A 57671-nucleotide genomic window follows, 5' to 3' on the forward strand; every position below is an offset into this window, starting at 1 on the left:
CCGCCAGCGTTCGTCCTGAGCCAGGATCAAACTCTCCGTAAATAATCTTCTAGAAGAAGAAATACTGCGAAGATAGTCATGCAAATCCTGACCAATAAGAACCAGACCCATCACCAGACACACCGACAGGGGTCGATACATGCCTGAAGCCTGATCCATCAGCCAAGGACCAGCCTTAACGGCTAGCCAATTGGCATCGGTTGTTCAGATGCGCTGTTGAGTTCTCAAGGAGCGGACGCTCACCGCGGTTCCTCTTGCGAGGTTCCTCGGGGCAACCTTTCCAACTTACCCGGCTGACCAGGCGGTGTAAACCTTACCAGAAGATTTTCACTGTCCGGACCACCCGGTTCCAGGCGGACTTCGGTGGCTTCAACCCGTTGAGGTCAAAGCTTCGAAGTCTTTCTGGGGAGCTGACATCGGGACCGGCCACTTGCGTGTCCGCGTCTCCCGCGCTGCCAACAGGTAGAACCTTACGGATGCGCGTCCAGCACGTCAAATCCAGATGTCAAGCATCACCCGAACTGGCTATATGACGTTGTGTATCGAGCCAGTCACCCTCCATCCTCCGTGCTCGCCCGGTGCAGGCGCCTCATCGCCGGCTCGCGAGGGGCGCAACGGCCCGGGGTTAGGGGCTCATGAGCCGCTCCCGCCCGGTGGCAGGTCCCGAATGCACTATTCCCGGCACCGATCTCTCAGGTGGGCGAGCTGAGCGGCCGATGACCGGGGTAGTGAACTCAGCAGCTCCTGCTGCACCGGCTCTCGAGAAGGTCCCGGTGCTCGGACCCATCTCCCTATCGCCGTCGGTCGCGGCGCACCAGGAGGCAGCAATGTCATCCGGCAAGACGCCTCCTGACGCCCGGTCCGGTGCCGGTCCCCCGGCCACAGCCATCGTCGACCCATCAGGTCACATCGTCAGTACGACGCCGACGCTGGCCCGGATGTTCGGGTTCGCTGAGCACGAGCTCGCGGGAAAACCCCTCAGCTTCCTGTTCTCGCCGGACGCGCACGAGGTGTTCGCCCAGGGTGACCCCGCCGACGAGATACGCGAACTCGCCCGGGCGGGGCGGACTCGCGTCCACACCCTCACCGCAGCCGGCGCACCTTTCACCGCGGAGATCTCCGCCATCACTCTGCCTGGCACCGACGGGGTAGCGATCGAATGCGTCCGACGACCACCGGAGGTGTCGGATCTGTCCGCACCGCTCATCGAGTCCGCACCTGATGGTCTGGTCATCATCGATCCCCACGGCGAGATCGTGATGGTGAACGCGCAGACCGAACGGATGTTCGGGTACCGGCGTGGGGAACTGACCGGCCAGAAGGTCGAGATTCTCGTGCCCCTGGATGCGCGTCCACATCATGAGCACCTGCGCGAGGAGTATCTGCGCGCTCCTGTCATCCGGCCGATGGCCATCGGGAAGGATCTTCACGGGGTGCGCAAGGACGGCACCGAATTCCCGGTCGACATCAGCCTCAGCTCGATCAGGGGGCCGGGCACGCACCTGGTCTCCGCCTGGATCCGGGACATCACCGAACGCCGTCGCGTCGACGACGAGCTGATCATGCTGGCGGGGATCGTGCACTCGTCGGACGACGCGGTACTCAGCTGCACGCTCGGCGGAGTCATCACCAGCTGGAATCGCTCGGCCGAAAGACTCTTCGGATATACCGCGGCGGAGGTGCTCGGTCGCCCCCTGTCGGTGCTCGTGCCCGAGGACCAGCTACGGGAACTCGCAGCGATGGTTGCCGCCATCAAGCGCTCCGAACGGGTGGACGTCCATGAGGGGGTGCGGATCCGCAAGGACGGTTCAGTCGTCGACGTGTCCATCAGCATGTCGCCCATCCACAACCAGCGCGGCACCCTGGTCGGCGCGTCCACGGTCTTCAGGGACAACACCCGGAACAAGATGGTCGAGCGCCACCTGCTGGCGGCCCGGGACGCGGCGGAAGCCTCCAGTCACGCGTTCGAGTCGTTCAGTTACTCGGTGGCCCACGATCTGCGAGCGCCTCTGCGAGCGATCGACGGCTTCAGCCGGTTCCTCGAGGAGGACTACAGCGGCTGTCTCGATGACCAGGCGCTCTCCCACCTGCGCCACATCCGCGCCTCGTCCGCGGAAATGGCACAGCTCATCGAGGGTCTGCTCCACCTGGCCAAGGTCAGCCATCGGGAACTGATCTTCGTGCCCTTCGATCTCAGCGTGTGTGCGGACCGCATTCTGGCGCGACTGCGTTCCGCCGAACCGGAACGAGTGATCGAGACGGTGGTCCAGCCGGGAGCGAAGGTTCACGGAGACCCGGTCCTCCTCGCGAATGTGCTGGAGAACCTCCTTCAGAACGCCTGGAAGTTCACCCGGGGACGCGCTGCCGCGCGGATCGAGTTCGTCCAGGACGCGAACAGCTATGTCGTTCGGGACAACGGTGCCGGGTTCGACATGAAGTTCTCCAGCAAGCTCTTCGCGGTGTTCCAGCGGTGCCACACAACGGCGGAGTTCGAGGGCACCGGTGTCGGGCTGGCCTCTGTCAGTCGCATCATCGAACGTCACGGCGGCCAGATCTGGGCCCACGGAGCGGTCGGCGAGGGTGCCGCGTTCCACTTCACCCTGAGCCCGGCCGAACGAGGAGGGCTGGGCGCTGACCGCACTGACAGCGCAGACGACTCAGGCCGTCAGCGCCCTGCCTCCTACGACGTGGCCGGGAGCTACTCCCCTGCGAGCTCCACGGCCGCCAGCTGACGCCGGCCTCGCCGCACCAGGATCCATCGGTCGTGGAGCAGGTCCGCGGTACTGACGGTCGCGGCCTCTCCTCCGGTTACCTTAACGTTGTTCACGTACGCCCCGCCGTCGGAGAGCGTGCGCCGGGCGTCCGACTTACTCTTGGCCAGGCCCGCTGCCACCAGGACGTCGACGAGCAGGTGCTCGCCGCGTCCGAGCTGCGCCTTCGGCAGTTCTCCGAGTGCGTCGCCGAGCGTGCCGGCGTCCAGGCCGGTCAGGTCTCCCCCACCGAACAGGGCCTTGCTCGCCTCCTCCACCCGGGAGGCCGCGAGCTCACCGTGCACCAGTGAGGTCATGTCCCTCGCCAGGGCGCGCTGGGCCTCACGGGCCTGCGGGCGGGTGGTGGCCGACTCCTCGAGCTCGGCGATCTGCTCGGCCGTGCGGAAGGTGAAGACCCGCAGGTAGTCGACGATCTTCGCGTCCTCGCAGTTCAGCCAGAACTGGAAGAACGCGTAGGGCGAGGTCATCTCCGGGTCGAGCCAGACCGCGCCGCCCTCGCTCTTGCCGAACTTGGAGCCGTCGGCCTTCGTGATGAGCGGGGTGGCCAGCGCGTGCACGGCCGCCTCGGGCCGGGCCTTGTGGATCAGATCGGTGCCGGCGGTGAGGTTGCCCCACTGGTCGGAGCCACCGATCTGCAGGGTGCAGTCGTACCGCTTGTTCAGCTCCAGGAAGTCCATGGACTGCAGGATCTGGTAGCTGAACTCGGTGTAGCTGATGCCGGCCTCGGAGTTGAGACGGGTGCTCACGACGTCTTTCGCGAGCATCTTGCCGACCCGGAAGTGCTTGCCCACGTCACGCAGGAACTCGATGGCGCTCAGTCCCGAGGTCCAGTCCAGGTTGTTCACCATGGTCGCGGCGTTCGGGCCGGTGAAGTCGAGGAACGGCTCGATCTGACCGCGCAGGCGCTCCACCCAGCCGGCCACCACCTCGGGCGAGTTCAGCACCCGCTCCGCCGAGGGACGCGGGTCACCGATGAGGCCGGTGGCACCACCGACCAGCGCGAGAGGACGGTGCCCCGCCTGCTGCAGCCGGCGCATGGTGAGGATCTGCACCAGATGGCCGATGTGCAGGCTGGGCCCGGTCGGGTCGAACCCGGCGTAATAGGTGACCGATCCGCTGCCGAGCGCCTTCCTCAGCTCCGCCTCGTCGGTGGAGATGGAGAGAAGGTTGCGCCACTTCAGCTCGTCAAGGACGTTGGCTGTCGGGGCGGAGGTCACGGGTTCGTCGGTGCTCACGGTCACGAGGCAAACATAGAGCCGACCCCCGGCCCGGTGAGAACCGATGACTCGCCAGCGGCGAGGAGCAGCTGCTAGCGACGACGGGGTACAGCGGGCCGGTACGCCGAGACCGTCGGGTCACCCTCGATCCAGTAGCGCCATGGTGACTCCGCCCCGGCGGAGACCCCGACCCGAGGTCCGCTCAGCACCTTCCCCGCACCCGACCCGGGAAACAACCGTAGGGACGCGTCCCCACAGACGTCGCGTCCGTCGTCCTCACGCCCGAACGCCAGCGCACTGGCGAGCCGCGCCGGCCCCCGGGCCAGATCGACGTCGCGTTGGCCGGCCGGGCGCCGCGAGCGCGCCTCGTCGAGGCCGGTGATCACCTCTCCGGCCCGCAGCAACACGCCGCCGGAGATGCCCTCGGGGCGGCAGACCAGGTTGGCGCAGTAGTGCATGCCGTAGGTGAAGTACACGTAGAGGTGGCCGGGCGGGCCCCACATCGTGGCGTTGCGGGGACGTTTTCCGCGGTGGGAGTGGGAGGCGGGGTCTTCGCCCTCGCCGAGGTAGGCCTCTACCTCGGTCAGGCGGACCTCGACGACCTCGCCGGCCAGCGAGTGCCGGATCACCGTGCCGAGCAGTGCCGGCGCCACCACCAGCGGGTCACGGTCGAAGAACGAGCGCGGCAGCGGGGCGGGTTCGGGCACGTCGGAAATGGTACGACGGGCCCGTTGGTCGACAGGCGTAGGGCATCCAAAGAGGCGGGCCTGGGGCTGTAAAGCCGCTTCAGGGGCCGCCGTTCAGAGATCTGAATGCGTGGACCGCGCCATTGCGACCCACGCACGGCTCAGTCTTGCCGCTGGTTCGCCGGGCGTAAAGACACCACTTCCGGCCGGGAGCCGAAACCTCTTGTTTCTCAGGAGTTTTGCTATTTCAGAAATGTTTCGCGGAGGGTTCGTGGCGGTCGCTTTACGTAACAAACCTGACGGCTTGTCACCAGCGACCGCCACGGACCAGCGGTTTTACCGCTCACCTCAATCCGTTACGCCCCGGACAGAGGTGGTTACGGTTGTGTCTCAGTTGGACGCCCACTCCCGCAGGCCCTTGATCTCCGCGGCCAGCTCGGCCATCTGCTCGGCGACCCGGCGCGGTGACGTGCCGCCCCGCCCGTCCCGGGAGCTGAGCGCGCCCTCGAGGTTCAGCACCTCGCGCACGGCGGGGGTCAGGTGCGGTGACACCGCGGCCAGGTCGTCCTCGGTGAGGTCCCACAGCTCCACCGGGCGACCCTCGGCGACGGCCCGCTGCTCGCAGCGCTGCACGCAGGCCCCGGCGATCTCGTGCGCGTCGCGGAACGGCACCCGCTGACGCACCAGCCACTCGGCGATGTCGGTGGCGAGCGCGAAGCCCTGCGGGGCCAGGTCGGCCATCCGCTCGGTGTGGAAGATCAGGGTGGAGACCAGGCCGGCCAGGGCGGGCAGAACCACTTCGAGGGTGTCGGCCGCGTCGAAGACCGGCTCCTTGTCTTCCTGCAGGTCCCGGTTGTAGGCCAGGGGCAGGGCCTTGAGCGTGCCCAGCAGCCCGGCCAGGTCACCGATCAGCCGGCCGGCCTTGCCCCGGGTCAGCTCGGCCACGTCCGGGTTCTTCTTCTGCGGCATGATGCTCGACCCGGTCGACCAGGCGTCGTCGAGCGACACGAAGGAGAACTCCTTCGTGGCCCAGATGATGATGTCCTCGGCCAGGCCGGAGATGTCGACACCGACCATCGCGGCGACGAAGGCGAACTCGGCGCCCAGGTCGCGCGAGGCGGTGCCGTCGATCGAGTTCGCCACCGACGAGGCGAACCCCAGGTCGAGGGCCACGGCCTCGGGGTCGAGGCCGAGCGTGGAGCCGGCGAGCGCACCGGAACCGTAGGGCGAGACCGCGGCCCGGCGGTCGAAGTCCCGCAGCCGGTCGACGTCGCGCAGCAGCGGCCAGGCCCGGGCCAGCAGGTGGTGGGCCAGCAGCACCGGCTGGGCGTGCTGCATGTGCGTGCGCCCGGGCATCGGCGCGGTGGGGTGCGCGGCGGCCTGCCCGGCGAGGGCCTCGGCCAGGTCGAGCAGCAGGTTCGCGACCACCTTGGAGTGGTCGCGCAGGTACATGCGCAGCAGGGTGGCGATCTGGTCGTTGCGCGAGCGCCCGGCGCGCAGCCGTCCGCCCAGTTCCGGTCCGAGGCGCTCGATCAGGATGCGCTCCAGGGCGGAGTGCACGTCCTCGTCGTGCGGGGCCGGGGTCACGGCGCCGGAGGCGACGTCGGCGTCCAGACCGTCGATCCCGGCGAGCAGGCCGGCCAGGTCGTCGTCGGTCAGCAGCCCGGCGCGGTTCAGCGCACGGGCGTGCGCCCGGGATCCGGCCAGGTCGTAACGGGCCAGGCGCCAGTCGAAATGGGTCGAGACGGAGAGCGCGAACATGGCGTCCGCGGGACCGGCGCTGAAACGTGAACCCCACAGGACCTTGGGCTCGGCGGTCACGATTGGCTCCTTCGTAGGAAGTCGGGGACGAACACCCAGGACGCCCAGGGCAGGGGCGACCCGTCGTCCAAAAGAAGATTAGTCAGGGCTACCGGCGGCGAGCGCCAGGAAGCGGTTGGCGACCGCGTCGCCGCCCAGCGGGTCACGGGTGACCACGAGGACGGTGTCGTCGCCGGCGATGGTGCCGAGCACGTCGGGCAGCACCGAGTGGTCGATCGCCGAGGCGAGGAACTGCGCGGCGCCCGGGGGCGTGTGCAGCACCACCAGGTTGGCCGACGCCTCCGCGGTGACCAGCAGTTCCTCGCAGAGGCGGGACAGCCGGGAGACGAGCATCTCCTGTTCCTGGCCGGCCTGGGGAGTGCGGTCGCCGCCCTCCCCCGGCACGGCGTAGACCAGTCCACCGTCGGGGTGGCGCACCTTCACCGCGCTCAGCTCGACCAGGTCGCGCGAGAGCGTGGCCTGGGTGACGGCCAGGCCGTCGGCGTTGAGCAGTTGCGCCAGCTCGACCTGGGAGCGCACCTGGCCCCGGCGCAGCAGGTCGACGATGCGGCGGTGCCGGGCGACCTTGGTGTGGGCCCTCCCGGCTGTCTGACCCGCCGACTGGCTGGGCAGACTCATCCCGCTCGCTCCAGCAACCAGACCAGCAGGGCCTTCTGGGCGTGCAGGCGGTTCTCCGCCTCGTCCCAGACCACCGACTGCGGGCCGTCGATGACGGACGCGGAGATCTCCTTGCCGCGGTAGGCCGGCAGGCAGTGCAGCACGATGGCCTGCGCATCGGCCTTGCCCAGCAGCGAGTCGTCGAGGCTGTAGGGAGCGAAGACCGAGACGTCGTCCTTCGTGCCCTCCTCGCCCATCGAGACCCAGGTGTCGGTGGCGATCACGTCGGTACCGTCGACGGCCGCGGCCGGGTCGGTGGTGACCGTGACCGAGCCACCGGTGTCGGAGGCCAGGGCCCAGGCCTGCTCGAGGATCGCGGGGTCGGGCTGGAAGGCTTCCGGGGCGCCGATCCGCACGTGCATCCCGGCGTTGGCGCCGGCCAGCAGGTACGAGTGCGCCATGTTGTTGGCGCCGTCGCCCAGGTAGGACAGGGTCAGGCCGGCCAGCCGGCCCTTGTGCTCGCGCACGGTCTGCAGGTCGGCGAGCAGCTGGCAGGGGTGGTACTGGTCGGTGAGCGCGTTCACCACGGGCACCGTGGCCGCGGAGGCCATGGCCTCGATGCGGCTCTGGTCACCGGTGCGCCAGACGATCGCGGCGGCCTGCCGGGTGAGCACCCGCGCGGTGTCCTCGATCGGCTCGCCGCGGCCCAGCTGGCTGCTGCCCGAGTCGATCACCAGCGGGTATCCGCCCAGCTCGGCGATGCCGATGCTGAACGAGACCCGGGTGCGGGTGGAGGACTTGTCGAACAGGACGGCGACGGCCTTCGGTCCCTCCAGAGGACGCACGTCGAGGACTCCGCGGGCGCGGTCGGCCTTGAGCCGGTCGGCCAGGTCGAGAACCTCGATCAGCTCGTCCGGGGAGAGGTCGTCGTCCTTGAGGAAGTGCCGGGTACTCATGAAAGCTCCTGCGCTGCAAGATCCAGTGCGGCCGGGAGGGCCGCGATGAACGAGTCCGCCTGGTCGGCCGTGAGAATCAGCGGCGGCGCCAGGCGGATCGCGTCGGGGGCCACCGGGTTCACGATGAAACCGGCGTCCAGCAGGGCCGCGGCGAGCGCCGCGGCGACGGGCTGCGTGAGCTGGATCGCCCGCAGGAGCCCGAAACCGCGCACCCCGGAGACGAGCGGGTGGCCGGCCACCCCGTCCTCGATTCTCTGCCCGACCGCCACCGCGTTGGCCAGCAACCCGTCCCGCTCGATCACGTGCAGGGTGGCCAGGCCGGCCGCGGCCGCGACCGGGTTGCCACCGAACGTGGTGCCGTGCTGGCCGGGGTTCAGCAGGCGGGTGTTCGCGCTGCCGTAGACCACCGTCGCCCCCACCGGGATACCTCCGCCGAGCCCCTTGGCCAGGGTCATGACGTCGGGGGTGATGTCTTCCCCACCGTTCAGTTCGGCCAGCTGGTGGGCGAACCAGGCGCCGGTACGGCCCACGCCGCTCTGCACCTCGTCGAGCACCAGCAGCGCGCCGTGGGCCCGGGTGAGACGCCGCGCGGCCGCCAGGTACCCGGCCGGGGCCGGGCGCACCCCGGCCTCGCCCTGCACGGGTTCCAGCACCACGGCGGCGGTCTCGTCGTCCACCGCCGCGGCCAGCGCGTCCACGTCGCCCCAGGGCACGTGCACGACGCCCGCCGGGAGCGGCTCGAACGGCTCGCGGTAGGCGGGCTTCCAGGTCATTGCCAGGGCGCCCATGCTGCGGCCGTGGAACGCACCCTGCGCCGCGACCACCTTGGTGCGGCCGGTACGCCGGGTCAGCTTGAACGCGGCCTCGTTGGCCTCGGTGCCGGAGTTGGAGAAGAAGACGGTCGAGCCCTCGGGGGCCTGCGCCAGTTCGAGAATCCGCTCGGCGAGCGCGATCTGGAGGGGGTTGGCGAAGAAGTTGGAGACGTGGCCGAGGGTGGCCATCTGCGCGGTGACGGCCGAGACCAGGAACGGGTGGGCGTGGCCCAGCGCGTTCACCGCGATCCCACCGAGCAGGTCGAGGTAGCGCCGTCCGTCGGCGTCCCAGACGTAGGCGCCCTCACCCCGCACCAGCACGCGCTGGGGGGTGCCGAACACGCCCATCACGGAGCGGGCGTACCGCTCCATCCACTGGGCCGAACCCTGCCCGGTGTCCACGAGAGTGTTGTTCTGTGCCGTGAGGTCGGTGCTCACGCCCCACCTCCGTCCTGGGTCGCCTTCTCGATGGGGGACGTTCCGTCGGGACTCGAGCGCCGCTTCTCACCGGGGAGGGGGGAAGGGACGACCATGGTGCCGACGCCGTCGGAGGTGAAGACCTCGAGCAGCAGGCTGTGCGGCACGCGACCGTCGATGACGGTGGCGGTGGGCACGCCGCCGCGCACGGCCCGCAGGCACGCCTCCATCTTCGGCACCATGCCCGACTGGAGCTGCGGCAGCATGGCCTCCAGCTCGGTGTCACTGACCTCGGCCAGCAGGGACGAGCGGTCGGGCCAGTTCGCGTAGAGCCCCTCGACGTCGGTCAGCACCACGAACTTGCGGGCCTGCAACGCGATCGCGAGCGCGGCGGCCGCAGTGTCGGCGTTGACGTTGAGCACCTGCCCGTCGTCGTCGGGCGCGACCGTGGAGACCACGGGAATGCGCCCGGCGTCGATCAGGTCGAGCACGGCGGCCGGGTCGACCTCCACCACATCGCCCACCAGGCCCACGTCGACGGGCGAACCGTCCACCACCGCGTCACGTTTCGCGGCCAGGAACAGGCCACCGTCCTCGCCGGACATCCCGATGGCGAGGGGACCGTGCTGGTTGATCAGGCCGACCAGCTCGCGGCTGACCTGACCGGTGAGCACCATGCGCACCACGTCCATGGTCTCGGGCGTGGTGACGCGCAGGCCGCCGCGGAACTCGCTCTCGATGCCCAGCCGCCCCAGCATGGCCGAGATCTGCGGCCCGCCGCCGTGCACGACGACCGGCTTGAGGCCGGCCGCGCGCAGGAACACCACGTCCTCGGCGAAGGCTCGCTTCAGGTCGTCGTCGATCATCGCGTTGCCGCCGTACTTGATCACGGCGATCGCGCCCTGGAAGCGCCGCAACCAGGGCAGCGCCTCGACCAGGACGTTCGCCTTCTGCTCGGCGGTCAGGTCCGGTAGGTCCATCACGACGAGTAGGCGCTGTTCTCGTGCACGTACGCGTGGGTGAGGTCGTTCGTCCACACGGTCGCCGTCTCCGGGCCCGACTTCAGGTCGATCGTGACACTCACGGCGCGGCCGCTCAGGTCGATGCCCTCGGCCGACTCGGCGGGAGTGCTCTTACGGCACACCCATACGCCGTTCATCGCGACGTCCAGGTCGGCCGGGTCGAACATGGCCCGGGTGGTGCCGACCGAGGCCAGGATGCGGCCCCAGTTCGGGTCCTTACCGAAGATGGCGGCCTTGAACAGGTTGCTGCGCGCGACCGACCGGCCGACCTCGAGGGCGTCGTCCTCGGTGACGGCGCCCCGCACCTCGATGGCGATCTCGTGGTCGGCGCCCTCGGCGTCGGCGAGCAGCTGCAGCGCCAGGTCACGGCAGACCTCGGTGACCGCGGCGGCGAACTCGATCAGGTCGGGCGTGACCCCGGAGGCACCGGACGACATCAGCACCACGGTGTCGTTGGTGGACTGGCAGCCGTCCGAGTCCAGGCGGTCGAAGGTGACACGGGTGGCGGCACGCAGCGCGGAGTCCAGCGCGGAGGGCTCGACCTGGGCGTCGGTGGTGATGACGACCAGCATGGTGGCCAGGGCCGGCGCGAGCATGCCGGCGCCCTTGGCCATCCCGCCGATGCTCCAGCCGCCCGGCGAGGTGATCGCCGCCTGCTTGGCCACGGTGTCGGTGGTCCGGATCGCCTCGGCCGCCTCGGGGCCACCCTCGGTGCGCAGCTTCGCGGTGGCGTCGGCGACGCCCGCGAGCATCTTCTCCTTCGACAGGCCCAGCCCGATCAGGCCGGTCGAGCACACCAGCACGTCCAGCGGGGACAGGCCGCTGAGCCGGGCGACCTCCTCGGCCGTGGCGTGCGTGACCTGGAAACCCTCGGCGCCGGTGTAGCAGTTGGCCCCGCCGGAGTTCAGCACCACCGAGCGCAGGCGGCCGTCGGCGATCGCCCGCTCGCTCCACAGCACCGGGTTGGCCTTGCAGCGGTTGCTGGTGAAGACGGCAGCGGCCGCATCGTTCGGCCCGTCGTTCAGGACCAGCGCGAGATCGGGGGCGCCGGTGCTCTTCAGCCCGGCCGCAACTCCGGCGGCGCGGAAGCCCTTCGCCGTCGTGACGCTCATCTACGTTCCTTCCAGAGGTTCTTCATTCGGCGTCTTCGGTGACCGTGTAGCCGGCGTGACGCCAGACCGAGGCCGCGACCACGGACTGGGCGGCCGGCACGAGCACCCAGTCGGTGTCGAAGGTGGACACGTTGAGCACCGGGATCCCGGCGTCGGCCAGTGGTTTCAGCAACCGCAGGAGCACGCCGATCTGGGAGAACTCCAGTGCCCCCGCGGCCCGGGTGACCGTGAACGGCCCCTCCACGGGGCCCGGGACCGGTTCGGGGAGGCTGTTGGTCGGGCAGACCACGCTGATCTCGTCGGTCGTGCGCGAGATGCTGACCAGCGGGGCCCCGACGGCCCAGGTGGGGTCAGGGCTGTCGGGTGCCAGGCGGACGAGCGCCATGGCCTGGCGGTACTGGATCAGATGCACGACAGCTCCTTGTTCCGGGTGGCGGCCTTCACGGCGCCACCCCCACCATCGGCAGGCCCAGGGTCTCGGGCAGGTCGAGCGCGAGGTTGGCCGACTGGATCGCCCCACCGGCCGTGCCCTTCGTCAGGTTGTCGATGGCACTGACCGCGATGACACGGCCCACCCGCTCGTCGACGGCGACCTGGATCAGCGCGGTGTTCGCGCCCAGGGTGTCGGCCGTGCGCGGCCACCGGCCCTCGGGCAGGACGTGCACGAACGCCTCGCCCTGATAGGTCTTTTCCCAGGCCTCCCGCACCGCCGCGGAGGTCACCCCCGGCTTCAGCTTCGCGGTGCAGGTGGCCAGGATGCCGCGGGACATCGGCGCCAGGGTCGGAGTGAACGAGACCCGGACCTCGTCCTGCCCCGCAAGCCCCAGGTTCTGTTCGATCTCGGGGGTGTGCCGATGCACGCCGCCCACGCCGTAGGGGCTCATCGAGCCCATCACCTCGCTGCCGATCATGTTCGGCTTGGCCGACTTCCCCGCGCCGGAGGTGCCGCTGGCCGCGATCACCACCACGTCGTCGGGCTGCAGCAGACCGGCCGCGAATCCGGGGGCGAGGGCCAGGCTCGAGGCCGTCGGGTAACAGCCGGGCACCGCGATGCGCCGGGCACCCCGCAGTACGTCGCGCTGCCGGCCGCCGGAGCGCGGCAGTTCGGGCAGGCCGTAGGCCCAGGTGCCCGCGTGCTCGCCGCCGTAGAACTCTTCCCAGGCCTGCGCACTCACCAACCGGTGATCGGCGCCGCAGTCGACCACCACGGTCTCGGGCGGCAGCTGCGCGGCGATCTTCGCACTGGCCCCGTGCGGGAGGGCCAGGAAGACCAGGTCGTGCCCCGCCAGCTCCTGCGGCGTGGTCGGCGCGAGCACCCGGTCGGCCAGCGGCAGCAGGTGCGGCTGATGCTCGGCCAGCTTCGTGCCCGCGTTGCCGCCCGCCGTGAGCGTGCCGATCTCGATCTCCGGGTGTTGCAGAAGGAGTCTCAGCAGCTCACCACCGGCGTAACCGCTTGCACCTGCCACTGCTGCCGTGATGCCCATAGCGCATGACTATACACACTGATGAAATTGTATGCATAGGGATTTTACGTTACCCCCTGAATGCTGAACGGCACCCGCGGTGATGTCCAGGGGTGCCGTTCAGTATTTGTCCTTCGTTGTCACCTTTTGGGTGACCCGCGGGCGTTCCGTGGTGATCCGCGTCCAGAATCAGGGCTTTTGGACGCCGTCGGGCCCCCTGGGGTGGGGGTCAGCTGCGCTGCACGGCGCCGGTGCGCTCGGCGGCCGCCGCCACGGCGGCGTCCCGCGCGGACGCGGTCTCCTCCGCCGTCAGCGTGCGGTCGGGAGCCCGGAAGCGCAGGGCGAACGCCAGGGACTTGTGGCCCTCCTCGATCGGCGCCTGCGCGTACACGTCGAACAGCCGCACCGACTCCAGCAGTTCACCCGCACCGGCCGCCAGGGCCGACTGCACGTCGCCGCTGGGCACCTCGTCCTTCACCACGAGCGCGACATCCTCCTTCGCCAGCGGGAAGGTGGAGATCGGCTGCGCCGCCACGATGCCGCCCGACGCCTCGATCAGCACGTCCAGGTCGATCTCGGCCGCGACCGTGCGCGGGGGCAGCCCCAGGGCCGCGACGACCTTCGGGTGCAGCTCACCGGCGTGACCGAAGAGCTTCCCGTCGATCTCCAGGCGGGCGCAGCGGCCCGGGTGCCAGGGAGCGTGGTTCTCGTCCTTGGTCACGGTCGGCGTCACGTGCACCGTGCGCGCCACCAGCAGCGCGGCCTCCAGCGCGTCCGACCAGTCCGCGGCCCGGCCCGCGCCGTCCCAGCCCGGCAGCTCGCGCTGACCGGTCAGGACGATCGCCGCGTGCAGCGGCTGGTGCGGGATCGCCGCGTTCAGCTGGGCGAGCTCTTGCACGCTCGGGCGCTGCCGGACATCGGGATGCCCCGCCTTCGGCGCGCCGCCGGCCGGGCGGGTGACCGAGCCGATCTCGTAGACCGCGAGATCGGTGAAACCCCGGCTGACATTGCGCTTCACCGCGTCGACCAGGGTCGCCAGCACCGACGTGCGCAGGTAGGGCTGCTCGTCGGACAGCGGGTTGGCCAGCTTCAGGGCCGTGCGGCGCGGGTCGTCCTGCGCCAGGCCGAACGCGTCGTGGATCGCCGCCCCGATGAACGGGTAGGTGAGCACCTCGACCGCACCGTGCTCGGCCAGCGCCCGCGCCACCGAACGGCGCACCCGCTGTCCGTGTGTCAGGCCGGTCCCGGCCGGGGCGATCGGCAGCACCGACGGGATCTGGTCGTAACCGCGCAGCCGCGCGACCTCCTCGGCCAGGTCGACGCCGACGGTGAGGTCGGGACGCCAGCTCGGGGCCCTCACGGTGAGAACGTCGTCACCGCTCACCTCGCAACCGATGGCGGTGAGGTTCTCGACCACCTGCTCGCGGGTCCAGTCCACACCGACGATACGGCCCGGGAAGTCCGCCGCCATCTCGATGGTCGCGCCCGGGGCCGCCTCGCCCACGTCGGTGACCGCGCCGACCTCGACCCGGTCACCGCCGTACTCGACCAGCAGGCGCACCGTCAGCTCGGCAGCCACGTCGGCGAGCTGGGTGTCGACCCCGCGCTCGTACCGCTTGCCCGCCTCGGTGCTGAGCTTGTGCCGGCGCATCGTGCGGGCGACCGTGATCGGGTCCCAGTGCGCGGCCTCGATCAGGAGGTTCGTGGTGGTGGCGGAGACCTCGGTGTCCGCTCCGCCCATCACGCCGGCCAGGGAGAGTACCCGGGTGGCGCTCTCGCCGTCCGGGGAATCGGTGACCAGCAGGTCTTCGGGGTGAAGCTTGCGCTCCACCCCGTCGAGGGTGGTCAGCTTCTCCTTCGGCGCGGCCCGGCGCACCACGATCGGCGCGGCGAGCAGGTCCAGGTCGAAGGCGTGCAGCGGGTGCCCGACGGCGAGCATCACGTAGTTCGTGACGTCGACCGCGAGCGAGATCGGCCGCATCCCGGCCTGTTCCAGACGCCGCTGCATCCACCGGGGGCTCGTGGCCGCAGGGTCGACGTTTTTCACGATGCGCGCGACGAAGCGGTCGCCGCCCAGCACCCCGTTGATCGGGGCCCGGTCGTCGAGGACGACCTCGAACCCGTTCGTGTCGGCGGCGGGCACCTTGATCAGCGCCGGGTCGGTGAACTCCGCGCCGGTGGCGTGCGAGTACTCGCGGGCGATGCCGCGCAGGCTGAAGCAGTAGCCGCGGTCGGGCGTGACGTTGACCTCGACGGTCTCCTCGTCCAGCCCGAGCAGCGCGATCGCGTCGTCGCCGGGCTTGACGTCGTCGAAGCCCCACTCGGTCAGCCGGATGATCCCGTCGTGGTCTTCACCGAGGCCCAGTTCCAGCGAACTGCAGATCATTCCGTCGGACTTGTGCCCGTAGGTCTTGCGGGCCGCGATCTTGAACCCACCGGGCAGCACGGCGCCGGGCAGGCAGACGACGACCAGGTCGTCCTTGGCGAAGTTCCCGGCACCGCAGACGATTCCGCGCGGCTCCGGTTCACCGACGTCGATGGAGCACCAGCGGATCGTCTTGCCGTTCTTCTGCGGCTCGGGCGTGAACTCCAGCACGCGGCCGACGACCAGCGGGCCGGTGACGCCGCCGCCGTGCACCGCCTCTTCCTCCAGGCCGACCTTCACCAGGTCGGCGGCGACCGCGAGAGCCGTTGTCCCGGCAGGGAGATCGACGTACTCGGCGAGCCAGGTCAGTGGGGCGCGCATCAGGCCTCCATTCCGTAGTGCAGGCTGAACCGGACATCGCCCTCGACCATGTCGTGCATGTCCTCGACACCGTTGCGGAACATCAGGGCCCGCTCGATCCCGGCGCCGAAGGCGAAACCGGTGTAGACGTCCGGGTCGATACCGGCCGCGCGCAGCACGTTCGGGTTGACCATGCCGCAGCCCAGCCACTCGATCCAGCCGGTGCCCTTGCAGGTGCGGCAGTCGTCCTTCTGGCCGTCACAGACGAAGCAGCGCAGGTCGAGCTCGGCACTCGGCTCGGTGAACGGGAAGAAGTTCGGGCGCAGCCGGGTGGTCACCTCGCGGCCGAGCAGCGACTTCACGAAGTGGTCGAGCGTGCCCTTGAGGTGCGCCATGGTCAGGCCCTTGTCCACGGCCAGGCCCTCGACCTGGGTGAACACCGGGGTGTGTGTGGCGTCGAGCTCGTCGGTGCGGTAGACCCGGCCGGGAACCACCACGTAGATGGGCGGCTGCCGGTCGAGCATCGTGCGCGCCTGCACCGGGGAGGTGTGGGTGCGCAGCACCAGGCCACTGTCGACCGGCTCGACGAAGAAGGTGTCCTGCATCTGGCGGGCCGGGTGGTCGGGGCCGAAGTTCAGGGCGTCGAAGTTGAACCAGTCGGCCTCGACCTCAGGGCCTTCCGCGATCTCCCAGCCCATCGAGACGAAGATGTCGCCGATGCGCTCGGAGATGGTCGAGATCGGGTGCCGCGCACCGGCCGGGCGACGGTCGGCCGGCAGGGTGACGTCGACCGACTCCTCCACCAGCACCCGGGCGTCGCGCTCGGCCTCCAGCTCGGCCTGACGACCGGCCAGCGCCTTGTTGACCTGGCCGCGGGCCTTGCCGACGCGCTTGCCGGCCTCGGCCTTGGCGGCCGGGGGCAGGGCGCCGATCTCACGGTTGGCCAGGGCCAGCGGGCTCTTGTCGCCGGCGTGCTCGAGCCGCGCCTGCTTCAGTTTCTCGAGGCTGTCGGCCGCGGCGAAGGCCTCCAGGGCCTGCGCGACGTATCCGGTCAGGGCGTCTTCGGAGAGCACCGCGACCTCCACCGGGTCGTAGTCCTTGGTACTCACAATGCGATCCTCACGTGCTTCATCGTCTCAGACGGCGACCAGTGGATTTCCTCACTGGCCTGCGGGCAGAAGTGAGTGAACGGCGGAACCGGGGGTCTTCGTCAGACGGCCCGGTCCGCCTTGGTAAATCGGCGCTCTTCCCGGCGCTGGGCGCGGGCGGTGGCGTAGAGGCAGACGGTGGCCGCGGTGCCCAGGTTCAGGCTCTCGGCCCGGCCGTGCACCGGTACCCGCACCACGGCGTCGGCCAGATCGCGGTCGTCCTGCGGGAGGCCCCAGGCCTCGTTGCCGAACACCCAGGCGGCGGGATTCTCCAGGTGCGGGGCGGCCATGGAGGACGTCGTGGTTGCCCCGGCCCCCACGGTCACCTGGGCGGGTGGCCCGGTCTCGGTGCTGCTGCGGGTTGCTGGGCTGCTGCGGGTTGCTGGGCTGCTGACGGCCCGGTCCTCGGCGTCGTCGGCCAGGTCGTCCAGGTCGTGGTCGCCCGCACCGTCCGCGGCCAGGATCTGCAGGCCGGCCGCCCGGAGCTGCCCGACGGCCTCGGCCAGCGGGACACCGGCCACCACCGGGAGGTGGAACAGACTTCCCGCGGTGGAACGCACGCACTTGGGGTTGTGCACGTCGACGCTGGCGTCGGTGAGCACCACGGCATCGGCCCCGGCGGCGTCGGCCGCGCGGATCACGGTGCCGGCGTTACCCGGGTCGCGGACCTGCGAGAGCACGGCCACCAGCTTCGGCCGCCGGGCGATGACCTCGTCCAGCGACACCGTGATCAGGTCGCAGACGGCGAGCAGGCCCTGCGGGGTGGTGGTGCCCGCCCCGGCGAGCATCGTGGCCAGTACCTCATCCGTGACGATGCGGGCCCACACCCCGGAATCAGAGGCGTCGTCGAGGATCTCGGGGTACCGGTCGGCGGCTTCCGGGGTGGCGTAGAGCTCCCGCAGAGCGCCCGGGGCGACCTGCTGCCCGGCTGTTCCCTGGCTGGCCGTTCGCTGACTGACCGCCAGATGTTCGGCCACTGCTTCGCGCACGCCCTGCGGCCCCTCGACCAGGAACCGGCCGGCCCGCAGACGCGCGGAACGCCCGGACAACCGGGCCACTGCCTTCACCCGGTCGGACCGGGGATTGGACAGCGCCTCGAGCGCCGGGCGTTCCGTCATCATGTTCGTCTCGCTGGTCCCGGGCCGATACGGGGGCAGTTCAGCCCGGGGACGGCGAAAAGGCTCAGGCCGCAGTGGTGTCAGCGGTCGCCGGGAGGGCAGCCTTGGCCAGCACGACCAGGGCGGCGAACGCGGCCTCGTCGTTCACGGCCAGCTCGGCCAGCATGCGACGGTCGACCTCGATCTCCGCGGCCTTGAGGCCCTGGATGAACCGGTTGTAGGTCATGCCGTTCGCACGGGCGGCGGCGTTGATGCGCTGGATCCACAGCTTGCGGAAGTCACCCTTGCGCGCACGACGGTCGCGGTAGGCGTAGACGAGCGAGTGGGTGACCTGCTCTTTGGCCTTGCGGTAGAGGCGTGAGCGCTGCCCGCGGTAACCGCTGGCGCGCTCGAGGACCTCGCGGCGCTTCTTCTGGGCGTTGACTGCCCGCTTGACGCGTGCCACGTGGAGTCTCCTTGGTTCTTGTCACCGGTCAGGACCGGCGACGGGGGTCAGTAAGCGGGGAATCAGAGGCCGAGCAGGCGCTTGATGGCCTTCACGTTGCCGGGGGCGACGGGCTGGTCAGACGCCAGACGACGCGTGCGGCTCGAGGACTTGTGCTCGAGGTAGTGACGGGCGTTCGTCTGCTCACGCATCAGCTTGCCCTTACCGGTGACCCGGAAGCGCTTCTTCGAACCGCTGTGCGTCTTGTTCTTCGGCACGTCTGTTTCTCCTCATCGATCCGCGCGCGGGGTGTCCGGCACGCGGAAGGTGGTCGGGACCGGGCGGACGGCACATCTCGTGTGTCCGCCCGGTCACCTGCTTAGCCTTCGTACAGGCTCAGCCTCTGCCCGTCAGGCGTCGGCCGATGTCTGCTCGGGGGTAGCTGCCGGCTTGGCGGCTTCCTCCGTGGGCTTGGTCTCCGCCGGCTTGGCCTCGCTGGGCTTCGCCTCGGCGGCCGGTCCCGGGGCGGGACGCGGGCCAGGCCCGGGGGCCGGACGCGGACCCGGTCCCGGGGTGGGACGCGGGCCGGGCCCGGGGGTGGGACGCGGGCCGATCGAGCCCGGGGACGGGCGCGGTCCGACCGCTCCCGGGGTGGGACGCGGCCCGGTGGCCGGGAGCGGGCGCGGGCCGGTGGCGGGACGGCCGGCTGCGGGAGCACCCGCACCGGGACCGGACGACACCGGACGCGGTGTACCCGTGGTCGCGGGCCGGGAGGACGGGCTCCCCGGACCGGAACCGAAGGACGGACGCTCGCCCCGGTCGGGACGCGGACCGGACGGCCGGTCGCCGCGGGGGCCACCGGGACCGGTACCGAACGACGGACGCTCGCCCCGGTCGGGACGCGGACCACGGTCCGGACCCGAGCCGTACGGCGGGCGGGAACCACCCGGACGGTCGGAGCGCGGGCCGCCCCGGTCCGGGCGGGAGGACGAGTATGCGGGCGGGCCGGAGCTGCTCGCGGCGGGCGGCAGGGCGGACGGCGGGGGCGTCGCGCGCTTGATGAAGATGGGCTCCTCATCGCTGGCGGCGTCCGGCACGGCGGTCTCGGCTGCCTCGTTCGCCTCAGCGACCTCGGCGGTCTTCTCCGCGGCCTGGGCTGCCTCCTGGCGGCGGCGCGCGGCGCGTTCGGCCTTCTGCTCGGCCTGGATGTCCTTCTGCTCGGCCTTGGCGTCAGCCTTCTTCTTGTTCGGGCCGATCACCATGACCATGTTGCGGCCGTCTTGCTTCGGGTTGCTCTCGATGTAACCGAGCTCGACCACGTCGGCCGCCATGCGCTGGAGCAGGCGGTAACCCATCTCCGGGCGGGACTGCTCACGACCACGGAACATGATCATGACCTTGACCTTGTCGCCCTCATTGAGGAACCGCTCGACGTGCCCCTTTTTCGTGGAGTAGTCGTGAGGGTCGATCTTGAGCCGGAGCCTGATCTCCTTGAGGACCGTGTGGGCCTGGTTCTTCCGGGCCTCACGGTCCTTGATCGCAGACTCGTACTTGAACTTTCCGAAGTCCATGAGCTTGCAGACCGGCGGCCGCGCCTGGGGGGCGACTTCGACAAGGTCGAGGTCGGCCTCCTGGGCGAGACGCAGCGCGTCTTCGACCCGGACGATGCCGACCTGCTCCCCGTTGGGGCCGACCAGCCGCACCTCTGGGACGCGGATACGGTCGTTAATCCGGGGCTCGCTGATGTGTTACTCCTTCGTACGGTCTCGAAGACCGCCGACAAACAGGAGAAGGCTCCCGGATGCAGGCGCTCGGGAGCCTCAGTAACGGTCGCACGGCAAACTGATATTCCGTTCGCGTGCACCCCCACCAGTGACGGTGAAGGGCCCCTCCTGGTCGGGAGGAGCGGACCGGAACCCGATGTCATCGCACCGGAGTGCTGTGACGGCGGGTGGGAGAGACTCCACTTGGCGCACCAGGCTCTGTCGCGAACTCACCCACGAGGGTGGGTTCAGCAGCGGAACCTGGTCGGTCAGTTCCTCACATTAGCAGTAGCAGGCCGATGCCCGCGACACCAGCCCTCCGGGCGACCACCTCGTCCGCCATTCCGTCCGAGCCACCGCCCCCTCTCCAGGTTCGTGATCATGGAGAGGCGGGGGCACGGGTCAGACCGAGCGGACCGTCAGGCGGACCGAGTCGGTGCGCTCGGTGACGATCTGGTCGGTCAGCAGCAGCTCGCCGACCTGGGTGGTGGTGCTGCGGACCTGGTCGCGCTCGAGGCCCGGGGGCAGGCCGAGCACGACCACCAGGCCGGCCTCCCCGTCGGCCTCGCAGCGGTGGGCCTTCACCTCGGGCACGGTGCCGATCAGGGCGGTGATGCCGGCGAGCAGGTCCGGATCCTGCGCCGGAGGCAGCCAGTCACGGCCCTGGGCCACGGCCCAGACGGCCGGGCGCGGCAGCTCGACCGCGGCACCGGCCGGGTCGATGACGATGCGGGGGCACTCCTCGACCACCGCGGCCTGGGCGGCCCGGGCGGCCTCGACCGGCACCGGGCGGGCCTTCGGGTTCCACTCCTGCAACGCGGCGACGCTGGAGAAGACCGGGAGGACCCGGGACTCGTCCTCACCGACGAGGGTCACCAGGGCCATGTCGGAGCTCTTGTCCCCCTCCGACGCGACCAGCTCGGCGTCGTCGTCACCGAGCACGGCGACGATCGGGACCAGCACCCGGGTGGGGGCCCAGGCCCGGGTGATCGCGACCAGGTCACCGTCGGCGAGCGCGGCGGTCAGGGCCGCGTCGGCGGTTCCGTCGTCGCCCGGGAAGGGCTGCGCGGTCAGGGTGCGGCCCGACCAGGGGGTGCCCGCCGAGTCGGTGTCGTGGTGCGGGTTGATGCCGTGTGCCATGTCGATCAGCTCCTGTCCGCTCCTGTGTGTTCCGGGCGGCTTGCTCAGCCGGCGACGTGCAGGGCCTGCTCCAGCGTGAAAGCGCCGTTGTAGAGCGCCTTCCCGACGATCGCTCCCTCGACGCCGATCTTCACCAGGGCACGCAGGGCGGCGATGTCGTCGAGATTCGCGATGCCGCCGGAGGCCACGACCGGCTTGCTGGTGCGGCGGCAGACCTCGGCGAGCAGGTCGAGGTTCGGGCCCTGCAGCGTGCCGTCCTTGGTGACGTCGGTGACCACGTAGCGGGCGCAGCCGTCCTCGTCGAGACGAGCCAGGGTCTCGAACAGGTCGCCGCCCTTGCTGGTCCAGCCGCGGCCGGCCAGCTCGGTGCCGCGCACGTCGAGGCCGACGGCGATCCGGTCACCGAACTCGGCGATGGCGTCGCGCGTCCAGGAGGGGTTCTCGATCGCGGCGGTGCCCAGGTTCACGCGGGCGCAGCCGGTGTCCATCGCGGCCCGCAGGCTCGCGTCGTCCCGGATCCCGCCGGACATCTCGACCTTCACCCCGAGCCCGCTCAGCTCGGCGCAGACCCGGGTGATCAGCTCGCGGTTGCTGCCCCGGCCGAACGCGGCGTCCAGGTCGACCAGGTGCAGCCACTGCGCGCCGGCCTTCTGCCAGGCCCGGGCCGCCTCCAGCGGGTCGCCGTAGCCGGTCTCGCTGCCGGCCTCGCCCTGCACCAGGCGCACGGCCTGGCCGTCGGCGACGTCGACGGCGGGCAGCAGCTCGAGCCGAGCGGGGGCGGCGGAGTCAGACATGGAAAACCCTTCGAAGGCGTGCGACCGGCCTGGTCATCCCGAGGCCGGTGAAGTCGGCGGCCACGCTATCGCGGCCCCCGGCCGGAGACAGGCGCAGCCCCGGGGACCCGGCGAGGACCGGCCTGATCCAAGGGCCCTCCAACCCCTTCGTGATCATGCAAATCCCCCAGCCTTCGGCCGGGAGGTGCCCCCACTCCCTGGAGTTCTAGAACTTTGAGCTCGGGAGTTCTAGAACTCCGGGGAGGTTTTGCATGATCACGAACAGAAAAGGGGTGGCGGAACGCCCGGGGCTCGTGGGGCTCGGTTACAGGGTCGTCAGCCAGTTGCGCAGGAGCTGGGCCCCGGCGGCGCCGGACTTCTCCGGGTGGAACTGGGTAGCCGTGAGGGGGCCGTTCTCGACCGCGGCCACGAACCGGCCGCCGTGCTCGGACCAGGTGACCAGCGGCGGCTTGAGCGAGGCCAGGGGGTCGCCGGGAGAAGGGAGTTCCCACTTCTGCACGGCGTAGGAGTGCACGAAGTAGAAGCGCTCGTGCTCGATACCGGCGAAGAGCTGCGAGCCCTCGGGGGTCTCGACGACGTTCCAGCCCATGTGCGGCACGACCCGGGAGGGCAGCAGCTCGACGGTGCCGGGCCACTCCCCCAGGCCCTCGACATCATCGCGGCCGAACTCGGCGGATTTCTCGAACAGCACCTGCAGGCCGACGCAGATCCCGAGGACCGGCCGGCCACCGGCCAGACGGCGCCCGATCAGCCGGTGCCCGCCGACGGCCCGCAACTGCTCGGCGACCGAGGCGAAGGCCCCCACACCGGGGACGACCAGGCCGTCGGCCTCCAGGGCGCGATGGAAGTCGGCGGTCAGCTCGACGGTCGCGCCGGCGCGCTCCAGCGCCCGCACGGCCGACCGGACGTTGCCGGAGCCGTAGTCCAGCACCACGACCTGGGGTGAAGTCATACCCCGAGTCTAGAAGAGCCCCGGACGCCACCCGCACCCGACCATGATCACCCGGGGACACTTTGCATCATCACGGACGAGGGGTGTGGGGAAGGTTTACATGATCACCAACGACATCAAGAAGCCGTGATCATGCAGACCTTCCCCGCAGAGCCGGGTCAGGCCTTGCGGCCGGACTTCACCGCGCGGCGGTACTCCTTGTTGAGGTTGGCGATGCTGACGAACGGGATCTCCTTGGGGCAGGACACCGTGCACATCCCGGTGTTCGTGCACCCACCGAAGCCCTCCGCGTCCATCTGCTCGACCATGTCCAGCACCCGGGTCGTGCGCTCCGGCTGGCCCTGGGGCAGCAGGTTCAGGTGCGTGACCTTGGCCGAGACGAAGAGCGACGCCGAGCCGTTCGGGCAGGCCGCCACGCAGGCGCCACAGCCGATGCAGGTGGCGTTGGCGAAGGCCTCGTCGGCGTCGGGCTTGGGGATGCGGGTGGAGTTGCCCTCCGGGGCCGATCCGGTCGGAGCGGTGATGTAGCCGCCGGCACCGATGATGCGGTCGAAGGCGCTGCGGTTCACCACCAGGTCTTTGATCACCGGGAAGGGGGCCGCACGCCACGGCTCGATGACGATCTCCTCGCCGTCCGAGAAGGCGCGCATGTGCAGCTGGCAGGCGGTGGTCTGCTCCGGGCCGTGGGCCTCGCCGTTGATGACGACACCGCAGCTGCCGCAGATGCCCTCGCGGCAGTCGTGGTCGAACGCGACCGGGTCGTCGCCGCCGAGGATCAGCTTCTCGTTGAGCGTGTCGAGCATCTCCAGGAACGACATGTCCGGCGAGACGTCGTCGAGGTCGTAGTCGACCATGGCGCCGGCGTCGGCGGCGTTCTTCTGCCGCCAGATTTTCAGCTTGAGCTTCATCAGTTTCCTTAACAGATCAGGCGTAGCTGCGCTGGGCCGGGTGTACGTAGTCGAAGATCAGCTCTTCCTGGTGCAGGACCGGGTCGCCGCTGACGGTGCCGAACCGGCCCTGGCCGCCGTACTCCCAGGCCGCGACGAACGAGAACTTGTCGTCCTGCCGCTCGGCCTCTCCATCGGCGGTCTGGCTCTCCTCCCGGAAGTGCCCACCGCACGACTCCTCCCGCATCAGCGCGTCGATGCACATCAACTCGCCGAGCTCGATGAAGTCAGCGACCCGGTTGGCCTTCTCGAGCGACTGGTTGAGCTCGGCGCCCGTGCCAGGCACCTTCACCCGCTTCCAGAACTCGTCGCGCAGGTGCCGGATCTCGCTGATCGCCTTGCGCAGCCCGGCGTCGTTGCGGGCCATGCCGCAGTAGTCCCACATGATCTGGCCGAGCTCGCGGTGGAAGGAGTCGACCGTGCGGTCGCCCTGGATCGAGAGCAGTTTCTCGATGCGGTCCTTCACCAGGGTCTCGACCTCGGTGACCTCGGGCGCGTCGGTCGGCACCGGGGCGAACTTGTTGCTGCCGATGTAGTTGTTGAGCACCGTCGGCAGCACGAAGTAACCGTCGGACAGGCCCTGCATCAGCGCGGACGCACCGAGCCGGTTGGCGCCGTGGTCGGAGAAGTTGGCCTCACCGGCGGCGAACAGACCGGGGATGGTGGTCTGCAGGTCGTAGTCCACCCACAGGCCGCCCATCGTGTAGTGGACGGCCGGGTAGATGCGCATCGGCTGCTGGTACGGGTTCTCGGAGGTGATCCGGGCGTACATGTCGAAGAGGTTGCCGTACTTCTCCCGCACGGTCGCCTCGCCCATCCGCGCGATCGCGTCGGCGAAGTCCAGGTACACGCCCTGACCGCCGGGGCCGACGCCACGGCCCTCGTCGCAGACGGTCTTCGCGGCCCGGGAAGCGATGTCACGAGGCACCAGGTTGCCGAACGCCGGGTAGATGCGCTCCAGGTAGTAGTCGCGCTCGTCCTCGGGGATCTGGTCGGGCGGACGCGTGTCGCCCATCTGCTTCGGCACCCAGATCCGGCCGTCGTTGCGCAGCGACTCACTCATCAGCGTGAGCTTGGACTGGTGGTCGCCGGAGCGCGGGATGCAGGTCGGGTGGATCTGCGTGTAGCAGGGGTTGCCGAAATACGCGCCGCGCCGATGGGCCCGCCAGATCGCCGAGGTGTTCGAGCCCTTGGCGTTGGTGGAGAGGAAGAAGACGTTGCCGTAGCCACCGGTCGCCAGCACCACCGCGTCGCCGAGGTGGGTGGAGAGCTCACCGGTAACCAGGTTGCGCGCGACGATGCCCCGGGCCCGGCCGTCGATGATGATCAGGTCGAGCATCTCGTGGCGGGCGTGCATCTCCACGTTGCCGGCGTCGATCTGCTTCGACAGCGCCTGGTAGGCGCCGATGAGCAGCTGCTGGCCCGTCTGGCCACGGGCGTAGAAGGTGCGCTGCACCTGCACGCCGCCGAACGAGCGGGTGTCGAGCAGACCGGAGTACTCGCGGGCGAACGGCACGCCCTGCGCCACACACTGGTCGATGATCTTCACGCTGTTCTCGGCCAGGCGGTAGATGTTCGACTCCCGGCCCCGGAAGTCGCCACCCTTCACCGTGTCGTAGAACAGCCGGTAGATCGAGTCACCGTCGTTGCGGTAGTTCTTCGCGGCGTTGATGCCACCCTGCGCGGCGATGGAGTGCGCGCGGCGGGGCGAGTCCTGGAAACAGAACTGCACCACGTGGTAGCCCTGCTCGGCCAGCGAGGCACCCGCGGCGCCCCCGGCCAAGCCGGTGCCGACCACGATCACCTTGTGCTTGCGCCGGTTCGACGGGTTGACCAGCTTGGCCGCGAACTTGCGGCGCTCCCAGCGGGTCTCGACGTCACCGCCGGGCGCCTTGTCGTCGGCGATGGCCTCGCCGACGCTGTAGAACTCGCCCTCACCGACGAATTTCATCTCTTCCGACATCTCAATCCACCAACCCGAAGACGACGCTGTACGGAACGAGCAGGAAGCCGAAGCCGATGACCAGGGCCACGACCACCGCGAAGGTGCGGAAACCGGCCGTGGTGGCCCGGTTCCAGCCCAGCGTGTTGGCGGCGCTCCACAGGCCGTGCCAGATGTGCAGACACAGGGCCACCATCGCCAGCGTGTAGATGCCCACGTTCCACCACTGGTCGAACCCGGCGGTGATCCGCTCGTAGGGCTCGTGCGAGGTGGCCGGGTTCACCGTTCCGGTGGTCATGTCCAGGATGTGCCAGATGATGAAGAGCAGCAGAGTGACACCGCCCCAGCGCATCGTCGAGGTGGCGTAACCACCCTTGCGCTTGGCGTGGTACTTCACCGGCCGGGCGTTCACGTCGTGCCGCGACAGGGTCACGGCCGCCCAGATGTGCAGCACCAGTGCCACGGTGAGCACGGCCCTCTGGATCCAGAGGTACCAGGCCTCGTGCAGAGCGGGCTCACCGATGGTGCGCAGCCAGGCCGCGTACTCGTTGAACTCGGTCTCGCCGAAGAAGATCTTCAGGTTCCCGACCATGTGCACGACGACGAACGCCAGCATGATCAGGCCGGTGACGGCCATGATCATCTTCCGCCCGATGGTCGAGCGGTGGAGGGTGGCGAAGCCCGTCACACGCGGGTTCTTGCTCAGCGTCTCTACCACGAGCGGCAAGATATTCCCTAGAGGCTGATTAGGTCCAAGAGATGATGCGTAGGCTCTCAATAGCCAGGGCCTATCGACCTGATTACGCTGTGCTCGTGCAGTTGCAGCAGCTCGTATATTTCCTGACCGTCGCGGAGACGAAGCACTTCACCCGCGCCGCGCAGCTGCTGGAGATCGCCCAGCCCTCTCTCTCGCAACAGATCAGGGCGTTGGAAACATCACTGGGTGCGGAGCTCTTCGACCGGGTGCGCGGCAACATCACGCTGACCCCGGCCGGCGAGGCGTTGCTGCCGATCGCCCAGCGGATCACCGTCGACGTGGAGTCGGCCCGCCAGGAGGTGCGCGAGCTGGTCGAGCTGCGCAGCGGGCGGGTGCGGCTGGGCGCCACCCCGAGCCTGCTCACCGGTCTGCTGCCGGAGGTCGCGCGCCGCTACCACCGCCGCTACCCGGCGATCCGGCTGGTGCTGGAGGAGAGCGGGTCACGCGACCTGGTGGCCAAGACCGCCTCGGGTCTGATCGACCTGGCCCTGCTCGTGTTGCCCCTGCACGCCGACGACCCGGCCCTGGAGACGGTGCCCCTGCTGCGGGAGGACCTCGTCGTGGTGTCGTCCACCCGCGACCCGGGCCCCACCGACGGCCGCCCGATCGCGATCTCCCAGTTGCGGGGTCGTCCCCTGGTGATGTTCCGGGCCGGCTACGAACTGCGCGAGGTGACCGTGGGCGCCTGCCGCCGCGCCGGCTTCGCGCCCACCCTGGCGGTCGAGGGCGGTGAGATGGACGCGGTGCTGAGCATGGTCGAGGCCGGACTCGGGCTGGCCGTGGTGCCCAGCACGGTGGTCGCCGGGCGATCGGCCACCCACCGCGTCACCCCGATCGCCTCCCCCGGCCTGTCCCGCACGATCGGCCTGGCCCACCGCCGGGGGGCCCAGCCCTCCCGGGCCGCCCAGGAACTGCGGGCCGAACTGCTGGGCTACCTGGGCACCGCCTCCGTGGACGGGACCCTTCCGCAGGGAACGGAACTGATCACTCCCTGAACCACCCACAACAAAAAGGGAGGACGACCCGGCAGCTGCCGGGTCGTCCTCCCTTGGGGGTTTACTACAGAGAGCCCTTGGTGCTGGGGATGCCGGTCACGCGCGGGTCGGGCTCGACCGCCACGCGCAGCGCCCGCGCGAGCGCCTTGAACTGGGCCTCGACGATGTGGTGCGGGTCGCGCCCGCCCAGTACGCGCACGTGCAGCCCGATCGAGGCGTGGTGGGCGATGGATTCCAGCACGTGCCGGGTGAGCGAGCCGATGTACCGGTCGCCGATCACCACGTACTGCTGGCCCTCCGGTTCCCCGGTCTGCACGCAGTAGGGCCGCCCGGACACGTCGACCACGGCGTGCACCAGCGCCTCGTCGAGCGGCACGGTGGCGTCGCCGAACCGGCGGATGCCGGCCTTGTCGCCGAGCGCGATCTTCAGCGCCTCGCCGATCACGATCGCCACGTCCTCCACCGTGTGGTGGGCGTCGATGTGCAGGTCACCGGTCGCGGTGACGGCCAGGTCGATCAGTGAGTGCTTGGACAGCGCGTTGAGCATGTGGTCGTAGAACCCCACCCCGGTGGAGATCTCGGCCTTGCCGGTGCCGTCCAGGTCCAGCTCGACGACGACACTGGATTCCTTGGTCGTCCGCTCGATCCGGGCGGTGCGGGACATCAGGTGCTCCTTGTTGTTGATTGAGGACGAAGTGGTCGGCTCACGCCAATCACGCGGAGTCAGGCGGAGTCAGGCGGGTACTGGCGCGTCGAGCAGGGAGTCCGCCAGAGCGTCGAGGAACGTGGTGTTCTCGGCCGGGGTACCCGCGGTGACCCGCAGAAAACCGGGCAGGCCCACGTCGCGGATCAGCACACCCCGCGAGAGCAGCGAGCGCCAGATCGCCTTCTCGTCGTTCAGGCCACCGATCAGCACGAAGTTGGCGTCACTCGGCGCGGGGCTCAGGCCCAGCTCCTGCACCGAGGTGACGATGCGGTCCCGCTCGGACTTGATCACCTCGACGGTGTCGAGCAGCACGTCGGAGTGCCAGAGCGCGGCGCGGGCGGCGGCCTGGGTGAGCGAGGACAGGTGGTACGGCAGGCGCACCAGCCGGATCGCGTCGTTCACCGCGGGGTGGGCGGCCAGATAGCCCAGGCGCACGCCGGCCAGGGCGAACGCCTTGCTCATCGTGCGGCTGACCACCAGGCGCTCTCGGCCCTCGAGCAGGCTCAGGGCGCTGGGCGTACCGACGCGGGCGAACTCGTGGTAAGCCTCGTCGACGATCACGATGCCGTCGGTCGCTTCGTAGGCGGCCTTGACCACCTCGAGGTCGAGGGCGGTGCCTGTGGGGTTGTTCGGGGAACAGAGGAACGTGACCGCCGGGTGGTGCCGGCGGATCTGCTCGACGGTCTCCTCGACGTGCAGATCGAACTGATGCGGGTCGTCCGTGCCCTGATCGACGACCTGATCGACGACCTGATCGGCACGGCCCCGTTTGCCGTCGACCCAGGTGGCACCGGTGCCGGTGGTGATGATCGGGTGCATCGAGTAGCTCGGGGTGAAGCCGAGCACGGTGCGGCCCGGGCCGGCGAAGGCCTGGAGCAGCTGCTGGAGCACCTCGTTCGAGCCGTTCGCGGCCCAGATCTGGTCGGCCTCCAGCTCGTGCCCGAGGTAGTTGGCCAGGTCTTCGCGCAGTCCGGTGAACTCGCGGTCGGGATACCGGTTCAGATGACGGGCCTGCTGGCGGACGCCCTCGAGGATCGCGGCGACCACCTCCCCCGGCACGTCGTAGCTGTTCTCGTTGGTGTTCAGCCGCACCGGCACCTCGAGCTGCGGCGCACCGTAGGGGGTGCGTCCGCGCAGATCGTCACGCAGGGGCAGACGGGCAAGAACCTCGGCCCGGGACTCGTTGCTCACGGTGGGGAGTCTAACGAGCGCTGCTGACACCGACACGTGTCGTTGTAGGTCACGTCTCCCACACGCTCCTGGTGACGGCGAAGTTCCCTAGAGTGATCAACGCAGGGGCGCGCGGTTCTTGCTCGGAGAAAGGCGGCTGGTGAACGAGGCCGACAGCAGTGGTGTGGTGACGGTGCTCGCGGCCGGCTGGGCATTCCGGCGTCCGCAGGTGGCGGCGGCCTACGAACGCGCGACCGGGGGCGACCGCGCCGAGGCGTACCTGACCTCGCGGGTGCTCACCCGGGAGGAGGTCACGGAGCTGGCCTCCCTGGGCTGGACGCCCGGCGACCTGCGCCGGCTGGTGCGGTTCGAGCGTCCCCGCCGTCTGGTGCCCGACCCGGTACCCGTCGATGCCGACCACCCGGATCCGGCCGCCCCCGAACGCCGCTGGTCACCGCCGCCGAGCCGGCCCGACCTGCCGCGCCGGGCGCAGTTGTCGTTCGGCGATCTGGTGACCTGGGCCCGGGTGCGCCCGGCCGACCGCGCCTGGCTGGCCGGGATCACCAGCACCGAGCTGCGCTGGCTCGGCCTGCCGCACGTGCTCGACACCCTGCAGCCCTATCTGACCTCGGCCCTGGACATCGACCCGGGCACCGCCCTGCGGCAGGCACGCCGCTACGTGCCGTTCACCCTGTTCGAAACCGTGGTGAAGGCGCGCGGCGGCTTCGCGGGCCTGCCCGGCGAGTGGATCGACCTGGTGCTCGGCGAGCGCTGGATCCACGAGGTTCCGGAATGGGAGACCACGGGCTGGATCTCGCACCCGGCCCAGGCCCCGTTGCTGTTCGCCCCGGCCGACCAGGGCCGGGACCCGTCGCAGCGCTGGGCCCGCTGGCACCCGGTCGCCCGCCTCGCCGGGCCCGGCGGTATCCACCCGGCCGACTGGTGGGCCGCCGGTTTCAGCACCGACGAGGCACTGCGGGCGTTCGACCGGGGGCGGGTGCCCGACCGTTCGGTGCTCGAGGCGATGGCTGTGGTGCGGGGCAAGACCGCTCCCAGAGAACCCTGAGCGCGTACTCCCGGAGCCGCTGCGCCGCCTCGGACCCCAGGCCCGTGCGGAGGGTCCTCCGACGAACAGCCTGGCTTACTGACGGGTCCGGCCCTGCGCCACAATGAGATTTCGCGTCACCGAGGGCGCGGGGCACACGACCACGCGCGGAGGTGCGGGATGACGGCACCCAGCGAGCGGCCGCTGCGAGCGGACGCCCGGCGCAACCGGGAACGCCTGCTGCGGGCGGCGGTGAAGGCGTTCAGCGTGGACGGCACCGAGGCCTCGCTGGAGGGCATCGCCAAGGACGCCGGGGTGGGCATCGGCACGCTCTACCGCCACTTCCCCACCCGCGACGAACTGGTCGAGGCGGCCTACCGCAACGAACTGGCCAAGCTCTGTGACTCGGCCCGGGAACTGCTCACCGACCGGGCCACCGACGAGGCCCTGCGCCGCTGGATGGACCGCTTCGTCGACTACATGGCCACCAAGCGCGAGATGGCCGACGCCCTGCGCGCGGTGATCGCGTCGGGCCGTAATCCGTACGCCACCAGCCGCGACCGGCTCACGGCCGCGGTGCAGCTGCTGATCGAGGCCGGGGCCGAGGCCGGCACCCTGCGCGACGACGTGCAGCCCCTGGACGTGCTCACCGCGGTGAGCGGTGTGGCGATGGCCGCGGGCACACCCGAACAGGCCGGGCGCATCCTCGATCTGCTGATGGACGGACTACGCCGTTAGCGCGGTCAGTTTCTTCACGGTGTTCCAGTTCCGTGTGGTGGCGGGCACACCTTTGACCTTGCCCACGGCGATCGCCAGCTTGCTGTCGGCGAAACCGTTCGGCAGACGCAGGTAGAGCTCGGTGCCGTGGGCGACGCACTCGTCCGGGGCGTAGGCCGCCGGGCCGAGTTTCGTCAGCTGCTCCTGTCCCGGCGCACCGCGCAGGAAGACGACCGCATGACGGGCACCGTCCGCGTCCGCCGTCGGGAAGGGGTTCGCCGCCACGATGCGCGCCATCTCGGGGCCGGTGCGCACCATCACCTCGGTGCGCAGACCAGCCTCATCGAGCAGCCGGGCCTCCAGCTCGGCGGCTACCTCCAACGGGTCGCGGGAGGTGGTGACCACCGCCTGGCCGCTCGCCAGGATCGTCGACACATCGGTGTGGCCGAGTTCCGTCAGCAGCGACCGCAGGTCGGCCATCGCCAGCTTGCGGCTGCCGCCGAGGTTGACGCCCCTCAGCAGCAGCGCGAGCCGGGTGCTCACCGCGGGAAGCGGGCCGTGACAGCCTCACCGTGGGCCGGCAGGTCTTCGGCGTTGGCGAGGGCGACCACGTGCCCGGCCACGCCCTCGAGCGCGGCGCGGTCGTAGCTGACCACGTGGATGCCCTTGAGGAACGACTGCACGCTGAGCCCGCTGGAGAAGCAGGCACATCCGCCGGTGGGCAGCACGTGGTTGGACCCGGCGCAGTAGTCGCCCAGGCTGACCGGCGAGTACGGCCCGACGAAGATCGCTCCCGCATTGCGCACCCGGGAGGCGACCAGATCGGCGTCCCTCGTCTGGATCTCGAGGTGCTCCGCCGCATAGGCGTCCACCACCGCCAGACCCGCGTCCATGTCGTCCACCAGCACGATCGCCGACTGCGGGCCGGACAGCGAGGTGGTGACGCGCTCGGTGTGCTTGGTGGCGGCGACACGGATGGCCACGGCGCTCTCGACCGTCGCCGCGAGTGCCTCGGAGTCGGTGACCAGCACGGCCGCTGCCATCGGGTCGTGCTCGGCCTGGCTGATCAGGTCGCTGGCGACGTGGTCGGCGTCGGCGCTGTCGTCGGCGAGCACCATGATCTCGGTCGGGCCGGCCTCGGAGTCGATGCCGATGATGCCTTTGAGCAGGCGCTTGGCCGCCGTCACCCAGATGTTGCCGGGCCCGGTGACCAGGTCGGACGGCTCGCAGATCCAGCTGCCGTCGGTGTCTTTCACACCGTAGGCGAACATCGCCACGGCCTGCGCGCCACCCACGGCGTACACCTCGTCGATGCCGAGCAGGGCGCACGCCGCGAGGATCGCCGGGTGCGGCAGCCCTTCGAAACCGGCCGGGTTGTCACGCTGCGGCGGGCTGGTGACCGCGATGCCCTGCACCCCGGCCGCCTGCGCCGGAACGACGTTCATCACCACGCTGCTCGGGTAGACCGCCCGGCCACCGGGCACGTACAGCCCGACCCGGTCGACCGGCACCCAGCGCTCGGTGACCGTGCCCCCGGGAACGACCTGGGTGGTGGTGCTCTCGCGGCGCTGGTCGTCGTGCACCAGGCGGGCCCGGCGGATCGACTCCTCCAGGCCGGCCCGCACGGCCGGGTCGAGCTGCTCCAGCGCGCGCTTCAGGGCCTCTTCGGGCACCCGGATCGACGTCAGCCGCACCCCGTCGAGCTGCTCGGTGAGCTCGATCAGCGCGGTCACACCCTGGTCGCGCACGCGCTCACAGATCGGGCGCACGGTGTCCAGCGCATGCTCCACGTCCATCGCGGCGCGGGGAACCACGGCGCGCAGGTCACGGGAAGTCAGGTGCTGGCCACGCAGGTCAAGTCGGCGGATCACGGGCGTCATTCTACGGCTGCCGGGATCGGGTCGACGGCGACAGGTCGATCGCCGGAGATACTGGTTGATGCTGAAGGGAACGCAAGGCCTGCGAGTTTGACTAGTTTGGTCCCGTGGCGACCCGGCTTCCCCTCTTCCCGCTCAGCACCGTGCTGGTTCCGGGTCTCGTACTGCCGCTGCACATCTTCGAGCAGCGCTACCGGATCCTGGTGCAGGCCCTTCTCGACCTGCCCGAGGGCGCGCCCCGGCACTTCGGGGTGATCGCGACACGCCCGGGCCGCGACCCCGAGACGCTCGAGGGCCTGTACCCGGTGGGCTGCACGGCCCAGATCCGTGAGGCGACGCCCTACGACGACGGCCAGTTCGATCTGGTCACCGTGGGGAACGCGCGGTTCCAGCTGCACGGGCTGGACGACGAGGCGGGGGCGCCCTACCACACGGGGCTCGTCGAATTCCTCGACGAACCGGACGGTCCCGGCGACCTGGACGCAGCCGCCGAACTGGTCGCCCTGCGGTTCGCCGCCTACCGCGACCGACTGCGGGTGGAGCAGTCCGGGGTGCCGACCGACCCGCGGGTGCTCTCCTACCTGGTGGCCGCCGCGGCCGTCCTGGAACTGCCCGAGCGGCAGTCGCTGCTCGAGGCGGCGAGCACCCACGAGCGGCTCACCGCCGAGCTGACGCTGCTGCGCCGGGAGATCGGGCTGCTCGACGCGTTCAGCTCGCTGCCGGCCGTGGACCTGAACAAAGAGCCACCGACCCCCAATTGAGGACGAGGTGACTGGCTTACGCCAGAATCTCGCCGTGGCCAAGAAGAAGGACGTCTCCGGGGGTACCCCGGCGACCAAAGTGCTCACCGGTGCCGGCGTGCCCTTCAGCGCGCACACGTTCGAGGCCGAGGACCGCAGCCGGGCCTCGTCCTCGTCCACCCGCCTGGCGTTCGGTTCCGAGGCCGCCTCCGCCCTGGGTGTGGACGAGGCGCGCGTGTACAAGACCCTGGTCGCCGAGGTGGACGGGGCGATGTGGGTGGCCGTCGTACCGGTCACCGGGCAGCTCGACCTGAAGGCGCTGGCCGCAGCCGCCGGCGGGAAGAAGGCCGTGATGGCCGATCCGGCCGCCGCCGAACGCAGCAGCGGCTACGTGGTGGGTGGGATCAGCCCGCTCGGTCAGCGCCGGGCCCTGCCGACCGTCGTCGACGTCTCCGCCCTGGATCACCCCACGGTGTTCGTCAGCGGAGGGCGGCGCGGGCTCGACCTGGAGCTGGCGCCGGCCGACCTGGTGCGCCTGACCCAGGCCCGGACCGCGGCGATCGGCCGCTAGTGGGGTGGCCACGAACAGGACGACGGGCGCGCCCCGCGCTAGGGCTCCAGGCGCCTCGACGTCCAGGGCAGGATCGCGCCGACCATGATCACCACAGCCGTGGTGGCGGGCCAGACGAACGCCGCACCGAGCGCCCGCAGGTGCGGGGTGCCCAGCTGGTTACCCAGGCCCCAGGAGATCGCGGCACCGATCGTGCTCGTGATCAGCACCACCAGCACGCGTCGCACGGGCGAGGCCCCGGGCCGGAGCAGTGTGACCACGCCGATCACCACGCCCACGAACAGCCCCAGCCCGATCAGCGTGCCGTCGACCGCGGCGGCGGCCTCCTGCTCGTCGCCGAACGACTCGGTGGTGGGCAGGAGCAGACGCCAGGTGACGGCCAGCAGGATGCCGAGCAGCAGGGGGCCGATCAGGGCCGCGGTCTCGCCGGCCAGGAGTTTCGTGGTCGCCGGCGACGGGGCCGGGCTGTCTCCGGGAGTACCGGGACGCTCTTCGATCATGCTCATCGATCGTCCACCTTAGCCAACGCCGGCATCCTCCGTCGGCCCCCTTCGGCCGGAGCCCGGCTCACCCCGCGTCGCGAAGCCGTTCCAGGGCCACGGCCAGATCGTCGGGGTACTCGCTCCCGTACTCGACCCACTCGCCGGTGCCCGGGTGGTCGAACCCCAGACGCACCGCGTGCAGCCACTGCCGGGTGAGCCCCAGCCGCGCGGACAGGGTCGGGTCGGCGCCGTACATCGAGTCGCCCACGCAGGGATGACGCAGGGCGGAGAAGTGCACGCGGATCTGGTGCGTGCGCCCCGTCTCCAGGTGCACCTCCACCAGCGACGCGGCCCGGAAGGCCTCCACCACCTCGTAGTGGGTGACGCTGGCCTTGCCCCCGGTCACGACCGCCCATCGGTAGTCGTGCGTGGGGTGACGGCCGATCGGGGCGTCGATGGTGCCTCGCAGCGGATCGGGATGGCCCTGCACGACCGCGTTGTAGGTCTTCTCCACGGTGCGGTCGCGGAACGCCTGCTTCAGCACCGAGTAGGCGTGCTCGCTCTTCGCCACGACCATCAGGCCGCTCGTGCCCGCGTCGAGGCGGTGCACGATGCCCTGCCGCTCGGGGGCCCCCGAGGTGGCGATCGAGTACCCGGCCGCAGCCAGGCCCTGGGTCACCGTCGGGCCGGTCCAGCCCGGGCTGGAGTGCGCGGCCACACCCACCGGCTTGTCGATGACCACCAGGTCGTCGTCGTCGTGAACGATCCGCATGCCCTCGACCGGCTCCGGCGGGGCGGCGTCGGCCGGATCGGCGCCGGGCAGGGTGATCTCCAGCCAGGCCCCGGCCCTCAGCCGTTCGGACTTGCCGGCCGGTGAGCCGTCGAGCAGCACCGCGCCGTCTCCGGCGAGGTCGGCGACCGCATTGCGGGACAGGCCGAAGAGACGGGACAGGCCGGCGTCGAGCCGCTCCCCCGCCAGGCCGTCGGGCACGGGCATGGAACGGACGTCAGGCATTCTCGGGCTTCTCCGCAGTCTTCTCCGCCGTCTTCTCCGAGCTCACGCGCCGGCCGTCGATCCCGATGCCGATGATGCTCAGCACCGCGATGAGTACGGCCGCGCAGGTGATGGAGCAGTCGGCCAGGTTGAAGATCGGCCAGTTCGGCAGTGCGAGGAAGTCCACGACGTGCCCGCGGAACACCCCGGGCGCACGGAACACCCGGTCGGTCAGATTGCCGACGGCGCCGCCGAGCAGCAGACCGAGCGCCACGGCCCAGCCCCAGTGCCCGAGCGTGCGGGAGATCCGGATGATGAACACGGCCACCGCGATGGCGACGACCGAGAAGATCCAGGTCGAGCCGGTGGCCAGGGAGAACGCGGCGCCGGGGTTGCGGATCAGGTAGAAGCCGAAGAGGTCACCGACCACGTCGACCCGGCCCTCGCCCGTCAGTTCCTTCACCGCGAGGTACTTGGTCAGCTGGTCCAGCCCCAGGACGACCAGGGCAATCAGTGGCACGGCGGCGGCGTACGCCTTCTTACGCCGGGGTGCGGCACTCTCGGTGGGCCCAGGATCGACGGGTGATGTCGTGGGCGGGGTCGGCTCAGTCATCGTTCCCCTAGGGTGCCATGCCGCGCCACGCCTTCACGCACCTGCTCTCCCCTGGCCGGCTACTGGCTGACTACCGGCTGGCTACCGGCGTTCCTGCCGCTGCTTGCACGTCACGCACAGGGCCGCCCGCGGGAAGGCCTCCAGCCGGGGCATGGCGATCGGCTCCCCGCAGCTCTCGCAGATGCCGTAGGTGCCCGCGTCGATCCGGTCGATGGCCTCCTGGGTGGCCAGGATCGCCTCGCTCACCCGGGTCAGCAGCGCCTGCTCGTGCTCCCGGCCGAAGGTCTTGCCGCTGGAGTCGGCCGGGTCGTCGCCGGAGCCGGCCTGGCTGTCGCGGATCACGTCGGCCAGCCCGTCGAGCACGACCTGGTGCTCGTTCTGGAGCTGGATCAGTTCGGCGGCCAGCTCCTCGCGGATACCGGCGAACGAGGTGGTGGTCATGCGCTCGGCACCGGGCACGGGAGCGTCCTTTCCTGGGGCGGTCCTACGGCAAGGGGGCGGTCCTACCGGCAAACGCGAGCGGCGCCGGGCATGCGTGGGAAGCATGGGCCGGCACCGCTCGCCAAAACGGCTCTGGCGGATTCAGACCAAGTCTGAACCCGCCGGGCCGTACTCGCTAGGGCTGTGTCAGTTCTGTCCGCCGAAGGGGTACTGCGCCGGCGCGTCGGAACCCGAGTCCGAGTACCCACCACGGGTCGGGAGCGGCGCGCCGTAGGGCGCGGCACCGACACCGGCGGGCTGGGACTGCGGCTGCTGCGGGCCACGGGTGGGCACGACGGCGGCCTTCGACTCCAGCTCACGGAGCTGGCCTTCCAGGTACGACTTGAGCCGGCTGCGGTACTCACGCTCGAAGGCACGCAGCTCATCGATCTTGCGCTCGAGCAGCGAACGCTCCTGCTCCAGGGAGCCGAGAGTCTGGCGCTGCTTCTCCTCGGCCTCACGGATCAGGCGGTTGGAGTGCTCGCGAGCCTCACCGACGATGCGGTCGCGGGTCTGCTCACCGTTGCGCACGTATTCGTCGTGGAGCTTCTGGGCGAGGGCCAGCATGCCGGCGGCAGCCTCGGGCCCCTGCGACTGGGCCTCCATCACGGCCGGGACCCGGACCGGCTCCGGCGCGACGGCAGCCACGGGCTGCGGCGCGGGCGGCGGCGTCGGCATCGGGGCGGGAGCCGGCTCCGGAGCGGACTCGCGGGCCACATTGGCGCGAGACAGTTCCCCGACGCGTCGCTCACACGAGCTCAGCTTTCCGCGCAGCTCCTCGTTCTCCTCGCCCAGGCGGCGAAGCTCGTTGACGACCTCGTCCAGGAAGTCGTCGACCTCGTCCTGGTCGTAGCCTTCGCGGAACTTGGTCGCCTGGAAGCGCTTATTAACAACGTCTTCGGGCGTCAACGCCATCTGGTCACCTCGCGTTGGTCACTCATTCGGAAGTGCGGAGCCGCTGCTACGCCACCGTACCGGAACCAGACGCTACACAAGCCTGGCCCGGATCACCACTTCCGGAGCAACGGACGGTCATGTTTCGCACACAATCTGTCACCTGAACGTGCGTCGCCGAAGATCAGCGGGCTGCGTTCAGCACCTGCATCAAGATGCTCACTATGAGGAACAACACGATGAAGGCAAGGTCTAGCTGAACCGCGCCGATACGGAGAGGTGGTAGAAGGCGACGCAGCGCCTTCAGCGGCGGATCGGTTCCCGAGTAGATCCCCTCGGCGATCACCAGCACCACGCCGCGCGGGCGCCAGTCCCGGGCGAAGACCTGGATCCAATCGATCACCAGTCGGCCGATCAGGAGGATGAAGAACAGGAAGACGACGTAGTAGAGCAGGTTGGCGATCAGGTTCACGGCGGTTGTGGCTCCGCTTGCACTCAGTGGTGGACCGGGAGGCACCTGACCTGCCCGATGTGCTGCCGGCGATCGCCACCGGAATGGCGATCACAACCGTCAACGGGAGGTCAAGCCTGCCCGAGACGGAGGAGCTGCGTCGAACTTCGTTCACCGTAGCGAACCGGACATGGCCAGATGGCGTCCGGATCGCTTAGGATCACTGATGTTTCCCGCGGGGTCGGCCGGATCGGCCACCCCCGGTCGGGATTCCATCGTCCTTCGCATCAGCCGGTACAACGTGCCGGCTCGCCGTCCGGTGCCCACCCTCGCCCGGACGGCTCTGTCCGGCCACCCCACCGGTAGAGGTCCCGTTCATCGGCCGGGCCGACAAACTCTGCCCTTCCGGGCAGCGCGCAGCGCTGCACCGGTGCACAGTCATGCCCGCGGGCAGGTCGTGGGCATGCAGAAAAGAACCGTCCGCACATGGTGCGACGGGAGTGCAGATCGGACCCGCGGACGCGGGCTTCTTCAGACCGTCAGGACTGGTTGAAGAAGGCCGCGCGATCGGGAGCCCGGGTCTTCTCCGGAGTTGCCACCTCGACGTTGGCCGGCGACAGCAGGAAGACCTTGCCCGTCACCTTCTCGATCGAGCCGTGCAGACCGAAGACGAGCCCGGCGGAGAAGTCGACCAGACGCTTGGCGTCCGAGTCGTCCATGTCCGTCAGGTTCATGATCACCGGCGTACCCGAGCGGAAGCTCTCGCCGATGGTCTTGGCCTCGTTGTAGGTCCGGGGATGGATCGTCGTGATCCGGTGGATCTCGGCGGACGGGTGGGCAACCACCCGAGCCATCTGCCCCTGACCCTGCGCGCGACCGATCGGCGTGACCGCCGCCCGACGGGGCTCTTCACGTTCTTCTTCGTCATCCACGACCGGATCGAAGTCCTCGTCCTCGTACTCGTCGTACGCCGAGTAGCGGTCGTCGTCCTCGGCAAGGCCCAGGTACACCATGGTCTTGCGCAGTGCGCCGCTCATCGAAACCTCCGCATGTTCGCTCACCCTGCGACGAAGCTACCCGAGCGGCGGCCTCTGACCGAGGACCGCGCTTCCGACACGCAGGTGGGTTGCTCCGTGACGCAGTGCTTGCATGAAATCGCCGCTCATGCCACCCGAGATGTGAACTGCCTCGGGGTGCTGCTTCCTTAGATGCGCGGAGGCGTCGAAAAGATTTGAAAAAGCGCGATTTGGGTCCCACGTCACAGGGGACACCGCCATCAGGCCCGCGAGCTGCAGGTTCTCCGACGCTGCGATGGTGTCGGCGAGGGCCGGGACATCCTGCGCGAGCGCGCCGCCACGGGAAGAATCACCGTCGAGGCTGATCTGGAGGAAGCAACGCACCGTGCGCCCGGCCTCGGCCGCCCCGCGCTGCAGGCCGGAAACCAGGCCCGGGCGGTCGACGGAGTGTACGGAGTGTGCATAGCGGGCGACGTGCTTGGCCTTGTTGCTCTGCAGGCGGCCGATGAAGTGCCAGTCCAGATCCAGATCGGCAGACTCCTCGACCTTGGTGGAAGCCTCCTGGTCGCGGCTCTCGCCGACCTCGCGGACGCCCAGCCCGGCCAGCAATCTGATGTCACTGGCCGGGTAGGTCTTGGTGACGACGACGAGCGTTGCCTCCGCCGGGTCCCGCCCGGCCTCCGCACACGCCATCGCCACCTGCGACCGGACCCGTTCCAGGCCCGCCGCCAGTTCTTCCTGCCGTTCCACCAAGTCTCCTTAGAAAGGAGGAGGACGTTACTTGAGGAAGTCGGGCACGTCGAGGTCGTCGTCGTCCAGAACGATCGGGCGCGGGGTGCGCGCCCGTGCGTCGGTCACCTCGATGACCCGCGGCGGCTCGGGCTGGGTCGGCTGCTCACCGGTCTGCGCCTCGAACTCCGACTCCGGCGGGTTCAGCGGGGTCGGCTGGGTGTAACCGTTGGCCGGCGCGTAACCGTTGGTGTTCTGCTGGCCCCCGATCTGCGCGGGCACCGGCTGCTGCTGCGGCACCTGCGAAATCTGGGGGATCTGGCCGGTCGGGTGCTGACCGTGCAGACCCGGCTGACTCTGCGGCGGGCTCGGGTTGAACTGGATCCCCGAGGCTGACTGCGGCTGCGCGTGGGCCGGACGCTGCTGGCCGGCCTGGTTCGGCTGACCCCCCTGACCGGACTGACCGGACTGACCCGACTGCGCGGACGACGGCAGCTGTTGCCGTCCGCTGACCTGGCCCAGTGCGTTCTCGTCGCGTCGTTTCGTCGGGGTGCCCCCGTCGAAACCAGCCGCGATCACCGTGACCCGTACCTCGTCACCGAGGGCGTCGTCGATGACCGCACCGAAGATGATGTTGGCCTCCGGGTGCGCGGCCTCCTGCACCAGCCGGGCTGCCTCGTTGATCTCGAAGAGGCCCAGGTCGGAACCACCCTGGATGGAGAGCAGCACCCCGTGGGCGCCGTCGACGCTGGCCTCGAGCAGCGGCGAGGAGATCGCGGTCTCGGCGGCCTGGATCGCGCGGTCCTCACCACGGGCCGAGCCGATACCCATCAGCGCGCTGCCGGCGCCCTGCATCACCGACTTCACGTCGGCGAAGTCGAGGTTGATCAGACCCGGTGTGGTGATCAGGTCGGTGATGCCCTGCACACCGGAGAGGAGCACCTGGTCGGCCGACCGGAAGGCGTCGAGCACGCTGACGTGGCGATCGCTGATCGACAGCAGCCGGTCGTTCGGGATGGTGATGAGGGTGTCCACCTCCTCGCGCAGGGAGGTGATGCCCGAGTCGGCCTGCGTCGAGCGACGCCGGCCCTCGAAGGTGAAGGGGCGCGTCACGACACCGATGGTCAGGGCGCCGAGGGAACGGGCGATCCGGGCGACCACGGGCGCGCCACCGGTACCGGTGCCACCACCCTCACCGGCGGTCACGAAGACCATGTCGGCGCCCTTGATCACTTCTTCGATCTCTTCGGCGTGGTCCTCGGCGGCCTTGCGGCCGACCTCCGGATCGGCGCCGGCCCCCAGGCCACGGGTGAGTTCGCGACCGACGTCGAGTTTGACGTCGGCGTCGCTCATCAGCAGCGCCTGCGCATCGGTATTGATCGCGATGAACTCGACGCCCTTGAGTCCGACCTCGATCATCCGGTTGACTGCGTTGACGCCGCCGCCACCGATACCTACAACCTTGATGACCGCGAGGTAGTTCTGCGGAGCTGCCACGTCGGGGTGCCTCTCGCTCGCCGGATCCTTAGACCCTAACCCTCAACTGGAGGGTTATAGTTATGTCAGCCTGTACTGATAAGCGAACGTAGGTGCCCACCCGAGGCCTTTCAACGACCTCGGCGGTGTGTCGCACGGCCGTCTCGATCAGCGTGTTCGATCAGGCCCCGATGTGGGGACCGTCACCCGCTGTCCGCCGGGCATTACGTCCCGCCCTCTTCTCACCTACGACGCGGTGGAGGGCATCTCCGGGGCCCGCACGTCATAGGTCTTCGCCTTCTGCCGGAGCAGCGCGGTCAGGACCTTCGCCTTCTTCCCGCCCTGCTCCGCATCGCCCCACTGCACGAGCACCGTGCGTTCTTTCGCACCCTCGACCGGTGCCGACAGCCTCAGCCAGATCCCGTCCGGCGAACGGGTGCCGATCGCCTTCAGACGTGAGCTCAGGTTGCCGGGCAGACCGTTCAGCACGGCCAGGGTGCCACGCAGGTTGGCCACGCTCTGCCTCTCCCCCAGCGCGACCTCGATCCGGGGCAGTCCGGCCGGGGTGCTCGGGGCCGGGACCGTCTCGATGACCACGCCCTCGTCGTCCACCAGTTGCATCATCTGCAGGGGGTCCGAGGTCTGGGCGTTCTCGTTGTTGCTGTTGGCTGCCACCTGGCTCGAGGGCAGGGCGGCCACCGGCTCGCGCTCGGTCACCTCGACCTTGAGCGTGCCCGGCCACGAACGGCTGACCTCGACGCTCTTCACCAGGCGGAGCTTGCTCAGCTGCGCCGTGATGTCGGAGGTGCGCGTGAGCAGCATGGAGTGACCGATCTCGGTGTCGGTGGTGTCGCGCACCGTCGACTCGGGCACCCGGTCGAGACCGGACACGGTCACCCGGTTCACCCGGGCCCACGGCGAGAGCACGGCCAGCCAGCTACCACCGCCGAGCACCATCACCGTGAACAGGCCGACCAGCACCTGACGACGGCGCCGGGCCCGGGCCCGGGCGGCGAACCGCTGCGCGGACGTCTGCGAGACCACGGGGCGCACGTTCTGCGGCAGCAACCCGGTCGAACGGCTCGCCGAGAGCGGGCGGGTGTGTGAGGGAGGCTTCTTCCGGGCGACCGGCTTCTTCGCGACGGGCTTCTTCGCGACCGGCCTCCCGGCCGCCTGCTTCTTGGCGACCTGCTTCTTGGCGACCTGCTTCTTGGCGACCGGTTGCTTCGCCACGATCTTCTTCACCGGCGGCTTCTTCGCCGCCGGCCGGGGAGTCGGTTTCGGGGCGGGCCGGGGTGCCTTCGCCGGCGGTTTCGGGGTCGCCTTGCCCGAGGACGCCGACGGGCCCGGCTTACGCCGGGGCGCCGGGTTCCGGGCGGCGGGGGCCCGGGCCGGGCGACGGCCCGGCCCGCTCGACGAGGGCGGCGTCATGCCGGCTGCTGGTCGCTGTCGTCGGCGGAGCGGCCCGAGCGCAGGGCATCCAGGATCGCCGGGCCCAGAACGGTGATGTCACCGGCGCCGAGAGTCATCACCAGGTCGCCCTTCCGGGCCCGTCGTAGCACCTCGTCGACGGCGGCCGACGCGGTGGGCCGGTACGCGACCTGCGCCGGTGGCAGCCGGACCGCGTTCGCCACGAGCTCACCGGTGACGCCGGGCTCGGGATCCTCCCGGGCGGCGTACACGTCGAGCACGATCACCTCGTCGGCCAGCGACAGGGCGGCGCCGAAGTCCTCGGCGAAGATCCGGGTGCGGCTGAACAGGTGCGGCTGGAACACGGCCAGCACCCGGCCCTCGGTGACACTGCGGGCCGCCTTCAGCACCGCGCGCACCTCGGTCGGGTGGTGGGCGTAGTCGTCGACGATGCGCACACCGTCGCAGGAACCCTTGTCCTCGAACCGGCGACGGGTGCCGCCGAAGCTGCGCACCGCCGTCAGGGCGGGGGCCCCGGACACCCCGAAGTGCCGGGCGACGCACCAGGCGGCGACGGCGTTCAGGGCGTTGTGCACGCCGGGCACGCGGAGGGTGACCGGGCCGATGCGGGTGCCGTCGGGCCGGGCCTCGATCGCGAAACTGACACCGTCGGGGGTGTCGTCGACGTCCACCAGGCGCACGTCGTTGTCATCGTCCAGGCCGTAGCGGCAGACCCGCACGGCGTGGGCCGCGAGTTTGTCCGAGACGTTCGCCAGGACCCGGCGCACACCCTCGTCGTCACCGCAGACCACGACCATGCCGCCGGGCTTGACCCGCTGGCAGAACTCGACGAAGGCGGCCTCGACCGCCTCCGGGGTGCCGTAGTGGTCGAGGTGGTCGGGCTCCACGTTGGTGATGACCGCGACCTCAGGCCGGTAGAGCAGGAACGAGCCGTCCGACTCGTCCGCCTCGGCCACGAAGATGTCGCCGGCACCGTCGTGTGCGCCCTGGCCGCCCTCGGTCAGCTCGCCGCCGATCGCGAACGACGGGTCCAGGCCGCACTCGCGCAGCAGCACCGTGGTCATACCGGTGGTGGTGGTCTTGCCGTGGGTGCCGGCGATCGCCACCGGGCGGCGGCCGGTCATCAGCGCGGCCAGCGCCTCGGAGCGGTGCAGTACCCGCAGGTCCCGGGCCCGGGCCTCGACCAGCTCCGGGTTGTCCGGGCGCACGGCCGTGGAGATCACCACGGTGGCCCCGGCCGGCACCTGGTCGGCGCGGTGACCGATGAAGACGGCCGCGCCACCGGCCCGCAGGGCCGCCAGCACCGGGCTGTCCCGGCTGTCGCTGCCCGACACCACGACACCGCGCGCGAGCAGGAGCCGGGCGATGCCCGACATCCCCGCGCCGCCGATGCCGATCAGGTGCGCGGCCAGGATCGGGTCGTCCACCAAGGGAGCGCCGGAAGCACTGGTGACGGTGGCCTCGTTGGACAGCCGGCCACCGACCCGGGAGCCGGCCATGGTCGGCACGCTGGGGGTCGGGGAGCCACCGGGCTCGCCCTCCACCTGATCGTGTGAGTCGTGCGGTTCCGGGCTCTGACTCATCGGGCTCCTCCACGCGAGGCCGCGACCTCGACCATCGACGCGAGCCGCTCGTCGGCGTCGCGGATCCCGAACCGGGCCGCCGCGTCGCCCATGGCACTCAGCCGTCCCGGATCGCTCAGCAGGGGCAGCAGAGTGGTCTCGACCCAGCGCAGGTCGCACGCGTCGTTGTCGACGAGGAGACCTCCGCCCGCCCGCACCACCGGCTCCGCGTTGAGACGCTGCTCACCGTTGCCGATCGGCAGGGGCACGTACGCCGCGGGCAGGCCCAGGGCGGTGACCTCGCTGACGTTGCCGGCACCGGACCGGCACACCACGGCGTCGGCCGCCGCGTAGGCCAGGTCCATCCGGTCCAGGTACGGGCTGACGACGTAGCCGGCGGGCTGCTCCCCCGGGAACGACACGGTCTTGTCCCGGCCCGAGGTGTGCAGTACCTGGATGCCGGCTGCGGTCAGCATCTGCGCCGCCGCGCCGAACGTGTCGTTCAGCTGCTGCGCGCCGAGCGAACCGCCGGTGACGAAGAGCGTGGTCTGGTGCGGCTTCAGGCCCAGGGCCACCCGCGCGGTCTCCCGCTGTTCCTGACGGTCCAGACCGGTGATCTGGGTGCGCAGCGGCAACCCCATCACCTGTCCCCCGCGCAGCGGCGTGTCCGGGAAGGTGACGCCGACGTAGGGGGTGAACCGGGCTCCGAGCTTGTTCGCCAGGCCGGGCCGGGCGTTGGCCTCGTGCACCACGAACGGCACTTTCTTCAGCCGCGCCGCGATGTAGGCCGGCGACGACACGTAGCCGCCGAAACCGACCAGCACGTCCGCGTCGTCCAGCACCGCGGCGGCCGCGTCGATGGCCGCCTTCAGACGCTGGGGCAGGCGGAGCAGGTCGGCCGAAGGCCGCCGGGGCATCGGCACGCGCGGCATCAGCTGGAGGTCGTAACCGGCGGCCGGGACCAGCCGGGCCTCCAGGCCCTCGGCCGTACCCAGCGCGGTGATCCGGGTGTCCGGGTCCCGGCGGCGCAGGCAGTCGGCCAGGGCCAGCAGCGGGGCGATGTGGCCGGTGGTCCCGCCACCGGCGAGAACGACGGAGAGGCTCATCGGTTCCTCCCCTCACGCCGGACCGGCAGCACGGCCAGCGACCGCTGCACCAGGCCGACCCGGGCGGCCAGGGCCTGCGCGGCCCCGGTCTCCCGCCGGGCGAACCCGAGCACCATGCCGAGGGCCGCGAGCATCGTGATGAGTGCCGTACCGCCGCTGGAGACCAGCGGCAGCGGCATCCCGACGATCGGCAGCAGGCCGATGACCCCACCGATATTGATGACGGAGTGGGTGACCACCCAGATCAGAACTCCCGAAGTAGCAATTTTCACGAACAGGTCGTCGGTGCGCAGCACGATCCGGGCCAGGCCGAGACACAGGGTCAGCAGCAGGCCGATCACGAGCAGCGTCCCGACCAGGCCGAGCTCCTCGCCGACGATGGCGAAGATGAAGTCGTTGTGCGCCTCGGGCAGCAGGCCCCACTTCTCCCGGCTGGCACCGAGGCCCACGCCCCACCACCCGCCGGAGGCCAGGGCCCACTGGCCGTGCACGCTCTGGAAGCAGGCGCCCATGGCGTCTGCGCTGGTGGCGGAGCAGCCGTTCAGCCAGCTGCCGATCCGGTCGAGGCGGTTGTCGGTCTGCGCCAGCACGAGCACCGCCAGCAGCAGCACACCGGAGGCCGCGGCGAAGATCCGCAGCGGAGCGCCGGCGACGAAGAGCAGCCCGGCCATGATCGCCATGACCACCATCGCCGTACCCAGGTCTTTTCCGCCGAGGATGAGCATGAGCAGCACACCGGCGCCCGGCACCACCGGGATCAGGGCGTGCAGCGGCTGGTCCATCAGCGGGCGCTTGCGCACCAGCACCGTGGCGCCCCAGACGACCAGGGCGAACTTGCCGACCTCGGCGGGCTGCAGGGTGAACCCGGCGATCAGGATCCAGCCGTGGTTGCCCTTGGTGCCGACACCGATGCTGGGCACGAAGGTGAGCATCTGCAGCACGAACGACACGAGCAGCAGCGGCCAGCCCAGTACCTGCCACGTGCGCACCGGAATGCGCATGGCCACGAGCATCGCGGGCACGCCGATCGCGGCGAACATGAGCTGCCGCCAGAACTCGGTGAACGGAGAGGCCCCGTCGGCGATCGACTCGACGCTGGAGCTGGACAGCACCATCACCAGGCCGATGCAGGTCAGCGTTACGGTCGCCCCGAACACCAGGTAGTACGAGGTGAGTGGCGAGTTCAGCCGACCGGCGACGCGGTGCGACAGCGAGTCCCCGTCGGAGGCCCCACCGATCAGCGGCGGATCGACGGTCACCGTCACGCGGGCACGTCTTTCAGGGCGAGGGCGAACGCCTGCCCCCGGGCCGAGAACGGCTCGCCCTCGGGGGCCGCGAGAACCGGCGAGTAGAGCACCGTGTCGCCGGGCCGGGCCAGGTCGCCGGCGCGTTCGACGGCGGACCGCATCACCGGCTCGATCTCGGGCATCCCCCCAGTCTCGGGGACGGCCGCATCCAGGACCGGGACATCCGGGGCGTGTCGGCCGAGGGCCTCACGCAGCGCGGAAGTGCCGTCACCGGGCAGCAGCACGACCCCGCGCAGCCGGGTCGCGTACTTCTCCACCACCGCGTCCAGGTCGTCCGGGGCCGGTCCGTAGCCACCCGCGATCCAGACCACGGAGGCGAAACTCGCCAGCCCGGCCGCGGCCGCGTAGGCGTCGGTGGCCGACGAGTCGTCCACCCAGTCAACGTCGTTCGTCTTGCTCAGCAGGTTCAGCCGGTGCGGCAGCGGGTAGTAGTGACGCAGCCCGTCACGCACGGCCGAGGGGACGACGCCGTACGCCCGCGCCAGCGAGGCGGCGGCCAGGGCGTTGAGCACGTTGTGCGCGGCCAGCACGCCGGCCCCGGCGGTGCGCACGTCGTCGATCGTGCCGAGCTCGGCGGCCGCGGTGGCCCGCTGGGGCACGAAGGCCCGGTCGCAGAGCACGTCCTCGACCAGGCCGAGCATCGACACGGCGGGCACCCCACCGCTGAAACCGATGGCGCGGGCGCCCTCGATCACCTCGGCGTCGCGCACCAGCTGCTCGGTGGTCCCGTCGGCGACGTTGTAGACGCAGGCGATCTCGGTGTTGCGGTAGACCAGTCCGCGCGCGGCCAGGCTGCCGGTGTCGGCCGGGCCGACGTTCAGGCACACCGATGCCAGCGGCTGCACGCTGGACGACCAGCGCAGCTGGAACGCCGACAACTGCACGGCGAGCACGTCGTACGGCTCCGGGTGCAGTACCGATTCCAGCAGCGAGGTGCCGGCCTGCCCGGTGGAGGTGGCGCGCCGGCCGTCGGCCGCCAGCATGGTGGCCAGCATCGTGGTGGTGGTGGCCTTGCCCCGGGTGCCGGTGACGGTCAGCCAGGGAGCCGGCTTCTCCGCGGGCCGCAGACGCCAGGCCAGCTCGGCCTCGGCCCAGACCGGGATACCCGCGGCGAGCGCACCGGCGAGCACCGGCTGGTCGTCGGCCCAGCCCGGCGAGACGATCAGCAGCTGAGCAGGCTCACCGTCCACGGTGGGCAGGGCGGTGACGTGCTCGGCACCGAGGCGGGTGTCCGCGCCCAGCATGCCCAGGACGGTGCCGCGCTCCCCGCGGGAACCGGCGTCGGTGTGGTCCACCACGACCACCTGGGCGCCCCGCTCGAGCAGGGCGTCCGCACAGGCGAAACCGGAGATCCCGATCCCGGCGACGACGACCCGCAGGCCGTTCCACTCGTTGGCCGCAGGGTCGCTCATATACCCACCACCCACTCGGCGTAGAAGACCCCGAGACCGAGTGCCACGAAGAGCCCGGCGATGATCCAGAACCGGATGACGATGGTGACCTCGCCCCACCCGACCAGTTCGAAGTGGTGTTGCAGGGGCGCCATGCGGAACACCCGTCTCCCGGTCAGTTTGAACGAGCCGACCTGGATGATGACCGACAGCGTGATCATGATGAACAGGCCGGCCAGCGGCACGAGCAGCAGCTCGGTGCGGGTGGTGATGGCCAGGCCGGCCAGGCCGCCGCCGAGGGCGAGCGAGCCGGTGTCACCCATGAAGATCTTGGCCGGTGAGGCGTTCCACCAGAGGAAGCCGAAGCAGGCACCCATCACACAGGCCGCGACCACCGCCAGGTCACGCGGATCGCGCACCTCGTAGCACTGCGGTCCGGCGCCGGTGGCGAGCTGGCACGACTGGTTGGACTGCCAGATGCCGATCATCACGTAGCCGCCGAACACCATCACGCTGGCGCCGGTGGCCAGGCCGTCCAGGCCGTCGGTCAGGTTCACGCCGTTGCTGGCGCCCGCGATGATGATGTAGGTCCAGGCGATGTAGAGGATCAGCCCGATCACCGGCCCGGCAAAGGCCAGGTCGACCGCGGTGTCGCGGATGAACGAGATCGCCGTGGTGCCCGGGGTACGGAAACCGTTGTCCGGGAACTGGAGCGTCAGGACCGCGAAGGTCACCGAGACGAACGACTGCCCGGCGAGCTTGCCGCCGGCCGTCAGTCCCAGACTTCGCTGCCTGCTGATCTTGATGAAGTCGTCGAGGAATCCGACCAGACCCAGACCCGTCATCAGGTAGAGCACCAGGACGCCCGACATCGTCGGGCCGTCCAGGGTGACGGCGTGCGCCACCGTGTAACCGGTCAGGGTGGCGAGGATGATGACCGCGCCACCCATGGTCGGGGTGCCCCGCTTGACGTGGTGCGAGGTCGGGCCGTCGTCCCGGACGAACTGACCGTAACGGCGCTTGACCAGGAACCGGATGAAGATCGGGGTTCCGAAGAGCGCAAAGATCAGCGATACGGCCGCGGCGATCAGGACCGTTCTCACGACGCTGCCTCGGTCTCTCTCGTTCGTGTGGGGGTGGTAGCCGGCGTGCTGCCGGGGGAAGCAGTGATCGAGCCGGACATCAGACGGACGGTCTCCTGTACGTGCCGGGGGCCCATGGGGCGGCGCTCACGGTACCGAGCCTGCGCGGTGCGCGCGTCACCGGTTCTGGCCCTGGGGCACCGGGGCGGCCACATTGCCGCCGGCCCGCCCGAGCACCTCGGCGAGCACCTCCCGGTCGTCGAACGGGTGCTTGACCCCCGCGATCTCCTGGCCCCGCTCGTGCCCCTTGCCCGCGACCAGCACGATCCCGTCCGGCCCGGCGAGCCGGACGGCGGTCTCGATCGCCTGACGGCGGTCGGCGATCTCGAGCACATCAGGGGTGGCAGAGCCGGTCCCGCTCACCGATCGTGCCCCTTCGAGCACCGATGCGCGGATGTCGGCGGGGACCTCGGACCGGGGGTTGTCGTCGGTGACGACCACCACGTCGGCGTGACGGGCGGCCTCGGCGCCCATCTTCGGGCGCTTGGCGCGGTCGCGGTCGCCACCGGCGCCGAGCACCACCACCAGCGGCCCTCCGGCCGCCCCCAGGGAGGGCCGCAGGGCGCGCAGAGCGGTCGCCACGGCGTCGGGGCTGTGGGCGTAGTCGACAACGGCCAGGGGCTGCCCGGGGGCGCCGCGGGAGATGAGCTCCATCCGGCCCGGCACCGCGGGGGCGTCGGCCAGCCAGCGGGCGGCATCAGCCGGCTCGGTGCCCCCGGCCACCAGCATGAGCAGCGCGAGCACGGTGTTCGCCACGTTGAACTCACCCGGCAGCGGACAGCGGGCGTCCACGCTCACGCCGTCCGGGCCGGTCAGGACGAAGTCGGTGCCCCCGTCGTGCGGGCGGGCGGCGGTCACGCGCCAGTCGGCCTCGTCGATGGCGGTGCCCCCCGTGGTGGGGCTCGCGTCGTCGGTCGCCGTCCAGGGACCCACGGTGGTGAAGGTCACGACCGGGACCCCCGCCTCGCGGGCCAGCCGGCGTCCCCACTCGTCGTCCACGCAGATCACCCCCTGCCGCGAGCGCTCCGGGGAGAACAGCTGCGCCTTCGCGGCGAAGTAGTCGTCCATCGTGGGGTGGAAGTCGAGGTGGTCCTGGCTGAGGTTGGTGAACCCGGCCACGTCGAAGCGGATGCCGTCGACCCGGCCGAGGGTGATCGCGTGGCTGGAGACCTCCATCGAGCAGACGTCCACGCCCCGGGCCACCATCGTCGCCATCAGGGCGGCCAGGTCGGGGGCCTCCGGGGTGGTGCGCACGCTGTCGACCTGCTCGTCGAGGAACCGGGTCGTCACGGTGCCGATCATCCCGGTACGACGCTGCCCGGCCCGCAGCGCGCCGTCCAGCAGGAATGTCGTGGTGGTCTTGCCGTTGGTGCCGGTGACGCCGAACATCAGCATCTTCTCGGCGGGGCGGCCGAACACCCAGGCAGCCAGGTCGCCGAGTACCTGGCGGGGATGGGGAACGATCACCGCCGGCAACCCGGCGGCAGCCGCCAGTTCCGCCCCGTCGGGATCGGTCAGCACCGCCGTCGCGCCCAGTTCCGCGGCCCCGGCGGCGAAACGGGCGCCGTGGGTGCGAGCGCCGGGCAGCGCGGCGTACAGATCACCGGGTCGGACCGCCCGGGAATCCAGGCAGACACCAGTGATCACGACGTCACGCGCAGTGTCCGGCACAGTGGTACCGAGGACGCTCGCGACGTCGACGAGGGAACGGGCAGGCGCGGGTTCGCGCAGCGGGGCCGGCACAGTCGTGAATCTATCCGGTTTCGGGGACCTCTCAGGACCACTCGAGCGGAACGTCGGGCATCTTCGCCCCCGTCGGCTCGATGCCCTGCAGGGTCAGCGCGTAGGACATGATCTGCTGGAAGACGGGCGCCGCCAGGATGCCGCCGTAGTGACCGTTCTGGGGCTGCTGCACAAAGACCGCGACCACCAGGGCCGGGTCGTCCGCCGGGGCCATCCCTACGAAACTGGCCGTGTACCCGTTGTAACAGCCGCAACTCTCGTCGTAGGCCTGCGCCGTACCGGTCTTGCCCGCCACCCGGTAGCCGGGGATCTCGGCGTTGACCGCCGTACCGCCCTCACCGACGACGCTCTCCAGCATCAGGCGGACCTGCTCGGCCGTCCGGGTGCTGACCACCCGGGTCTTCTTGCCCTCGGGCTCCGGCTCGAGCTTGCCGTCGGCCCCGGTGACGGCCTTCACCAGTTTCGGCTGCACCCGCACACCGTCGTTGGCGATGGTGGCGAAGACCTCGGCCGACTGCAGTGCGGTCACCGACAGGCCCTGACCGAACATCACGTTCAGCCGGGTGCGGCCGTCCCACTTGTCGGGGGTGCTGAGGATGCCCGCCGACTCGGTCATGCCGACCCCGGTCTTGCTGCCGATGCCGAACTTGGTCAGGTAGTCGTACATCGTCTGCGCGGACATCTTCTCGCCGACCTTGACCGTGCCGATGTTCGACGACTTCGCCAGAACCCCGGCGAAGGTCAGCTTCTCGACGCCGTGCTCCTCGGAGTCGCGGATCACGCCGGCGGCGCCCCGGTCGAGCCGGTTGGGCACCGTGATGTGGCTCGACGGCGTGGCCACGCCCTCCTCGATGGCAGCCGCGGCCGTGATCACCTTGCTGGTCGACCCAGGCTCGAAAACGTCGGTGAGAGCACGGTTCCCGAGATCGGCCGCCTTGGCCTTGTTGGGCGTGTTGGCGTTGTAGGTGGGAGCGTCGGCCAGAGCCAGGATCTCCCCGGTCTTGATGTCGAGCGCCACCAGCGTCGCGGAGGCGGCGTTGGCGTCCTTGACCACCTTGTCCAGCGCTTCCTGCGACTTCCACTGCAGGTCACGGTCGAGCGTGAGCTGGATGTCCTTGCCGTCGACCGGTTCGGTCTCGGTGGTCATCCCGGTGGCGATCTGCTGACCGCCCTTGCCCTTCTCGTAGGTGAGCGTGCCGTCGGTGCCGTTCAGCAGCTCGTCCTGCGACCTCTCGATGCCGGACTGGGCCTCGCCCTGGCTGTTGATGAAGCCCAGCACGTTCGACGCGACCGCGTCGGCCGGGTAGGTGCGGCGACTGGCCGACTCGCTGAAGATTCCCGGGATGTCGAGAGCCGAGACATCGCGCCAGACGGTGGGTTCCACGTCCTTGGCGACGTAGTTGAAGCGCTTGTTGCCGGCCAGCGTCTGAGCGACCTCGGCGACCGGCTGGTTCAGGACCGGCGCGATCTTCCGGGCCGCCCCGACGGCGCCCTTCTCGTCGTTCGGCACCTTGGCCGTCTCGTTGTACGCGGACACCAGGGTCTGGTCGACGGTGATGTTGCGCCGTTCCACCGTGGTGGCCAGGACGCTGCCGTTCGTGTCGAGAATGTCGCCGCGGTGCGCGGGCAGGGGTTTGGTGATCGAGCGACTCTCCAGCGCCTCGGCCGACAGCTTCTCGGCGTCGATCGCCTGTAGCTGGACGAGCTTTCCGGCGAACACGAGAAAGATCAGGACGACGACACTGGTGACCCAGCGCAGCCGTACGTCCGGGCTGCCGGACCGGGGTGGTCCCAGGAGGGGGCGCCGGGGGCCACCGGGACCGCCCGGACCACGCCCGCCGGTACGGCGCCTGGCTTGCGTACGAGCGGTTCTCACCGCCGGACCGAGCGCCGAGCGGGTCAGCGTACGGGCGGCCCTCTTCGCGCCCGGCCTCGGACCAGTCCGCCGGGCAACGGGTTTCGCACCGGTCCGCGGAGCCTTCTTCGGCTCGGGTTTCCGGCTGACGGCCTTCTTCGCCGCCGACTTCCCGGTGGCGGCCCGTCCGGCTGATCCGGCCTTTCCGGCTGATCCGACCTTTCCGGTCGGACCCCGGCGGGCCGGTGGGCTCTTTCGGGGCGGTTGACTACGAGGCTGGCCGCTACGGGCCTGAGAGGCATCCCCACGCATGGTGTTCCTGGCACTTCCCGACGAGACGCCGGACGTGCCGGACACGGATCCCGTCCTCGCGGACGACTGACCGGACGGTTGATCGCGTCCTGTTCTCTGCACCTTCCGGGCCGGTGTGGTGGCGCGTCCCGAACCCCGAGGGTCCCCGGACCGGGCGGCCGCGCCACCACCGGTACTCATCGCGCCGGCTCACCCGACGCCGAAGAGGCCTTCTCCGCCGCGGGGGAGGTCGCCGCCTCCGGCTCACCCTTCACACTGCCGTTGTCGGGGTCGATGAACGCCGGGTTCGGCGCGGGCACCATGCCGAGCTTCTTCGCCTTGTCGGCGAGCTTGCCCGGGGCGCTCTGCGATTCGACCTGCTCGGTCAGCGACTGCTGCTGATCGGCCAGTTCCCGCTGCTTCTGCTGCAGTCCGGTGAGTTCGTAGGCGCCCTTGCCGATGCTGATGTTGAGCAGCAGCAGGGCCAGGAGTCCGGCGCCGAGCAGGCCGACGCACAGCAGGGCGAGCCCGGTCCGCGAACGCCGGGGTGCGGGAACGACCCGCAGACGGGGGCGCGGAACACGCAGCGGCGGCCGGGCCGGTTGCCGGATGTTCTGCCGGGCTGCCGCGGCGCCCGAAAGGTATTCCGGTGCAACCCTCGCGGTCGCGGTGCTGGTGCTCATCCTGCGTCCCCTCCTCGTTGCCTGCGATAGCCCACAACATCTTTCGCGGAGGCGGCCGGCGCCTCCCGGAGCCGTTCCACCGCCCGCAGCTTGGCCGAACCCGCGCGCGGGTTCTCCGCCATCTCCGCCTCGTCCGGAACCTCGGCACCCCGGGTCAGCAGCTGCATGCGCGGGGCGTGCCCCTCGAGCTCGACCGGCAAACCGGGCGGCGTGGTGCTGCGCACCTGCTCCGCGAACACCCGTTTCACGATGCGGTCTTCCAGGGAGTGGTAGGCGAGCACGGCGATCCGGCCGCCGACGGCGAGCGCGTCCACCGCCGCGGGCACGGCCCGCTGCAGCACCTCGAGTTCCTGGTTGACCTCGATCCGCAGCGCCTGGAACGTGCGCTTGGCGGGGTTGCCACCGGTGCGCCGGGTGGCGGCCGGCACGTTGTCCCGGACCAGTTCCACCAGCCGGGCGCTGGTCGTGAACGGACGAGTGGTCCGCTCGCGCACGATCGCCGAGACGATGCGCTTGGCGAAACGCTCCTCACCGTAGTCACGCAGGATCCGGACCAGGTCGGGAGCGGCGTAGGTGTTCAGGACGTCGGCCGCGGAGACACCCGCGGTCTGGTCCATCCTCATGTCCAGCGGCGCGTCCACCGCATAGGCGAAGCCCCGGTCGCTCTCGTCCAACTGGAGGGACGAGACGCCGAGGTCCATCAGGACCCCGTCGACCTTGCCGATCCCCAGATCGGCGAGGACCTGGGGGATGTCGTCGTAGACGGCGTGCGCGAGGCGCACGCGGTCGCCGAAACCGGTCAGGCGGCGGCCTGCCAGTTCCAGGGCCTGCGGGTCGCGGTCGATACCGACCAGCGTGGCCTGCGGGCAGGCTGTGAGCAGGGCCTCGCTGTGGCCACCCATACCGAGCGTGGCGTCCACCACGATCGATCCGGGCCTGTCCAGCGCGGGCGCCAGCAGTTCGACACAGCGGTCGCGCATGACGGGGACATGTCGTTCGTGGGCCTCGGCGACATCGTTCACCGGGCCGGCCGGGTCAGGGCTGGTCATCGCGACCTCCCCTCGGGGGTGCGGCGCGGCCGGAGCATCTCTCCGGTCCGCAGAATGGTTTTCGTGGGCAGGGAAGCCGCTGGGGGCTGTGCGCGTTCGGCGATTACACTCCGTGACTGACTTCTTGTACGGGTCGTTGCGGGTCCGGCAGGGGTTCGCCGACCCGGCAGGGTGACAGGGACGTGGTGGGAAGTGGGCTGCAGGTGTCTCGTCAGAGGTGAGACCCGCGCTCCGGGGCGGACCGACGTCCGCCGATCAGGTCTCCATCCGCTCCGACCGAACTGCGGCCTGACACCGGGGAAGGTGTGTCAGGACGCCTCGGGCGGCTGGAGACCTCATCGTCGGCGAGTCGGGCCGGCCATGCGTCAGCACTGGATGCTCGGTTCTGCTCGGTCGTCTGCAGTCGGTCGGCCGGGTGGTCCTTCGGCGTGGTGCTCCTGCGGGGTGGCACGAGATCAGGCAGCATCAGAACAACCCGGGAACAACTTCCTCGGCCTGCTCGGCGAACGCCTGTTCCTGCTCCTCGAGGTACGACTCCCACGCCGCCAGGTCCCAGATCTCGATCCGCTGACCGGCGCCGATCACGGCGCAGTCGCGGGTCAGACCGGCATAGGTACGCAACATGGCCGGAATGGTGATCCGGCCCTGCTTGTCGACCGCCTCGTCGGATGCCCCGGAGAGGAACACCCGTAGGTAGTCGCGCGCCTGCTTGCTGGTCACCGGTGCCTGGCGCAACTGGTCGGAGATGCGGGAGAACTCGTCGACGGGGAAGACATAGAGACAACGCTCCTGACCCCTGGTCACGATCACCCCTTCCTCCAGTTGCTCGCGGAACTTGGCCGGAAGGATCATCCGGCCCTTGTCGTCGAGACGAGGTGTGTGGGTACCGAGGAACATCTACGGTCCCCTCCCCTCGCCCCTCCCTATTCAGAACAGCTGGGGCGAGAGGTGTCATCCGTAAACTCCTCCCTGCTCCAGTGGCCTCCACATTACTCCACTTCCCCCCACACGCAATGGCGGAACGGCGGATTCCACAGCCGCTGGTTGCACGAACGTGCAGGTCAGCGAGCCGGGTGCGGACGTGGGGGATGTTTGCGTCCGAGTGTCATCCACAGTCTTGACAGCGTTGCCCCAACGGTCATATGCCCCCTTCGGGGAGGGTCGGGGCACCGTCGGCGGGCCGACGGGGAGCAAAGTGGGGACGCGGGGGGCGACAGCGGCCCACGGGTGGGGGACGGTGGGGAACAGTGGACGAGGCACGCTCGCGGACCTGCGAATGTGGGGGCCATCACGTGCGAGCCCGGTGGACGGCGTCCCGCTGCCGTCCGAATGTCCCGATAGAACCTTCTTGTTGTGGATCCGCCCGTACCTATGGGTACAGATGGGTACGGATGAGTACGGACCGGTACCGGAGTGCCGGACGGGGCTACCGCTCCGCTCCCGGCGCCCGGGAGGGACGCTGCAGGATGCTTCAGCGTTTGAGAGACTGATCAGCACCAAGCACCGCACACATACCTGCACGACTTCTGCCGGGCTACCCGGACGACAGGCACCCCCCGGACCGTGACGGTCCGGAGGCACGGAGGCTGCACACGTGACGACCATGGCCGGCCCGCGGGAACTCGAGTACCTCGCAGGCGTGACCGGAGCTATCAAGTCGGCGATCGAGTCGGTCATCGAGGGCAAACCCGACGTGGTGGACCTCGCCGTCACGGTTCTGCTGGCCGAGGGCCACCTGCTGGTGGAAGACGTGCCCGGCGTCGGAAAGACCATGCTGGCCAAGGCGCTCGGCCGGGCGGTCGACTGCACGGTCAAGCGCATCCAGTTCACGCCCGACCTGCTGCCCAGTGATGTCACCGGCGTCAGCATCTACCGGCAGGAACGGCATGAGTTCGAGTTCAAGCCCGGCGCCGTGTTCGCGAACATCGTGGTCGGCGACGAGATCAACCGGGCCAGCCCGAAGACGCAGTCCGCCCTCCTGGAGTGCATGGAGGAGCACCAGGTCACGGTCGACGGTGTGACCCACTACCTGGAGTCCCCCTTCATCGTGGTCGCGACCCAGAACCCGGTGGAGATGGAGGGCACCTTCCCGTTGCCCGAGGCCCAGCGCGACCGCTTCATGGCGCGGGTGTCGATGGGCTACCCCTCGGCCAACGCCGAGCTGGACATGCTCGGTCACCACGGCGAGCACGACCCGCTGTCCGGCCTGCGCCCGGCCTGCGACGCGAACACGGTGCGCTCCCTGATCGCGGTGAGCCGGTCGGTGTACGCCGCCGACGGCATCAAGGAGTACGTGGTCAACCTGGTCCGGGCCACCCGCTCGAACCCGGAGCTGCGTCTGGGCGCCTCCCCGCGCTCAGCCCTGCACCTGCTGCGGGCCTCCAAGGCCCGGGCCGCGATGAGTGGCCGGGGTCACGTGATCCCCGACGACGTGCAGTCACTCACCCCGCTGGTGCTGGCTCACCGCCTGATGCCGAGCGCCGAGGCACAACTGTCCCGCCGGGCCCCGGCCGACGTGCTCGCCTCGATCCTCAGCCAGGTGCCGGTACCCGCCCCCCGCGCCGCCGCGAG

The 57671-nt window shown here is 70.2% G+C and carries 53 protein-coding genes (1 of these 53 running past the window's edge); 7 read left to right on the top strand and 46 right to left on the bottom strand.

The features are described 5' to 3' along the window. The first annotated feature begins 827 nt into the window (after nucleotides 1-827). Nucleotides 828-2732: a PAS domain S-box protein gene (locus QSK05_RS34645; RefSeq protein WP_285601645.1), complete on the top strand. Its 1905-nt coding sequence runs from the start codon at nucleotides 828-830 to the stop codon at nucleotides 2730-2732. On the opposite strand, the gene tyrS is transcribed toward QSK05_RS34645, so the two are convergent. The 22 genes from tyrS to QSK05_RS34755 form a co-directional block, all read right to left on the bottom strand. Next, nucleotides 2699-4006 carry a tyrosine--tRNA ligase gene (gene tyrS / locus QSK05_RS34650; RefSeq protein WP_352303707.1) on the bottom strand — a complete coding sequence of 436 codons (1308 nt, stop codon included), beginning with the start codon at nucleotides 4004-4006 and terminating at the stop codon, nucleotides 2699-2701. The genes QSK05_RS34645 and tyrS overlap by 34 nt on opposite strands. Nucleotides 4007-4080: 74 nt before the next feature. Continuing rightward, a complete protein-coding gene (locus tag QSK05_RS34655; protein WP_352303710.1) occupies nucleotides 4081-4704 on the bottom strand; it encodes a DNA-3-methyladenine glycosylase in 624 nt (207 codons plus the stop codon). Between the two features lie 360 nt (nucleotides 4705-5064). Continuing rightward, a complete protein-coding gene (gene argH / locus QSK05_RS34660; protein WP_285601648.1) occupies nucleotides 5065-6495 on the bottom strand; it encodes an argininosuccinate lyase in 1431 nt (476 codons plus the stop codon). 78 nt (nucleotides 6496-6573) lie between these two features. Further along, on the bottom strand, nucleotides 6574-7113 hold the full coding sequence (locus QSK05_RS34665; RefSeq protein ID WP_285601649.1) for an arginine repressor: 540 nt from the start codon (nucleotides 7111-7113) through the stop codon (nucleotides 6574-6576). After that, nucleotides 7110-8048 carry an ornithine carbamoyltransferase gene (gene argF, locus QSK05_RS34670; protein ID WP_285601650.1) on the bottom strand — a complete coding sequence of 313 codons (939 nt, stop codon included), beginning with the start codon at nucleotides 8046-8048 and terminating at the stop codon, nucleotides 7110-7112. The genes QSK05_RS34665 and argF overlap by 4 nt, the downstream gene beginning before the upstream one ends. Continuing rightward, the gene (locus QSK05_RS34675) at nucleotides 8045-9298 is read right to left on the bottom strand and encodes an acetylornithine transaminase (protein ID WP_285601651.1); all 1254 of its coding nucleotides are present in this window, start codon (nucleotides 9296-9298) and stop codon (nucleotides 8045-8047) included. The genes argF and QSK05_RS34675 overlap by 4 nt, the downstream gene beginning before the upstream one ends. After that, nucleotides 9295-10257, bottom strand: a complete 963-nt coding sequence (gene argB, locus QSK05_RS34680; protein ID WP_285601693.1) for an acetylglutamate kinase — start codon at nucleotides 10255-10257, stop codon at nucleotides 9295-9297. Before argB ends, QSK05_RS34675 begins: the two co-directional genes overlap by 4 nt. Further along, nucleotides 10257-11411, bottom strand: a complete 1155-nt coding sequence (gene argJ / locus QSK05_RS34685) for a bifunctional glutamate N-acetyltransferase/amino-acid acetyltransferase ArgJ (protein ID WP_285601652.1) — start codon at nucleotides 11409-11411, stop codon at nucleotides 10257-10259. The genes argB and argJ overlap by 1 nt, the downstream gene beginning before the upstream one ends. 22 nt (nucleotides 11412-11433) lie before the next feature. Beyond that, nucleotides 11434-11823 (bottom strand): ACT domain-containing protein, encoded by a 390-nt coding sequence (locus tag QSK05_RS34690; protein WP_231484829.1) that lies wholly within the window; start codon nucleotides 11821-11823, stop codon nucleotides 11434-11436. A 28-nt stretch (nucleotides 11824-11851) separates the two neighbouring features. Next, a complete protein-coding gene (argC, locus tag QSK05_RS34695; RefSeq protein ID WP_352303677.1) occupies nucleotides 11852-12895 on the bottom strand; it encodes an N-acetyl-gamma-glutamyl-phosphate reductase in 1044 nt (347 codons plus the stop codon). A gap of 208 nt (nucleotides 12896-13103) precedes the next feature. Beyond that, a complete protein-coding gene (pheT, locus tag QSK05_RS34700; RefSeq protein WP_285601654.1) occupies nucleotides 13104-15620 on the bottom strand; it encodes a phenylalanine--tRNA ligase subunit beta in 2517 nt (838 codons plus the stop codon). Further along, nucleotides 15620-16708, bottom strand: coding sequence for a phenylalanine--tRNA ligase subunit alpha (pheS, locus tag QSK05_RS34705; RefSeq protein ID WP_285601655.1), 1089 nt, complete (start codon nucleotides 16706-16708; stop codon nucleotides 15620-15622). The genes pheT and pheS overlap by 1 nt, the downstream gene beginning before the upstream one ends. 101 nt (nucleotides 16709-16809) lie before the next feature. Then, nucleotides 16810-17865, bottom strand: coding sequence for a TrmH family RNA methyltransferase (locus tag QSK05_RS34710; RefSeq protein ID WP_352303716.1), 1056 nt, complete (start codon nucleotides 17863-17865; stop codon nucleotides 16810-16812). A 64-nt stretch (nucleotides 17866-17929) separates the two neighbouring features. Continuing rightward, nucleotides 17930-18310 (bottom strand): 50S ribosomal protein L20, encoded by a 381-nt coding sequence (gene rplT / locus QSK05_RS34715; RefSeq protein ID WP_231484824.1) that lies wholly within the window; start codon nucleotides 18308-18310, stop codon nucleotides 17930-17932. Nucleotides 18311-18372: 62 nt separating this feature from the next. Beyond that, nucleotides 18373-18567: a 50S ribosomal protein L35 gene (gene rpmI, locus QSK05_RS34720; protein ID WP_285601657.1), complete on the bottom strand. Its 195-nt coding sequence runs from the start codon at nucleotides 18565-18567 to the stop codon at nucleotides 18373-18375. Nucleotides 18568-18699: 132 nt separating this feature from the next. Then, complete coding sequence (infC, locus tag QSK05_RS34725; RefSeq protein WP_352303681.1) at nucleotides 18700-19992, bottom strand: translation initiation factor IF-3; 1293 nt, start codon at nucleotides 19990-19992, stop codon at nucleotides 18700-18702. 462 nt (nucleotides 19993-20454) lie between these two features. Continuing rightward, nucleotides 20455-21192 (bottom strand): SseB family protein, encoded by a 738-nt coding sequence (locus tag QSK05_RS34730; RefSeq protein ID WP_285601658.1) that lies wholly within the window; start codon nucleotides 21190-21192, stop codon nucleotides 20455-20457. Nucleotides 21193-21236: 44 nt separating this feature from the next. Next, on the bottom strand, nucleotides 21237-21986 hold the full coding sequence (gene priA, locus QSK05_RS34735; RefSeq protein WP_285601659.1) for a bifunctional 1-(5-phosphoribosyl)-5-((5-phosphoribosylamino)methylideneamino)imidazole-4-carboxamide isomerase/phosphoribosylanthranilate isomerase PriA: 750 nt from the start codon (nucleotides 21984-21986) through the stop codon (nucleotides 21237-21239). A 304-nt stretch (nucleotides 21987-22290) separates the two neighbouring features. Further along, nucleotides 22291-22938 carry an imidazole glycerol phosphate synthase subunit HisH gene (gene hisH / locus QSK05_RS34740; RefSeq protein ID WP_285601660.1) on the bottom strand — a complete coding sequence of 216 codons (648 nt, stop codon included), beginning with the start codon at nucleotides 22936-22938 and terminating at the stop codon, nucleotides 22291-22293. 158 nt (nucleotides 22939-23096) lie between these two features. Beyond that, the gene (locus tag QSK05_RS34745; RefSeq protein ID WP_285601661.1) at nucleotides 23097-23846 is read right to left on the bottom strand and encodes a succinate dehydrogenase/fumarate reductase iron-sulfur subunit; all 750 of its coding nucleotides are present in this window, start codon (nucleotides 23844-23846) and stop codon (nucleotides 23097-23099) included. A gap of 16 nt (nucleotides 23847-23862) precedes the next feature. Next, nucleotides 23863-25836: a fumarate reductase/succinate dehydrogenase flavoprotein subunit gene (locus QSK05_RS34750; protein WP_502879874.1), complete on the bottom strand. Its 1974-nt coding sequence runs from the start codon at nucleotides 25834-25836 to the stop codon at nucleotides 23863-23865. A gap of 13 nt (nucleotides 25837-25849) precedes the next feature. Further along, entirely contained in the window at nucleotides 25850-26470 is a 621-nt protein-coding gene (locus tag QSK05_RS34755) for a succinate dehydrogenase cytochrome b subunit (RefSeq protein WP_502879875.1), read from the bottom strand. Between the two features lie 170 nt (nucleotides 26471-26640). Between QSK05_RS34755 and QSK05_RS34760 the strand changes: the two genes are divergently transcribed. Continuing rightward, complete coding sequence (locus QSK05_RS34760) at nucleotides 26641-27579, top strand: LysR family transcriptional regulator (RefSeq protein ID WP_285601664.1); 939 nt, start codon at nucleotides 26641-26643, stop codon at nucleotides 27577-27579. Nucleotides 27580-27643: 64 nt separating this feature from the next. Here the strand turns inward: QSK05_RS34760 and hisB are convergent, their stop codons facing one another. Together hisB and QSK05_RS34770 are read right to left on the bottom strand one after the other, a co-directional pair. Continuing rightward, nucleotides 27644-28243, bottom strand: a complete 600-nt coding sequence (gene hisB / locus QSK05_RS34765) for an imidazoleglycerol-phosphate dehydratase HisB (protein WP_285601665.1) — start codon at nucleotides 28241-28243, stop codon at nucleotides 27644-27646. 69 nt (nucleotides 28244-28312) lie between these two features. Next, nucleotides 28313-29476, bottom strand: coding sequence for a histidinol-phosphate transaminase (locus QSK05_RS34770; RefSeq protein ID WP_285601666.1), 1164 nt, complete (start codon nucleotides 29474-29476; stop codon nucleotides 28313-28315). 139 nt (nucleotides 29477-29615) lie between these two features. Here QSK05_RS34770 and QSK05_RS34775 point away from each other — a divergent pair, with 139 nt between their 5' ends. Both QSK05_RS34775 and QSK05_RS34780 read left to right on the top strand, forming a co-directional pair. After that, the gene (locus tag QSK05_RS34775) at nucleotides 29616-30521 is read left to right on the top strand and encodes a hypothetical protein (RefSeq protein WP_285601667.1); all 906 of its coding nucleotides are present in this window, start codon (nucleotides 29616-29618) and stop codon (nucleotides 30519-30521) included. Nucleotides 30522-30680: 159 nt separating this feature from the next. Then, nucleotides 30681-31238 carry a TetR/AcrR family transcriptional regulator gene (locus tag QSK05_RS34780; protein ID WP_285601668.1) on the top strand — a complete coding sequence of 186 codons (558 nt, stop codon included), beginning with the start codon at nucleotides 30681-30683 and terminating at the stop codon, nucleotides 31236-31238. Here the strand turns inward: QSK05_RS34780 and QSK05_RS34785 are convergent. Together QSK05_RS34785 and hisD are read right to left on the bottom strand one after the other, a co-directional pair. After that, complete coding sequence (locus tag QSK05_RS34785) at nucleotides 31227-31760, bottom strand: DUF1697 domain-containing protein (RefSeq protein ID WP_285601669.1); 534 nt, start codon at nucleotides 31758-31760, stop codon at nucleotides 31227-31229. The genes QSK05_RS34780 and QSK05_RS34785 overlap by 12 nt on opposite strands. Then, entirely contained in the window at nucleotides 31757-33088 is a 1332-nt protein-coding gene (hisD, locus tag QSK05_RS34790) for a histidinol dehydrogenase (protein ID WP_352303690.1), read from the bottom strand. The genes QSK05_RS34785 and hisD overlap by 4 nt, the downstream gene beginning before the upstream one ends. 113 nt (nucleotides 33089-33201) lie before the next feature. Here hisD and QSK05_RS34795 point away from each other — a divergent pair, with 113 nt between their 5' ends. Further along, the gene (locus QSK05_RS34795; RefSeq protein WP_285601671.1) at nucleotides 33202-33855 is read left to right on the top strand and encodes an LON peptidase substrate-binding domain-containing protein; all 654 of its coding nucleotides are present in this window, start codon (nucleotides 33202-33204) and stop codon (nucleotides 33853-33855) included. A gap of 34 nt (nucleotides 33856-33889) precedes the next feature. After that, nucleotides 33890-34405, top strand: coding sequence for a Cys-tRNA(Pro) deacylase (gene ybaK, locus QSK05_RS34800; RefSeq protein WP_285601672.1), 516 nt, complete (start codon nucleotides 33890-33892; stop codon nucleotides 34403-34405). 38 nt (nucleotides 34406-34443) lie between these two features. On the opposite strand, the gene QSK05_RS34805 is transcribed toward ybaK, so the two are convergent. The 20 genes from QSK05_RS34805 to mraZ form a co-directional block, all read right to left on the bottom strand. Next, the gene (locus tag QSK05_RS34805) at nucleotides 34444-34911 is read right to left on the bottom strand and encodes a hypothetical protein (protein ID WP_285601673.1); all 468 of its coding nucleotides are present in this window, start codon (nucleotides 34909-34911) and stop codon (nucleotides 34444-34446) included. A 61-nt stretch (nucleotides 34912-34972) separates the two neighbouring features. Next, on the bottom strand, nucleotides 34973-35902 hold the full coding sequence (locus QSK05_RS34810) for an RluA family pseudouridine synthase (protein WP_285601674.1): 930 nt from the start codon (nucleotides 35900-35902) through the stop codon (nucleotides 34973-34975). Next, nucleotides 35895-36494 carry a signal peptidase II gene (gene lspA, locus QSK05_RS34815; protein ID WP_285601675.1) on the bottom strand — a complete coding sequence of 200 codons (600 nt, stop codon included), beginning with the start codon at nucleotides 36492-36494 and terminating at the stop codon, nucleotides 35895-35897. Before lspA ends, QSK05_RS34810 begins: the two co-directional genes overlap by 8 nt. 81 nt (nucleotides 36495-36575) lie before the next feature. Beyond that, the gene (locus QSK05_RS34820) at nucleotides 36576-36953 is read right to left on the bottom strand and encodes a TraR/DksA family transcriptional regulator (protein WP_285601676.1); all 378 of its coding nucleotides are present in this window, start codon (nucleotides 36951-36953) and stop codon (nucleotides 36576-36578) included. A gap of 168 nt (nucleotides 36954-37121) precedes the next feature. Next, nucleotides 37122-37889: a DivIVA domain-containing protein gene (locus QSK05_RS34825; RefSeq protein WP_285601677.1), complete on the bottom strand. Its 768-nt coding sequence runs from the start codon at nucleotides 37887-37889 to the stop codon at nucleotides 37122-37124. Nucleotides 37890-38052: 163 nt separating this feature from the next. Then, nucleotides 38053-38340, bottom strand: a complete 288-nt coding sequence (locus QSK05_RS34830; protein ID WP_285601678.1) for a YggT family protein — start codon at nucleotides 38338-38340, stop codon at nucleotides 38053-38055. Between the two features lie 518 nt (nucleotides 38341-38858). Then, nucleotides 38859-39356 carry a cell division protein SepF gene (locus QSK05_RS34835; RefSeq protein ID WP_231484799.1) on the bottom strand — a complete coding sequence of 166 codons (498 nt, stop codon included), beginning with the start codon at nucleotides 39354-39356 and terminating at the stop codon, nucleotides 38859-38861. A 36-nt stretch (nucleotides 39357-39392) separates the two neighbouring features. After that, nucleotides 39393-40085: a YggS family pyridoxal phosphate-dependent enzyme gene (locus QSK05_RS34840; RefSeq protein WP_285601679.1), complete on the bottom strand. Its 693-nt coding sequence runs from the start codon at nucleotides 40083-40085 to the stop codon at nucleotides 39393-39395. 27 nt (nucleotides 40086-40112) lie between these two features. Beyond that, nucleotides 40113-41561: a cell division protein FtsZ gene (ftsZ, locus tag QSK05_RS34845; RefSeq protein WP_285601680.1), complete on the bottom strand. Its 1449-nt coding sequence runs from the start codon at nucleotides 41559-41561 to the stop codon at nucleotides 40113-40115. Between the two features lie 225 nt (nucleotides 41562-41786). Then, entirely contained in the window at nucleotides 41787-42971 is a 1185-nt protein-coding gene (locus QSK05_RS34850; protein WP_285601681.1) for a cell division protein FtsQ/DivIB, read from the bottom strand. Continuing rightward, nucleotides 42968-44554, bottom strand: a complete 1587-nt coding sequence (gene murC, locus QSK05_RS34855) for a UDP-N-acetylmuramate--L-alanine ligase (RefSeq protein WP_285601682.1) — start codon at nucleotides 44552-44554, stop codon at nucleotides 42968-42970. The genes QSK05_RS34850 and murC overlap by 4 nt, the downstream gene beginning before the upstream one ends. Continuing rightward, nucleotides 44551-45639: a UDP-N-acetylglucosamine--N-acetylmuramyl-(pentapeptide) pyrophosphoryl-undecaprenol N-acetylglucosamine transferase gene (locus QSK05_RS34860; protein ID WP_285601683.1), complete on the bottom strand. Its 1089-nt coding sequence runs from the start codon at nucleotides 45637-45639 to the stop codon at nucleotides 44551-44553. Before QSK05_RS34860 ends, murC begins: the two co-directional genes overlap by 4 nt. Next, entirely contained in the window at nucleotides 45636-46904 is a 1269-nt protein-coding gene (gene ftsW / locus QSK05_RS34865) for a putative lipid II flippase FtsW (RefSeq protein ID WP_285601684.1), read from the bottom strand. Before ftsW ends, QSK05_RS34860 begins: the two co-directional genes overlap by 4 nt. Next, nucleotides 46901-48358: a Mur ligase family protein gene (locus QSK05_RS34870; RefSeq protein WP_285601685.1), complete on the bottom strand. Its 1458-nt coding sequence runs from the start codon at nucleotides 48356-48358 to the stop codon at nucleotides 46901-46903. The genes ftsW and QSK05_RS34870 overlap by 4 nt, the downstream gene beginning before the upstream one ends. Beyond that, nucleotides 48355-49440, bottom strand: coding sequence for a phospho-N-acetylmuramoyl-pentapeptide-transferase (gene mraY, locus QSK05_RS34875; protein WP_285601686.1), 1086 nt, complete (start codon nucleotides 49438-49440; stop codon nucleotides 48355-48357). The genes QSK05_RS34870 and mraY overlap by 4 nt, the downstream gene beginning before the upstream one ends. A 156-nt stretch (nucleotides 49441-49596) precedes the next feature. Further along, complete coding sequence (locus QSK05_RS34880) at nucleotides 49597-51222, bottom strand: UDP-N-acetylmuramoyl-L-alanyl-D-glutamate--2,6-diaminopimelate ligase (protein ID WP_285601687.1); 1626 nt, start codon at nucleotides 51220-51222, stop codon at nucleotides 49597-49599. Between the two features lie 31 nt (nucleotides 51223-51253). Next, nucleotides 51254-53098, bottom strand: coding sequence for a peptidoglycan D,D-transpeptidase FtsI family protein (locus QSK05_RS34885; protein WP_285601688.1), 1845 nt, complete (start codon nucleotides 53096-53098; stop codon nucleotides 51254-51256). A 467-nt stretch (nucleotides 53099-53565) separates the two neighbouring features. Then, nucleotides 53566-54051: a cell division protein FtsL gene (gene ftsL / locus QSK05_RS34890; protein ID WP_285601689.1), complete on the bottom strand. Its 486-nt coding sequence runs from the start codon at nucleotides 54049-54051 to the stop codon at nucleotides 53566-53568. Further along, nucleotides 54048-55100, bottom strand: coding sequence for a 16S rRNA (cytosine(1402)-N(4))-methyltransferase RsmH (gene rsmH / locus QSK05_RS34895; RefSeq protein WP_285601690.1), 1053 nt, complete (start codon nucleotides 55098-55100; stop codon nucleotides 54048-54050). The genes ftsL and rsmH overlap by 4 nt, the downstream gene beginning before the upstream one ends. 465 nt (nucleotides 55101-55565) lie before the next feature. After that, the gene (gene mraZ, locus QSK05_RS34900; RefSeq protein WP_231484788.1) at nucleotides 55566-55997 is read right to left on the bottom strand and encodes a division/cell wall cluster transcriptional repressor MraZ; all 432 of its coding nucleotides are present in this window, start codon (nucleotides 55995-55997) and stop codon (nucleotides 55566-55568) included. Nucleotides 55998-56703: 706 nt separating this feature from the next. Here mraZ and QSK05_RS34905 point away from each other — a divergent pair. Beyond that, on the top strand, nucleotides 56704-57671 hold the 5' portion of the coding sequence (locus tag QSK05_RS34905; protein WP_231484842.1) for an AAA family ATPase. 22 nt of this gene lie beyond the right edge of the window; 968 of the gene's 990 nt are visible here — the first part of the coding sequence; it begins with the start codon at nucleotides 56704-56706; its stop codon lies off the right edge, out of view.

Source organism: Kineosporia sp. NBRC 101731 (assembly GCF_030269305.1).
GTDB lineage: Bacteria > Actinomycetota > Actinomycetes > Actinomycetales > Kineosporiaceae > Kineosporia.

What these genes read in the sequence shown, in the direction of transcription:
- argB (WP_285601693.1), bottom strand. Translation starts at nt 10,257, where the DNA reads ATGGACCTACCGGACCTGACCGCCGAGCAGAAGGCGAACGTCCTGGTC.
- QSK05_RS34810 (WP_285601674.1), bottom strand. Translation starts at nt 35,902, where the DNA reads ATGCCTGACGTCCGTTCCATGCCCGTGCCCGACGGCCTGGCGGGGGAG.
- rsmH (WP_285601690.1), bottom strand. Translation starts at nt 55,100, where the DNA reads ATGACCAGCCCTGACCCGGCCGGCCCGGTGAACGATGTCGCCGAGGCC.
- murC (WP_285601682.1), bottom strand. Translation starts at nt 44,554, where the DNA reads ATGAGTCAGAGCCCGGAACCGCACGACTCACACGATCAGGTGGAGGGC.
- QSK05_RS34870 (WP_285601685.1), bottom strand. Translation starts at nt 48,358, where the DNA reads ATGAGCGACCCTGCGGCCAACGAGTGGAACGGCCTGCGGGTCGTCGTC.
- argF (WP_285601650.1), bottom strand. Translation starts at nt 8,048, where the DNA reads ATGAGTACCCGGCACTTCCTCAAGGACGACGACCTCTCCCCGGACGAG.
- ftsL (WP_285601689.1), bottom strand. Translation starts at nt 54,051, where the DNA reads ATGAGCACCAGCACCGCGACCGCGAGGGTTGCACCGGAATACCTTTCG.
- QSK05_RS34825 (WP_285601677.1), bottom strand. Translation starts at nt 37,889, where the DNA reads ATGGCGTTGACGCCCGAAGACGTTGTTAATAAGCGCTTCCAGGCGACC.
- QSK05_RS34780 (WP_285601668.1), top strand. Translation starts at nt 30,681, where the DNA reads ATGACGGCACCCAGCGAGCGGCCGCTGCGAGCGGACGCCCGGCGCAAC.
- QSK05_RS34730 (WP_285601658.1), bottom strand. Translation starts at nt 21,192, where the DNA reads ATGGCACACGGCATCAACCCGCACCACGACACCGACTCGGCGGGCACC.
- QSK05_RS34835 (WP_231484799.1), bottom strand. Translation starts at nt 39,356, where the DNA reads ATGAGCGGCGCACTGCGCAAGACCATGGTGTACCTGGGCCTTGCCGAG.
- QSK05_RS34665 (WP_285601649.1), bottom strand. Translation starts at nt 7,113, where the DNA reads ATGAGTCTGCCCAGCCAGTCGGCGGGTCAGACAGCCGGGAGGGCCCAC.
- QSK05_RS34745 (WP_285601661.1), bottom strand. Translation starts at nt 23,846, where the DNA reads ATGAAGCTCAAGCTGAAAATCTGGCGGCAGAAGAACGCCGCCGACGCC.
- argJ (WP_285601652.1), bottom strand. Translation starts at nt 11,411, where the DNA reads ATGAGCGTCACGACGGCGAAGGGCTTCCGCGCCGCCGGAGTTGCGGCC.
- QSK05_RS34710 (WP_352303716.1), bottom strand. Translation starts at nt 17,865, where the DNA reads ATGACGGAACGCCCGGCGCTCGAGGCGCTGTCCAATCCCCGGTCCGAC.
- hisH (WP_285601660.1), bottom strand. Translation starts at nt 22,938, where the DNA reads ATGACTTCACCCCAGGTCGTGGTGCTGGACTACGGCTCCGGCAACGTC.
- QSK05_RS34860 (WP_285601683.1), bottom strand. Translation starts at nt 45,639, where the DNA reads ATGAGCCTCTCCGTCGTTCTCGCCGGTGGCGGGACCACCGGCCACATC.
- QSK05_RS34805 (WP_285601673.1), bottom strand. Translation starts at nt 34,911, where the DNA reads ATGAGCATGATCGAAGAGCGTCCCGGTACTCCCGGAGACAGCCCGGCC.
- hisB (WP_285601665.1), bottom strand. Translation starts at nt 28,243, where the DNA reads ATGTCCCGCACCGCCCGGATCGAGCGGACGACCAAGGAATCCAGTGTC.
- QSK05_RS34750 (WP_502879874.1), bottom strand. Translation starts at nt 25,836, where the DNA reads ATGAAATTCGTCGGTGAGGGCGAGTTCTACAGCGTCGGCGAGGCCATC.
- argC (WP_352303677.1), bottom strand. Translation starts at nt 12,895, where the DNA reads ATGGGCATCACGGCAGCAGTGGCAGGTGCAAGCGGTTACGCCGGTGGT.
- QSK05_RS34755 (WP_502879875.1), bottom strand. Translation starts at nt 26,470, where the DNA reads ATGATCATGGCCGTCACCGGCCTGATCATGCTGGCGTTCGTCGTCGTG.
- lspA (WP_285601675.1), bottom strand. Translation starts at nt 36,494, where the DNA reads ATGACTGAGCCGACCCCGCCCACGACATCACCCGTCGATCCTGGGCCC.
- mraZ (WP_231484788.1), bottom strand. Translation starts at nt 55,997, where the DNA reads ATGTTCCTCGGTACCCACACACCTCGTCTCGACGACAAGGGCCGGATG.
- pheT (WP_285601654.1), bottom strand. Translation starts at nt 15,620, where the DNA reads ATGCGCGCCCCACTGACCTGGCTCGCCGAGTACGTCGATCTCCCTGCC.
- QSK05_RS34645 (WP_285601645.1), top strand. Translation starts at nt 828, where the DNA reads ATGTCATCCGGCAAGACGCCTCCTGACGCCCGGTCCGGTGCCGGTCCC.
- priA (WP_285601659.1), bottom strand. Translation starts at nt 21,986, where the DNA reads ATGTCTGACTCCGCCGCCCCCGCTCGGCTCGAGCTGCTGCCCGCCGTC.
- QSK05_RS34850 (WP_285601681.1), bottom strand. Translation starts at nt 42,971, where the DNA reads ATGACGCCGCCCTCGTCGAGCGGGCCGGGCCGTCGCCCGGCCCGGGCC.